The sequence below is a fragment of the Sphingopyxis sp. LC363 genome, from assembly GCF_000756385.1.
Taxonomy (GTDB): domain Bacteria; phylum Pseudomonadota; class Alphaproteobacteria; order Sphingomonadales; family Sphingomonadaceae; genus Sphingopyxis.
The window spans coordinates 1-57,671 of sequence record NZ_JNFC01000034.1 but is presented as its reverse complement, the minus strand read 5'-3'; the positions used below and the strand labels follow the sequence as shown (position 1 = coordinate 57,671).

The following is a 57,671-nucleotide window of genomic DNA, read 5'->3' as shown; positions in this document are numbered from 1 at the left end:
GCGTGATAGCCGATCATCGTCCAGGTTTCGCGGCCGTGGAACTGCCAGACGGGGAGGATGCCGTGCGGGCTGGCCTTGCGGCTCGCGACAAGCGATTTGACGATGTCGCTGTTGGTTTGATCAGGCGCGACCAGCGTCAGCAGCGGATGCTGCGCGCGGAAGGTGTCCCAGAGCGAAAAGGTCGAGCGGAAGGTGAAATCCTTCGCGGTGTGGATCTGGTCGTCGGGGCCGCGATAGCGCCCGTCGACGTCGCTCCACACGCTCGGCGCCAGCAGGCTGTGGTAGAGCGCGGTGTAGAGATTGGTACGCATCGGCGCAGGCGCTTCGATCTGAAGCGCGCCCAAAGCCTTGCGCCATTCGCCTTCGGTGCGCGCACGGACGGTATCGAAGTCGGCACCCCCAGCTTCTTTTTCGGCGGCATCGAGGTTGGCGACCGCGCCCGCTTCGTCGACGCCCGAGAGCGCGACGCGGACTTCGAGCGGGCCGGTTAGCGCGCCGAAATCGAGGCGGGCTTCGAGCGCCTTGCCGAGCTTTTCGGCGAGCGCGTCGCTGCCGCGGCCGGGGGGATGGAAACCCTTGTACGGAATTTTCTCGTCGCGATCGAGGAAGGCGTGGTCCTTGAGCGGCGCGGAGAAGCGCATCGCGAAGAAGAGCTTGCGCCCCGGCGCCCAGCCGCGCGTCTCGCGAAAGCCGGTGAGCGTGCCGTCGGAGCGAAGGTGGAGGCCCGACCAGAGGATCTTGCCGGGATAGTCATAGAGCGACGAGCGGAGATCGAGGAGCAGATGTGCCTGCTTGCCCGTGGGGAAGCTGTAGCGATGGACGCCGACGCGCGTCCCCGCGGTGAGTTCGGCGCGGATGCCGGAATCAGCAAGGGTCACGGCATAATAGCCGGGGCTCGCCCTTTCGGTGTCGTGGCTGAAGCGCTGGCGATAGCCCGAGCCGGGTTGTTTGGGATCGCCGGGATCCAGCTTCACCTCTCCAACCTGCGGCATGACGAGGATGTCGCCGAGGTCCGAATGGCCCGCGCCCGAAAAATGCGTGTGGCTGAAACCCTGGATCGTCGGGTCGTGGTAGCTGTAGCCCGCGGCATGATCGTAGCAGTCGCGGATCTGGCACGTCGCGTCGGTGTCGGGCGACAGCTGGACCATGCCGAAGGGCGCCGTCGCGCCGGGGAAGGTGTGGCCTTCGGGGCCGGTGCCGATCATCGGATCGACGAAGGCGAGCGGATCGGGCGCCGGCTGCTCGGCGAAGGACTGGATCGGCATAAGGGCGAGCAGCGCGGCGGCGGCGGTCAGGCGTTTCATCGCGCCCTTGTGCCGCGAAGGCACCGCCCTGTCCAACGGCGCGGCGCCCGCCCTGCTCACGCCGCAACCCCCACCGCGTCCATCGCGAGCGCGATCGCGCCGAGCGGCCCTGCCATCGTCCCGAGTTCGGGCGCGATGACATAGGCGCCACCGCCGGGGATCTGCATATAGCCCGCGAGGCTCGCCTCGAGCCGCGCGTTGATCCGCGGGAGCAGTTGCGGCTGGCCGGCGAGCACGCCGCCGCCCATCGCGACGCGCATCGGTCCGGTCGTGCAGGCGAGCGAATGGACCATCGATGCCAGCGTGTGCACGATCGGTTCCCAGACGGGATCGTCCGCCGCGACGTCGGCCAGCGACCGGCCGCCCAGCCGGGCCTTCAATGCGGTGCCGGAAGCGAGGCCTTCGACGCAATCGTCATGAAAGCGGCAGACGCTCGGCACCTCGTCGCCCGCGAGGCGCGGGACGAGAATATGGCCGATCTCGCTGTGGCTGAAACCGCGCGTCGGCTTGCCGTGGACGACCAGCCCGACGCCGACCCCGGTGCCGACGGTGACATAGGCGAAATCGTCGAGGCCGCGCCCGCTGCCCCAGCGAATTTCGGCGAGCGCGGCGCCATTGACGTCGGTGTCGAAACCGATCGGAACGGGAAAGGCCGACTTCAACGGACCGAGCAGGTCGGCGCCTTCCCAATCGGGCTTGTTCGTGGCGCCGACGCGGCCATAGTCGGCCTTTACGGGATCGACCCGGATCGGACCAAAGGACGCGACACCGATACTGCAAAAACCGGGCGCCCGCGCCCAGCCGTCGAGCACCGCCAGAATCGCGGGCAGCGTTTCCGACGGCACGGTCGTCGCGATCGTGCGCTGGTCGCGGATCTCGCCCGGTCCCGCGGCGAGCGTGCAGATACATTTGGTGCCGCCCAGCTCGATGCCGGCGAACAGGCGCACTTCGCCGCGGTCTGCTACTGGACCATCCATCAGCGCCACCCCTTCGCCCGATCGCTCAGGCTTGTGGCGGGCGCCGCGCTGCAGCGCAAGGCCGAACGTGGCGGGATCTGGAGAGATTTCACGAGACATTCCGTTCTTATCATTTTCTTTTCGCTATCAATTGTCTTTGTCGGAATCACGCCGGAGTGGAGCCGAAGGACGGCGGGCGGTCGGCTTTCGCGGTCCCGAACGCCGAGGGTTTGGCGCCCATTTCGAAGACGAGTTCGCCGCCGCCGATCAGGTCGGAATGCGCGATCCAGTTCTTGCTCCACGGCTGGCCGTTCCAGGTGACCGACTGCACATAGGGGCGGTCGGGGCCATTGCCCTCGGCGCGGACGGTCAGCGTCTTGCCCGCGCCCACGGTGACCTCGGCGACGTCGAACAAGGGCGAGCCGAAGACATAGACCGCGCTCACCGGATCGACCGGGTAGAGGCCGAGCGCCGAGAGAATGAACCAGGCGCTCATCTGGCCGCAATCGTCGTTGCCGATCACGCCGTCGGGGTCGTTCTTGTACATTTCGGTCAAGAGCCGCCGGACCATCGCCTGCGCCTTCGCGGGCGCGCCGCAATAGGCGTACATATAGGCGACGTGGTGATTGGGTTCGTTGCCGTGCGCATATTGGCCGACGCGCCCCGAGATGTCGGGCGGCGCATTGTCGGGCAGGGTCGAGGGCGCGTTGAACAGCGCGTCGAGCTGTTTCTCGAACGCCGCGTCGCCGCCGAAATGCTCGATCAGGCCGTAGATGTCGTGCTGGTTGAGGAAGGTCGCCTGCCAGCCGTTCGCCTCGGTATAATCGCGCCATTTCTTGACGTTATGGCCGATCTGGACGGGATCATAATCCTGCCACCAGCTTCCGTCCTTGAAGCGCGGGCGCGCGAAACGCGTTTCGGGGTCGATGACGCCGCGGTAGTTCTGCGCGCGCTTGCGCAGCGCTACGGCGTCTTCCTTAGCGCCGACTGCATCGGCGAGATGCGCCATCGCCCAGTCGTCGTAAGCATATTCCTGCGTCCGGCTGACCGACTCCCACACCTCGTCGCAGGGAATGTAGCCGAGATCGTAGTAGAAGCCGCGGCCCAGCGTGCTGTCGATATCCTTGTAATCGCGGTCGAAGGCGCGGCGGCGGATATTCGGCCAGGCGGCGGCATAGTCCGCCTTGATTCCTTTCGCCTGCGCCTCGGCGAGCACCGACACGCCATGCCAGCCGATCATGCACGCGGTCTCGACCCCTTGGAGCGGCCAGACGAGCGGGCCCGCGGGGCTTTGCGCCGTCTGACGGCAGATGTCGCGGGTCAGGAGCGCGGCGCGATCGGGATCGATCAGCGTCAAGAGCGGATGGAGCGCGCGATAGGTGTCCCACAGCGAATAGGTGCTGAACGCCTCTTCGCCCTTCGCGGCCTGATGCACCTGCCGGTCGAGCCCGACATAGCGGCCGTCGCGATCGGTGAAGAGCGTCGGCGCGAGCTGCGCGTGATAAAGCGCGCTCGCCATGATGACGCGCTGTGCCTCGGTGCCGCCCGACACGCGGACGCCGCCGAGCGCCTTCGTCCAGGTGCCGCGCGCGGCCTTCACCGCGCCATCGAAATCCCAGGCGGGCGCCTCCTGTTCCAACGCATCGCGCGCGCCCTTTACGTCGACCGCCGAAAGGCCGGTCTTGATCATGATCGGTGGACCACCGGCATCGTCGAAGAAGAAGGCGACCTTGAGCTTGTTGCCCTTGATCGACTTCGCCCCGTCGGGGGCGGGCTTGCCGTCGTCGCCGAAGAATTGGACGCGGTCGGGCCTCCGCGACATCCGCATCGCGAAATGGATGTGGCGGCCCTTGGCCCAGCGATTGACCTGCCGGCTGCCGGTGAGCATGCCATCCTCGCCCAGATCGAGCGAGGCGTTTTCGACGACGATGCCCTTGTCCCAATCATCCTCGATCGCATGCGCGAAATCGATCAGGATATGGCCCGCCCCCTGCCCGAAATGATAGCGGTGGAGCCCGCAACGTTCGGTGACGGTCAGCTCGGCGAGCACGCCGGTTTCGAGCTTGACGCGGTAATAGCCGGGCTCGGCATGTTCGTCCGAATAACGCTGGCGAAAGCCCTCGCCGGGTTTCTCGATCGTGCCCGGCTCGAGCTTCAATTCGCGCCGCGTCGGCACGACGAGGACGTCGAGCATGTCGCCGATGCCGGTGCCCGAGAGGTGCGTGTGGCTGAACCCCATGATCGAGCCGTCTTTCTGGTGATAGCCCGAACAGGCATCCCAGCCATGGGTGTTCGTATCGGGGCTGAGTTGCGCCATCCCGAACGGCAGCGATGCGCCGGGAAAGGTGTGGCCGTGGCCGCCGGTCCCGATGAAGAGGTTGGGTTTGCCCACGGCGAGCGCCTCGCCCCCGCCCGCGACGCGCGAGCAGCCGGCTGGGATTGCTCCGCCGAGCGCGAGCAGGCCCGTCGTGGCGAGAAGCTGGCGGCGGCTGGTCGTGATCATCAATTGGCCTTTAAGCTTTTGAGGTTGGTATCGCCCTCACCCTTCCGGCGCTTCGCGCCTCCCTCCCTCTCCCACCGGGCGAGGGAAAGAGCGCCGCAGGCGCGAAAGGGTGAGGGTGGCGTAATCTTCACAGCGGCCGCGCAAGCAGCGCGGGGCGCTTGTCGGCGACTTCGACGATCAGCTGACCGAACAGCGCGTTCGCCCACGCGAACCAGCTGCGCGTGAAATTCTTGGGATCATCCTTGTGGAAGCTTTCGTGCATGAAGCCGGTGCCGCCGTGCGTCGTCTTGAGCCAGCGCAGGCATTGCAGGATCGTCGCATCGTCGTCGGCGTTCATCGCGCGGGTGATGATCGACATCGGCCAGATCATGTCGAGCCCGATGTGCGGCCCGCCGATCCCCTCGGCCGCCGTGCCCTTGAAGAAATAGGGGTTGCGTTCGGACCAGGCGAGTTCGGCGGTGCGACGGAAAAGCGGATCGTTGCGGTCGACGACGTCGATCAGCGGCAGGCCCGACAGGCTCGGCACATTGGCGTCGTCCATGAACACCCAGTTGCCGAAGCCGTCGATCTCATAGGCCCAGACCTGACCGCCCTTGCCATCGTCGATCAGCGCATGGGCTTTCAGCGCCGCCTCGACCTCGGCGGCGAGCGTCTCGGCCGCGGTCGCGGCCGCATTGTCGCCGCGCGCTTCGCGGTGGACGGCCGCGACCTTGCGCAGCACCGATACCGCGAACAGGTTCGACGGGATCAGGAAGGGATAGAGGCACGCATCGTCCGACGGGCGGAACATCGAATGGATCAAGCCGATCTTCTTCGTCGGCCGGCCATAGCCGCCGAGCATCAGACTGTCCGACGGCTGGAGCGCGGGGCGCTGGAATTTATATGGTCCGGGCCCGTCCTTGCGCTGCTGTTCGCGGAAGGTCGCGACCGCGAGCTTCATCGCACGCGACCATGTGTCGTCGAACGGTGCCTTGTCCTTCGTGCGCGTCCAATATTCGTGGCTGAGGCGCATCGCGTAGCAGAGCGAGTCGATTTCCCATTTCCGCTCGGCGACGCCGGGCTTCATCTCGGTCTTGTCGGTGTGCGACCATTCGAGCTTCGACGGCGCGTTCGGGTCCTTGTCGAAGGCGTTGGCATAGGGGTCGATCAGGATGCAGCGCGCCTGCCGCTGGATCAGCCCCTGGAACAATCGCTTGAGCTTCGCGTCCTTCGCGACGAGATGGATATAGGGCTGCACCTGCGCCGAACTGTCGCGCAGCCACATCGCCTCGATATCGCCGGTGATGACGAAGGTGTCGGGGCGGCCGTCGAGCGTGCCCGTCTGGACCGTCGTGTCGAGCGTGTTCGGATAGCAATTTTCGAACAGCCAGGCGAGTTCGGGGTCGGCGATCTTCGCCTTCACGCGCGAGATCTCGGCCTCGATCGCGGGGCTGGTGAAGGCGCGTTCGCCGGGCGCGGGGCGCTTGCTCGCGAAGCTGCCGGTCGCGGCGCGCGCGGCGACGGGCATCGCGGCGGCGAGCGCCAATGCGCCGGCGCCGGCCATGATCTCGCGGCGATTGGGGGTCATGTTCATCTCCGAATTCAGTTGGAAGGCGCGCTGATCGAGAAGGGCGCATCGGCAGGGGCGGTGCCCCATTGCTTGTTCGGCTGCGCACCCATCACGAAGTCGACCGTGCCGCCCTGCGACAGCGCGCGGTGGGTGAAATAGGTCTTGGTTTGCGGCTTGCCGCCGAGCGCCACCGACTGAAGATAGATGTTCGCGTCGCTGTTGTTCTTCGCGTTGATCGTCAGCGTCTTGCCATTGGGCATCGTCAGCTCGGCCTTCTGGAACAGCGGGCTGCCGATCGCATATTCGCCCGTCGCCGAGGCAACCGGATAGAAGCCAAGCGCCGAGAAGACATACCAGGCCGAGGTCTGGCCATTATCCTCGTCGCCCGGATAGCCGTCGGGCGCCGACGAATAGAGTTTCGCCATGATGTCGCGCACATGATGCTGCGTCTTCCACGGCGCACCCGCCCAATTATAGAGATAGGGCATGTGCTGGATGGGCTGGTTGCCATGGGCATATTGGCCCATGTCGACGATCTGCATCTCGCGGATCTCGTGGATCACCTGCCCATAATAGCTTTCGTCGAAGATCGGCGGGGTGGTGAAGATCGCGTCGAGCCGCTCGACGAATTTCTGCCGCCCGCCCATCAGGTTCATAAGCCCCTGGACGTCCTGCATCACCGCCCAGCTGTAGTGGAGCGCGTTACCCTCGGTGAAGGCGTCGCCCCACTTGTAAGGATTGAACGGCGTCGACCATGACCCGTCCTGGTTGCGGCCGCGGATCCAGCCGCTCTCCTTGTCATAGAGCTTGCGGTAGTTAAGCGCGCGTTCGGTATATTTCTTCGCATCGGCATCCTTGCCGAGCAGCTTGGCGAGCTGCGCGATCGAGAAATCGGCGGTGGCATATTCGAGCGTGCGCGCGGCATTCTCGTTGATGCCGACGTCATAGGGGACATAGCCCAAGCGGTTGTAATATTCCGCGCCCTCGCGTCCAACCGCGGCGATCACCTTGCCCGCCTTGTCCTTCGGCCGGCCCTCGCTCGTCGTCGCATTCTTGATCATCGCTTCATAGAGCGTCTCGACGTCGAAGCCGCGCACGCCGTTGTAATAGGCGTCGGCGATCAAATTCGCCGAGTTCGACCCGATCATCACGTTGCGATAACCGGGGCTCGCCCATTCGGGCAGCCAGCCGCCTTGTTTGTAAGTGTTGACCAGCCCCTGCATGAACTGGCTGTCGCGTTCGGGATACATCAGCGCGAAGAAGGGGAATACCGCGCGCCAGGTGTCCCAAAAACCGTTGTCGGTGAACATGTAGCCGTCGTGCACCTTGCCGTCATAGGGGCTGTAGTGGACGATCTTCCCGTTCGCGTCCTTTTCATAGAAAATGCGCGGGAATTGCAGCATCCGGTAGAGCGCCGAATAGAAGGTGCGGATCTTTTCGGCGTCGGGATCGGTGACGCGGATGCGCGAAAGCTCCTTCTCCCACGCCGCCTTCGCCTTCGCCTTGGTCGCGTCGAAGCTGTCGTTGCCGATTTCCGTGCGCAGGTTGCGGAGCGCCTGTTCGGGGCTGATGAAGGAGGAGGCGACGCGGACGTGGACCTTGTCGCCCTTCTTCGTCTTGAAGCTGAGCACCGCGCCGACATGGTCGGCTTCGCGGGCGAGTTCGTTCGTCGGGGCATTTTCGCCCGCCCAGGTGCGTGCAAGCGCGAAGTCGCGGTCGAATTCGGCGACGAAATAATTGTGGAAATTGTCGGGCACGCCGCCGTGATTGTTGCGGACATAGCCGGTGATGCGGCGGTTCTTGACGTCGACCTTGACCATCGAGCCGCCTGCGAGCCCGTCGAGCAGGATATGCGCATCGTCGCTTTCGGGGAAGGTGAAGCGGAATTGCGCCGCACGTTCGGTCGGGGCGACCTCTGCGGTCACGTCATAGTCGGCGAGGTAGACCTTGTACGAATAGGGGCGCGCGACCTCGGCCTTGTGGCTGAACCAGCTGCCGCGTTCCTGCTGCTTGACCTTCACCGGGCCGGTTTCCGCCATCAGCGCGAAGGCGGCATAGTCGTTCATCCACGGGCTCGGCTGGTGCGTCTGCTTGATGCCGCTGATCTTTTCGCCGTCATAGGTATAGCCCCAGCCGCTGCCGGGCTCGCCGGTCACGGGGGTCCAGCTGTTCATACCGAAGGGCACCGCGACCGCGGGATAGGTGTTGCCGTAGGACAGGCGATAGCTCGAATCGGTGCCCATCAGCGGGTTGACGTAATCGACGAGCGCGGTCTGGTTCGCGGCCGATTGCGCGAGTGCTGCTGGCGTTCCGACGCTGGTGAGGAGCAGCGCGCTCGCAGCGGCACCCAGCATCATCTTGCGGATCGTCTTCACTTCGTCTCTCCCCTGTTCGCCGTTCGGGCCGGCAGCGGGCGCGCTGCGACGCCCTCGTTCGTCATTTTTACCGTCGCGATCGTGCCGTCGGCGTTGAAGATCATGCGGTCGATCGCGAGCTGGCGCCGCTCGCCCGAATCCTCATCGAGCGGGCGGCGGTGATAGGCGATGTACCAGTCGTCGGTGCCGGGCACATTGACCACCGAATGATGGCCCGCGCCGCGCGCGATCTTGAAATCCTGCTGAAGAATCTTGCCCATCGGCTTGAACGGCCCGGTCGGCGACGGACCCATCGCATAGGCGACCGAATAGTCGGGACCGGTCCAGCCGCCTTCCGACCACATCAGATAATAGACGCCCTTCCGCTTCACCATGAACGAGCCCTCGACATAGCCGGGGGGCGTGATTTCCTTGAAGGTCGTGCCGTCGGAGAAGGGGACGATCGAGGTCAGGTCGTCGCCCAGCCGGACGACGTTGCAATGCTTCCAGCCGCCATAATAGAGATAATGCTGCCCGTCGTCGTCGCGGAAGACGAACTGGTCGATCGGCTGCGCGCCATTGTGGAAGGCATCGATCAGCGGCTTGCCGATCGCGTCCTTGAACGGTCCTTCGGGCCGGTCGCTGACCGCGACGCCGATGCCGCCGAGCTGATCGTCCGACTGGATGTCGTTGGCGCCGAAGAAGAGATAATATTTGCCGTCCTTCTCGATCGCCGAGGGCGCCCACACGGCATAGGCGGCCCACGCCACATTCTCGACGTCGAGCGCATGGTCATGCTTCGTCCAGTGAACGAGATCGGGCGATGAAAAGACGTTGAAGAAGGTCTGGAAATGATAGGAGGGCCGGACCGTCTTCTGTTCGCGCAGCTTTTTCTGCTGCTCGTTGAAATGCTCGGACAGATCGGGTGTCTCGCCATGGTCCGAATAGGTGGGATAGATCCAGTAGCGGTCGCCGAAGATGCGGATTTCGGGGTCGGCATACCAGCCCGGAACGATCGGATTCTCCGCCGCGGCTGGACCGCCCGTCAGCAGTGCCATGCCCAGAAGCAGCGATTTCAACCCGACACGCACTTGGCGGCCCTCCCCTATTTTCCCGTTACGAACCACCGAAGCATTTTCCAGCTCGCCCCGAAAGAGGCGGGTGGCTCCTTGCGGAGCCACCCGAGGGGGAGAGCTGGGCTATGCGCCCCATCAGAACTTGTACGAAACGCCGACATAAGCGCGGCGGCCGAAATAGTTGCTGCGGACGAAGCGCGCCTTGGTGTCGTTGCCGAGGTGCTGACGCTCTTCCGACTTGGTCAGGTTGATGACCGAGGCGGTGAGCATCAGGCCGTCCATCAGCTCGTACGACGCGTTGATGTCGACCTGTTCATAGGGGTCGGTGTAGACGTTGAGGCCCGAGGCGAGCCCGCCGACGACTTCGCCGCGGCGGTTGTACGAGGCGCGAACCAGGAATTTGTCGGTTTCATAGAAGACCGAAGCGTTGACCTGCGTCTTCGCGCTGCCGACGAGCGCCGACTTGCCGACCGTCTCGCCATCGAGCGTGATATCGGCGACCGACGTGTCGTTATAGGTGAAGTTCACCTGCGCGCCGAGACCGAAGTCGAGCGTATGCTGGGCATAGACTTCGACACCCTGCGACCGGGCGTTCGAGCCGTTGGCGACGGTCGAATAGGGCTGGATCAGCACCTGTTCGCCATTCACTTCGCGCGTCACGTCGAGCACGAGCGGGACGACGAAGTCGGACACGTCCTTGCGGAACAGGCCGACGCCGAGCACCGAGCCGCGGTCGAAATACCATTCGACGCCAAGGTCGTACTGCCATGCCGAGAAGGGCTGGAGATCGGCGTTGCCGCCGCTGCCCGACCAGCCTTCGAATTCGCCGAACTGGCCGCGGTCGAAAGCGTAGGCTGCCGAACGATAGGTCAGCGAACGCTGCGACCCCAGATCGTTGAACGACGGACGCGAGATCACCTTGGCGACCGCGCCGCGGACGACGACGTCGGGCACGACTTCATAGACGACGTTCAAGCTGGGGAGCCAGTCGGTGTAGCTCTTCGACTGATCGATCCGCGTGTTGACGATCTCCTCGCGCTCGTCGAGCGGCCGCACCTGGCAATTGCCGTCGGGGCCGAGCGGCACATCGGGATCGAACGGGCCGCCGGGGCCGTCGACGCAATAGTCATTGAGATATTGCAGGCGGTCCGAGGTCACGCCCGACTGTTTGGTGTGCGCGACGCGCAGGCCGATATTGCCGCGCAGCGGGCCGCTTTCGAAATCGGCCTGCACATAGCCGGCGAACACCTTTTCCTTCAGGTCGTAGGTGTTGTTCGGCTCGGGCACGCGCACCGACGGCCCATAGGTGTCGTTGATATAGTCGAGATAATTTTCGAAATTGATGCCCGGGAACAGGTTCGCGTCGAACCCGCCGGCGATGTTGCCGATCGGATTGTCATAGAAATATTCGGGCCGCGCGACCGCGCCTTCGGGCGTGTCCTGATAGCGCCGCTTGGTCGCCGGATCGGCATACCATTCGTTGCGGCCGGTTTCGCGGTGAATGCTCATCTCGCGCCATTTGCCGCCGACGCGGAAGGCGCTCAAAAAGCTGTCGAAACGGCGGACGAGGTCGAGCTGGGCATAACGCTGCGAAATCGCGCTGTTGGTGAAGCCCGATCCGGTCGAGCCGACGTCGATCTGGGCGATGCCGTTTTTGATATTCTCCTGCAGCTCGGGCGAGAATTCCATGTTGAGGTTGCCGCCGGTGAAATCCCAAAAGCTCAGAAAGTTGCCGTTCTGCTCCTCGCCCGTCACCGTCAGGCGCGGTTTGGCGGCGACGCCGAAGCGCATCGACGGGCCGCCGATCGCGCGCGTCTTGCCGAACTTCGCGACCGCGTCGAAATTATCGGTGTTCCACGCGACCTCGGTCTCGAACGTGTTCGAAACCTGCTTTTCGCGACTGTAAGTCCCCGCGATCTGCGGCGTTTCCATCGTGCAGGGCGGCGTATTGACAAGACAGCCGGTTCCCGCCGCGGGCACCTGGAAATTGGCCGACTGGAAGATCGTGCCGCTCTCGTCGAAAGTCGGGCCGGTGAAGAAGTTGCCGTAACCCCATTCGGGGATCTTCAGCACATTGCTCTGGAAATTGCTGCTGTAGTCGAAGCGGAAATAATTGGCGGTGACGGTCAGATTGTCGAACGGCCGCATCTGCGCGGTCGCCTGGATGCCGAGGCGCTTGCGATGCTGCGAGAAGACTTCGGCGTTGACGGACTGCGGCGCCCAATGACCCGAATAATGCGTGCCGTCCTGCGCGGTCACGCCCTCGCCCGGCCAATAGGAGATCGCGTCGTCATTTTCGAACGGATTGCCGTTGACGTCGGTCGCCGGGGTCAGGATGTTGCCGTCGTCATCGCGATCGCTCCACCAGCGCCAGGTTTCGGTCGAGCCGCGCAGTTCGCGGTTCGAGCGTTCCTGATAGGTCGCGCCGACGAGGAAGCCGAGCCGTTCTTCGGGGTCCTTCCACGAAATCTGGCCGGCGATCTGCGGGTCGAATTTCTTGGTCGTGTCCGAATAGGTGCCTTCGGCCGAGACGAAGCCCGACCAGGCCGGGAGGTCGAACGGACGGCGGGTGTTGAGGATCACCGTACCGCCGACGCCGCCTTCCTCGAGCCGCGCTTCGGCCGATTTATAGACTTCGGTGCTGGCGATGAAGTTCGACGGCAGCAGGACATAGTTGAACGAGCGCGACGGATCGCCGCTGTCGGCGCCGGCGATGAAATTGCCGTTGAGCAGCGTGAGCGTCAGGTCCGACTGGAGACCGCGGATGCTGACGCGGCTGCCCTCCCCGCCGTCGCGGGTGATGATCACGCCGGGGACGCGCTGCAGCGCATCGGCGACATTCTTGTCAGGGAATTTGCCGATATCCTCGGCGGTGATGACTTCGATCAGCGAATTGGCTTCGCGCTTCTGCTCGAGGCTCTGTTCGATCGACTGGCGATAGCCGGTAACGACGATCGCGTCGCCCGGGGCCTCCGCGGCCGCGTCGTCCGCGGGCGGCGCTTCGGGGGCTACCTGTGCATGCGCCTGCCCCGCACCACATAATGCGGCCATCGCGCCCGCACTCAGCATCAGCTCGCGCATCAGCGCCGCGCGCCGATTCGTCTTCGCTGAATGGATTTGTCCTGCCTTCATCACATCGACCTCCCTGTTCGAGGGGCTGTTCGCCCCCGCTTGTTATCCGGCGCCCTCAAGGTCACCGAGCCGCGGATCGTTCGACCCGTTGAGCCTCTATCAGAATATAAAAAACAATTTGTCAAAATAAATTTTTCAAGCCGGTGGCGGGACACGATGAATCGTTGCCGACCCAGCCAAAATCCGCAGTTTTTCGTGGTTTCTTGCGGTCAGATAGGTTGCCGCACGACTCGACATCCGCCATCCCCGGCCCGGGATGGCGAATGCGTCTCGCGTTTCGTTCCCCGCCCGTCAGTCGGGCGCCGGAGTCGTCCACAGCGGCGCGGCGATCTTTGCCAGCGCCTCCGCCGGCGCCTTGGGCACCGCGCGGTCATAGGTCAAAAGGCCGTTGATCTCGTCCTCGACGTCGGTGGTCTGGGTGTAGACCGAGGCGCTCAGCCCATTCTCCTTCGCCTGCCGGATCACGCCTTCCATCTTGCGGCGGAAGCGGACGAGATATTCCTTCTCGTCTTTCGCGACCTGATAGCTCCAATTGTCCTTGCCCGGTTTCCAGATATGCCCCGGCACCGGGAAACCCACCCCGCCATATTCGCCAAGCACGATCGCGCGGTTCGTCTGGAGCGGCGGCGTCCTCGGCACATCCTCATAAGTGTGGATGTCGAGCATTTCCGATACGCCCGGCGCGACGTCGACCCAGCCCGAATTGGCGTTGACCAGCCGCGAGGGATCGAGCCCCTTCACGAAGCGCGCGAGCGTTTCCGAATCATATTGGCCCCACCCCTCGTTATTGACGACCCAGGTCACGATCGACGGAAAGGCGCTGAGTTCGCCGACCATCTCGGACAATTGCTTCTGTTGCTCGGCGAGCGTCTCCGACGGGAAGATCGCCTGATACTGGCTGGTGCCGGCAAGATACTGGTCCTCGCCGCCGCCCGAGGGCATATCCTGCCAGATCAGCATGCCGAGCCGGTCGGCGTCGTGATAATAGCGCGCGGGTTCGACCTTGATATGCTTCCTCAGCATATTGAACCCCGCCTTCTTCAAGAAGACGATGTCGCTCTTCATCGCCTCCTCCGACGGCGGCGTATAAAGTCCGTCGGGCCACCAGCCCTGATCGAGCGTGCCGTGCTGGAACAGCGGCTTGTTGTTGAGCAGGATCGCGGGCTGCCCCGCGACACGACCGGGCCCGATCGACACTTTGCGCATCGCGAAATAGGCGGCGACGCTGTCGCGCGGCGCGCCCTGAACCTGCGCCTTTGCATAGACGCGGCTTTCATGGTCGGTGAAGCGCGAGTCATAGGCCTTGCGATCGCGCTCCTTTTCGCCGGCATAGGGATCGGCGATCGTCACCAACTCGGCCTTGAGGTCATAGAGATGGGGATCGTCGGGCGACCAGAGATGCGCGTTCGGGATCGCCAGCGTCGCCTGCCGGTTGGCGCGGATGATCGTCGAGGCGATCGTCTTGCCTCCCGCGCTCGCGGTCAGCCGCACCGCGTCGGTATCGTTCGCCCAGCCGCTCAATGCCACTGCGACGTCGACGGTGCCGCGGTCGATGTCGGGCATCGCGCGCACGTCGGCGATATGGAGCTTCGGCACCGGTTCGAGCCACACCGTCTGCCAGATTCCGCTGACCGCGGTATACCAGATGCCCGCGGGGTCGAGAATCTGCTTGCCGCGCGGCTGGATGCCCGCGCTCGTCGGGTCGAGAACCTCGACGACGAGCTCGTTCGCGCCGTCCTTCAGATAGGGGGTGATGTCGAAGCCGAAGGCGTCGAAGCCGCCTTTGTGCGAGCCGACGACCGCGCCGTTGACACGCACCGTCGTCTCATAATCGACCGCGCCGAAGTTGAGCATGACATTCTGGCCGCGCCAGCCGGCGGGGACGGTGAAGCTGCGGCGATACCAGACGCGGTCGTCGGGGGTGACCCGGCGCGCGACGCGCGACAGCTTCGATTCGACCGGAAAGGGCACGAGGATCTTGCCGTCCATCGCCGCCGGCCGGTCGGCCGCCTTGGGGGCGATCGCATAATCCCACAGGCCGTTGAGGTTGACCCAGCGCTCGCGCACCATCTGCGGGCGCGGGTAGAGGCGCCATGCGTTTTCGGGCGTCACCTCCTTGCCCCAGCGCGTCATCAGCTCGCCGGTGTAGACCGCATCGTCCGCGGGTGCGGCGGGGGGTACAGCGGTTTGGGCCTGTGCCGCGAGCGGCGCGAGGGCGAGAAGGGATGCGGTGATCAGAAGGCTGCGCATGGTATCTCCTGTTGAAGAGGGGAGCCCGGGACCCAAGGGGGAAGGCGGATCCCGGGCTCGCGCCCCCGCGGAGGACACGGGGGCGAGGGGCTCGTTAAATCAACGTTTTCGAGACATCGAAGGAGGGGCGGCGCCGGGCGCGGCGCCCCACGTCTTGTTGGGTTTGGGCCCCATGGTGAAGACGAAGGTCGCGCCGTCCTTGACGTCGTCGTGGCGAAACCACGGCTTGTTCCACGGCTTGCCGTCGAGCGTCGCCGACTGGATGTAGACGTTCGTGTCCGAATTATTCTTCGCGACGATCCGCAGCGTCTTGCCATTGCCCATGTCGAGGCTGGCGTCGTCGAACAGCGGGCTGCCGATGATATAATCCTGGCTCGACGGATCGACCGGATAGAAGCCGAGCGCCGATAGCGCATACCAGGACGAGGTCGCGCCCTGATCGTCCATCCCCGGATAACCGTAACCCGCGGCGTCGCTGGCGTAGGTTTTTTCGAGGATTTTGCGGACGAGCGCCTGGGTCTTCCACGGCTGCCCGCTCCAATTGTAATAATAGGGGGCCTGCTGGTCGGGCTGATTGCCGTGGACATATTGACCGATGACGCCCGTGCAGTCGCGACAGATGCCCGTCGGATTATAGGGTTTGGTGAAAAATTCGTCGAGCTTGGCGTTGAACGCGTCGCGGCCGCCGAGCAGGCCGACCAATCCCTGCACATCGTGCGGGACGAGCCACAAAGTCGACCAGCCCGATGCCTCCTTCATCATGAAGTTATAATAGGGCTCCTGCGGATCGAAGGGTGCGATCCATTTGCCGTCGGCGGTGCGCCCGCGCATGAACCCGATCGATTTGTCGAAGACATTGGCGTAATTGCTCGCGCGCTTCAGGAACATCCGGTAGTCGGCATCCTTGCCGAGCTTCTTCGCGTAGAGCGCGAGCGCATAATCGTCCCAAGCATATTCGAGCGTCTTGTCGGCGCCCGCCTTGCCGCCGGCATAGGGCGGGCTGGGATTATGGTCGGGCACGATGTCCGAAATCCAGCCCTGCTTCATATATTCGGCAAGATAGCCGCGCGGCCCCTTCGGGTCGGTCGCATTCTTGCGCAGATATTCATAGGCGGCTTCATAATCGAATTCGATGCCGCGCTCCCACGCGCCGAGGAAGAGGAACACCGCATTGTCGCCGTGGAACGAGGTGTTCATATAGCCCTTCTCGCGCGCCATCGCGAGTTCGGAGGCCATGATATTCTTGACAGCCTCGGGCTCCATCAGTTCGAGCAGCACGATCTGGTTGCGCCCCGTATCCCAGAAGGGAACCGGGCCGTAACGGTCGTGCGACGCGGTCTGGACCTTGCCGTTGGTGTCGGCGAATTTCTCGCCCTTCTGCGCGATCAGGCGCGGCGAGGCGAAGGATTGGAAGAGCGTCGAGTAAAAGAGCTTGCGCTGCTTGTCGGTGCCGCCCGTCACGCGGACGCGGTTCAAGAGCTGCGCCCAGGTGTCCCGCGCCGCCTTGTGAACGCCGTCGAAATCCCAGCCCGGCACTTCGGCGGCGAGCCGCTCGGCCGCCTGTTCATAGCTGGTGCCGTGCGCGATCTTCATCAGCACCTGCTCGCCGGCCTTCGTTTTGAAGGTCACATAGCCGCCCGCGTAACTGCCAGCGATGTCGCGCGCGCCGGGCTGCACGTCGCTGGTGCCGATGCCCCAGCCGATATTGTCGCCGGGCGATTTGCGGAAGGTGCCGAGCGCGGCGAAAGGCTTCGAGAATTCGGCGACGAAATAGGCACCGTCGGCGCTGTGCCCGTCTTTCGATATCCCGCGTACGATGCGGTCGCCGACGACCTCGACCGCCCCGCCGTGGCGCGGCAGGTTGACGATGACGTTCGATCGGTCGCTCTGCGGGAAAGTGAAGCGCATCACGCTCGCCCAGCGCGTCGCGGTGAGCTCCACCTGGGTGCGGAAGGTGTCGAGATAGACCGAATAATAGCCCGGCGACGCCTTTTCGCGCGACTTGTCATACCAGGACTGGCTGTAGGCGGGCGGCGGCGACCAGTCGCCCACGACCGGCATGATGATCGGCTCGGCGCCGCCGCCGTATGTCGAGCCGCCGCCGCCGGTGAAGCCGATCATCGTCGGGTTGGCGTAATAATAGGGAACGGGGACGCCGTTCGGATAGAGCAGCTCGATATTATTGTTGACCGGCGCTGCCTCGACGGAGCCGTGCGGCAGGCGCGCGCCCGGCGAGGTCTGCCCCGAATAGACGGGCTCGCCCGGCGGCGGGGCATTGCCGATCACCGCCGGATCGTCGAGCGGCGCGGTGCCGACGAGCGGGTTGGCGAGATCGACCGGCGACTGCGCCGTCGCGGACGAAAAGGCCAGCATCGCGGCCGAGGACGCCAGCGCGATCGCCGCCCTTCGCAGCCGGGGTTGCAGCCGGTTCGAACCCTTTTCCTTTTTCATTGCGCCCCTCTTCCATGAAAAATTATCGTTGATTGCGTGCCGCTGAGGCGCGCTTTGCAGCCCGCTGGGGCAGTCATGGCAGGCGCCCCTCTCCTGGATAGGCCAGCAGCAGGTCGGCACCCGCATCGGCCGCGATCTGCGTGGTGCCGGTGAGCGCAAGGCACGCGCCCGCTTCGAAAGCGAGGCCGTCGGCGAGCCCGTTTCCGGCCACCGGGATCAACCATGCGGTGACGCCATCGGGGAGCGCGATCGTCCGCGCCCCGCCGGCGAACCGTTCGAGCACGAACTTCGGACCATCGACGAGGATAGTGCGGTCGTCCGCGATGCGGCCCGGCGACGGATAGGCTGCATAGGGTCGCGGGTCGGCGACCGCGACGCCGTCGTCGAGGTGCAGTTCGCGCGGACGACCGTAATCGTAGAGCCGATAGGTCGTCTCGCTGTTCTGCTGCACTTCGATCAGCGTCAGCCCCGCGCCGATCGCATGGACCGTGCCCGAGGGGACATAGAAGAAATCGCCCGCCTTGACCGGCTTCCAGTCGAGCAACTGCTCTATGCTGCCGTCGAGCGCGGCCGAGCGCAGTTCGGCCCGGTCGACGGGCGCCTTGGTCCCGAGCGCGATGGTCGCGCCGGGCTCGGCGCCGAGGATCAGCCAGCATTCGTCCTTGCCGCGCGGCAATCCGCGGGCATGCGCCTGCGCGTCGTCGGGGTGGACCTGCACCGACAGTTTTTCGCTGGTGAACAGATATTTGATCAGCAGGTCGGGCGCCGCGTCGCCGGGCGCCTGGAACCATATCTCGCCCACGGGTTCGCCGCCCGCCGGCGACGCCCCGAACGGAGCCTGCAATTCGCGGCGCCCCCAGGGCTTTTCCACCCGGTGAGTCGCAAGCAAGGTCGCTGGCACCAATCCCCTCCTTCATTGCCCCGCCCGCCTTTCCGGGTCGGGAGCGCCGCCACCCGAAGGCATTCCGGCGGCCGATTTTTCACAGCCTGCCCCGCCCACGCCCTCGGCGTCAAGATAATAATGAAAATTAATTTATTTGATCGAGAGGATGTTTGTGGCATGTCCAAGCGAAAGAGGACGGCGCTGACGTCGATCCTGCGGGAGAGAAAAATGACGGATACGCCCGAGAGCGCAGCCTTTTCCGGCGCTGACGCGCAGCCCCGCGCGCGCCGAGGCGCCCTGGCCGCTGCGATCGGGACGGCGGCGCTCGCCGGGCTCCTCTTCGGATTCGATACGGCGGTCATCGCGGGCGTGACCGGCGCCCTCACCCGCCTCTTCGCCCTCACCCCCGAAACGCTCGGCGTCACCGTGTCCGCCGCGCTCTGGGGAACATTGGTCGGCGCCCTGTTTGCAGGCAAGCCCGGCGACGCCTTCGGCAGCCGCGACAGCCTGCGCGTGCTCGCTATCCTCTATTTCGTCGCAGGGCTCGGCTGCGCGCTCGCGCCCAGCTGGACGGCGTTTCTCGTCTTCCGTTTCATATGCGGGCTCGCGATCGGCGGCTCGTCGGTGCTGGCGCCCGTCTATATCGCCGAGATCGCGCCGCCGCGGCACCGCGGCTTTCTCGTCGGCCTGTTCCAATTGATGATCGTCACCGGCATCCTCGTCGCCTATCTCAGCAATGCGACGATCGCGGGGCTGATCGACGGCGACGCGGCGTGGCGCTGGAAACTGGGCGTGACCGCCGCCCCCGCCCTGCTCTTCTTCATCCTGCTCTTCGCGATTCCCAACAGCCCGCGCTGGCTGATCGCCAAGGGACGCCGTGAAGATGCGAACATGGCCATGGCCCGCATCGGCGGGCCGACCACCGAACTCGACCGGATCGAAGAGGCGCTCGAACGCGATCCGCCGGGCGAGAAATTGTCGTGGCACCGGCACCGGCGGCCGATGATGCTCGCCATCCTGATCGCGATGTTCAACCAGCTCGCGGGCATCAACGCGGACCTCTATTATCTGAACGATATTTTCGCGCGCGCGGGGTCGCTATCGCCCGACCGGCAGGCCGTGATGATCGGCATCGCCAATCTGGTCTTCACGCTCGCCGGCATGGCGCTGATCGACCGCCTCGGGCGCAAGACGCTGCTGCTCGCGGGCGCGGCGGGAATGACGCTGTGTCTCGCCGCCGCAGCCGGGGTGCTGTTCGGCGCTTTGGACAATGCACTGATGCTGCCCGCGCTGGTCGGGTTCATCGCCTTTTTCGCAACCAGCCAGGGTGCGGTCATCTGGGTCTATATTTCGGAGATTTTCCCGACGCCGGTGCGCGCGCGCGGCAGCGCGCTCGGTGCGAGCACGCACTGGTTGATGAACGCACTGATCGCCGGGATATTTCCGGTGCTCGTCGCCTGGTCGCCCGGCGCACCCTTCGTCATCTTCGCCGCCGCGATGGTCGTTCAGTTCGTCGTCGTCGCGGCGGTCTTTCCCGAAACCAAAGGCGTCGACCTCGACGACATGGCGCAACGGCTCGATTAGCGTCAGCGCCCCGCCTGCATCAGGATCGATTCCGACGGCAGGATATGGTCGAGGAAGGGGATGATCGCGGCGCCGATCGCCGAGGCGTCGTCGGCCGCGCCCGCGCGCCGCACCGGCGCCACCGCCGGAAGCTGGAGCCCCGTCATCCGCGCATTGAGCCGCTCGACGAGGCCGTCGACCAATTTGCCCGGGAGCCGCCCGCCGATCAGGATGGCGGCGGGATTGATCAGGCAATTGACCGCGATCAGCGGCTGGATGAGCGCGTCGGCGGCATCGTCGAGCCATTTCAGGATCACCGCCTCGGCATCGGACGAACTGTCGAGCAGCGCATCGGGCGCCTCGATGCCATGTCCGGCGGCTTCGAGCCGCGCGTAAAGCGCCGACAGCGAAACCGTGTCCTGCACATTCGCGCCGTCGCCGCGTTCGGGATCGGGCATCGCCCAAATCTCTCCCGACCGCGAGTCGGCGCCGCGGACATAGCTGCGGTCGATGACGAGCCCCCCGCCGAGGCCGGCGCTGATCAGCAGGTAGAAGAAGCTCGGCAGCGCGATGCCATTGCCGAGATGCACTTCGCCGAGTGCTGCCGAAGCGGCGTCATTGTCGGCATGGAGCGGCCAGGGAAGCACCTCGCCGAGGAGCGCGCCGAGGTCGATCCCGTCCCACGCGTCATATTCCTTTGGTCGGTGCGGTAGCGCGATGCGGCCAAGGTCGTCGGGAAGCGCCACCCCGACGCCGAGGATGCGCGCCCGGTCGACCCCGCCCTCATCGAGCAGACCGGGCAATATTTCGCGCACATGGTCGACGACCGTTTCAGGCAGCGCGAACGCGATCTCGCGCGTGTGGCGGCTGCGGATCTTGCCGGCAAGATCGAGCGTCACCAGCGTGATATGGTCGCGGTCGATGTTGAGCCCGATCGCAAAGGCGCCGTCGGGATCGATGACGATCCGCATCGCGGGCTGACCACGCTTGCCCTGCAGGCGGCCCGCCGGTTTGACGAGGCCGAGATCGATCAGTCGCTTTGTGATGTTCACGATCGTCGGCGGCGTGAGGCCGGTCACCCGCGCGAGGTCGCTGCGCGTCGTCTCTTCGGTCAGGCGGATCGCCTGGAGCACGATCCGCTGATTATAGTCGCCCGCGCGCTCGAGGTTGGTGCCCGACAGGCTGAGCGTCAGCCGCGCGTCGCGCGCCTCTGGGCCGCTCGTGGCCGATTGGCGGCGGTCGCGACCCGGAAGATTGAGGCTCATTGCAGGACTGTCCTCCAAGCTGGTTCGAATGCCCGGCGCCCCCCGCCAAACAGATTCATGCTATAAAGCGTAGCCGCTTTAATAATTCGATTTTCGATAAAGCCGAGCGGCGGCGTCCTGTCAATCGAACGCCACCGGGTCTCAGCGCTTCGACGCGATATAAGCGGCGACCTGTTCTTCGAGGATGCTCAGCGGCAGCGCGCCTTCGCCGAGCACCGCTTCGTGAAATTCGCGAATGTCGAAGCGCGCACCGAGTTCGCGTTCGGCGCGCTCGCGCAGTTCGGCGATCTTCAGCTGTCCGACCATGTAGCTGGTCGCCTGCCCCGGCCAGTTGAAATAGCGGTCGACTTCGCGCGCGATATCGGTGTCGGAAACCGAGCTGTTCGCGCGGAAATAGGCGATCGCCTGTTCACGCGTCCACCGCTTCGAATGGATGCCGGTGTCGAGCACCAGCCGGATCGCGCGCCAGACCTGCAGCGACAACATGCCGAACCGGTCGTAGGGGGTCTTGTAGACGCCCATTTCGTTCGCGAGCCGCTCGGAATAGAGCCCCCACCCCTCGATATAGGCGCCATAGCCGCCGAACTTGCGGAACTTGGGGATGCCGGCCAGTTCCTGCTGCCGCGCGATCTGGAAATGATGGCCCGGCGCGCCCTCGTGCGCGGCGATCGCCGCGACCTGAACCTTTTGCGTCTGGTTCATGTCGACGAGGTTGACGTAATAGATGCCGGGCCGCGACCCGTCTGCCGAGGGCGGATTATAAAAGGCGGTCGACGCGGTCGCCTCGCGCCACTTCTCGACCGCGCGCACTTCGAGCGCGGCCTTCGGCAGCACGCTGAAATAGCGCGGTGCCGCCGCCATCGCCGCGGCGATCACCGCGCGCGCATCGGTCAAATAGGTTTCGCGGCCGTCCTTGGTGTTCGGATATTTGAGCTTCGGATCGGTGCGGATATGGTCGAAAAATTGTTCGAGCGTGCCCTTAAAACCGACCTCGCGCTTGATGGCTTCCATCTCTTCGCGGATCGCCGCGACCTGCTTCAACCCCAGTTCGTGAATCTGCTCGGCGGTCAGGTCGGTGGTCGTCGAATTCTTGAGCCGGTCGGCATAATAGGCCTCGCCGTCGGGGAGGCTCCACACGCCGAAGTTGCCCTTCGATTTGGGCTCGATCTCGTCGATCGCGGCGATCAGCACCTCATAGCCGTGTTTGAACGGCCCGGTCAGCGCCGCGGTCGCATCGGCGATCAGCTTCGCCTTGACCGCATCGGGGGCATCGAGCGCGCCGACTTTTTTGCGGAAATCGCCGAGCAAGGTCGAATCCGCTCCGTCGCCAAACGGAGCGCCGACGAGGATTTTCTTCGCATCGGCGCGCGCGGGCGCGAAATTGACCTTGTTGGGCACCGCCCCGGCGGCTGCCTGCTCGCGCATCGTCGCCGCGACCTCGCCCATCACGCGGTCGGTATCGCGCAGACGCGCGATATAGGCCTCGGCGTCGGCGACCGTATCGATCTTGTGATTGTTGATCAGCAGCACCGGGATATCGCCCGCCGGGCTGCCGTTGGTCGTTACCGGAAAACGAAGCTTGCGGAACCGGAAGGACGCACGGCGGCGCTCGACGTCATATTCGAACAGTCGGTAGCTGACGCGCGCGCTCGGTCCCAATTGTTCGGGCCGAAAGCGCGCGCGCATTTCCTTCAGCTGTCGTTCGAGCAGTTCCTGTTCGCGCACCGCGGCGGCGTCGGTATAATCGTCGAGACGGTCGTAATCGCTCTTGAGCCCGAGCTGCGTCTGGCTTTCGGGCTGAAGCGCGATCCGCGCGTCGAAAGCGTCGTCGAGAAAGCGGAGCAGCGCTTCGTCCTGCGTCGCCGCTGGCGTCGTCTCGGCCATCGCGGGGGCGGGAAGAACGGCTAGCGGCAATAGCGGCATCAGCATCAGGGCAATTGCGAAACGCATGAAAATTCTCCTGTCGAATGCGCCACTTGTACCCACCGCTTGCGTCGGCGCAATCGCTACCCGACGGCACCGGGTCGATGGCGGGGAGACCTCGCTTCGGCGATTGCAGACGCGAAACCGCCCGGCTAGCGCCTTGCGCATGACAATGCCCCGCTCCCGCCGCCTCACCCTGCTCACCGCGCTTGCCTCGCTCGGCCTCGCGCTATCCCCGGCGGCGGCCGCCGACGCGCCGCAAGCCACGCTCTATACGGGCGCGACGGTCATCGACGGCACCGGCGACGCGGCGCACGCCGATCAGGACATATTGGTCGAGGGCGAGCGCATCGTGGCGATCGGCGCGCATGATGTGCTGGCGTCGCGGGCCGGGGCGGCCCGGCGGGTCGACCTGTCCGGGCGCTTCGTCATTCCGGGGTTGATCGACAGCCACGTCCATCTCGCGACGCCGCCCAACCGGAAACGCGCCGAGGCGATCCTGCGCCGCCAGCTTTACGGCGGCGTCACCGCGGTGCGCGACATGGCCGACGATCTGCGCGCGGTGGGCGATCTGGCGCGCGCTTCGCTCGTGGGCGAGATCGCCGCGCCCGACATCTATTATGCCGCGCTGATGGCGGGCCCGCCCTTTTTCGCCGACCCGCGCGTCCTGTCGGTCAGCCGCGGCTTTGCGCCGGGAACCGCGCCGTGGATGCAGGCGATCGATGCGGACACCGATCTGCGCACCGCGGTGACGCTGGCCCGCGGCACGTCGGCGACGGCGATCAAAATCTATGCCGACCTTCCCGCCGAGCGCGTCGCGGCGATCACCGCCGAGGCGCACCGCCAGAAGATGATGATCTGGGCGCACAGCGCGGTCTTCCCCGCCCGTCCCGCCGAGGTCATCGCGGCTGGGGCCGACGTCGTCAGCCATGTCTGCTATCTGGGCTATGAGGCGCAGCCGCGGATGCTCGCGGCCTATGAGGATCGCACGCCGGTCGACGAGACGCGCCTCGCGCCGACGGGCGACGACCCCGTCGTCGGGCGCCTTTACAGGGCGATGGCGAAGCAGGGCACGATCCTCGATGCGACGGGCAGCCTCTTCGTGAAGTTCGAGGCGGCGCGCAAGGCCGACCCAAAAGCGAAGCCGCTGCGGTGCAGCGGCGCGCGAACGATCCGCCTGACGCAGCAGGCGTGGCGCGCCGGCATTCCGATCGCGACCGGCACCGACTTCGTCAACCCCGCGAGCAACTCTTGGCCCGAGGTGCATGCCGAGCTGCGCTATCTGACGGACGATGTCGGCATGCCGCCGCTCGCCGCCATCCATTCGGCGACGCTGGTCGGCGCGCGGGCGGCCGGGCAGGACGAGGATATGGGATCGATCGAGCCCGGCAAGCTCGCAAACTTCGTCGTGCTGACCGCCGACCCGGTGGCCGACATCGACAATATCGAACGGATCGAGATGACCGTGAAGCGCGGCCGCGAATATCGGCGCACCGATTATGTTGCACCGACGCCGAGCGAGCTGGGCGACGAGGATTGACCCATCAAGCGGGGTCGGACCGACCGGGGGTTAAAATGCGACTGTAAGGCTCGATGCACCGTCCTCCGGGCGCGATGCAGCGCGGGGAGGGATAGCGTCGAAAACTTCGGCAGCTTTGTACCCGGGCGGGGGCAAACGCCGCCACCGCTCCGAAATCTCGACGGTTTCCCAAAGACCGGGTCCGACAAACAGCAACGCGCCGCCCGCGCTCGCGCAGAGAAAGAGGATCGCCGAGAGCAACATGACCAGCGGGGTCGCGTCGCGCGGCGAAATCGTATGGGACATTTGGTGGAGTCTGACCGCCACCAGCCAGGCCACGGCGAGCAGCGCGAGACCTGCGGCGCGCAGGCCGAAATTGGCGGCGGCGCTTTCATGCCATTTCGTCATTCGATCCTCCATCGGGAGGCCGCTCAATTACGCACGGCCGCATAGGAAATCGAGATCGGGAAAAGCGGATAGGCGTTGAGATCGCATAGGATTGGCGATCCGGTCAGAATCTAGCGCGCGGCGTCCAGCAGGAATGCGACCGCCGCCACGGCCGCACACATATAGACCGTCAGCAAGAGCGCACCCTGCGCGCCCAGCCAGTCGACCACCCGGTCACGGAATCGCCGTTCACTCGCGCCCGGCTGCGCCTCGATCTCGTCCTGCATCATCGGACGAAGATAGGTGGGCGCGACATTTGATTTCGAGAGCGATCGGCAGCGTCTCTCATAGTGTTTGCATATGTTTCAGCGCGGCGGTTCGCCACCCTCCGCCAACGCGTCGTTGCCGAGCCGCAGCCGATACCCGATACCAAGCTCGTTGCTGATGATCCGCGGTTGCTGCGGATCGGTTTCGAGCTTCTGGCGCAGCGTTCGCACGAGCACCCTCAGATATTCGACATGATGTTCATGCTCGTGCGGCCAGACCTCCGCCATGATCTGTTTGTGCGTGATCACCCGCCCCGGGAATTTCGCGAGCTGGGCGAGCACGCCATATTCCTTCGGAGTCAGATGAACCTCCCTCCCCGCCTTCGTCACGGTGCGCGCCACGAGGTCGATCGTCACATCCTCGACGGCAAGCGCCAGCATGCCCCCGTCGCGGGTCAGGCGATTGCGCAGCGCAACGCGGACCCGCGCAAGCAGCTCGTCGGTATCGAAGGGTTTGGTGAGATAATCGTCGGCGCCCAGATCGAGCGCGGCGACCTTTTGATCGGTCGCATCGCGCGCCGACACGACGATCAGCGTCGTGTCGGATTGCTGCTTGAACAGCGGCACCAGTTCGAGCCCGTCGCGATCGGGAAGCCCGAGATCGAGCAAGGTGATGTCGGGACGCTCGGCGCGAAGCTGCTCCAGTGCCCCGCGCGCGGTCTCGGCCTCGACGATCGCATAGTCGTTCCTAGCCAGCGCCGCGTGGATGAGGCGCCGGATGTGGAGCTCATCGTCGACGACCAGGACCTTGTGACGCACTTTCATGGAATTTCCTTGTCGCTCATCGGCGCGATGATCAGCGCCTCGGGTATCTGGATCGTGAAGCGGGCGCCGTGCGGCTGCGCGTTATTGCCCGCCTCGACGGCGAGCCCCATCGCTTCGGCAAAGCCCTTGACGATCGCGAGCCCGAGGCCCGTGCCGTGCTTCGCCCGGTCGCTGCCCTCGAGCCGGGTGAAGGTCTCGAACACCCGCTTTTCGTTCCCCGGTGCGATGCCCGGGCCTTCGTCGATGACCGAAAGAAGGATCGCATCGGACGTCCGCTGGCCCCGGATGAGGATCGGCGTGCCGGGATCGGCATAGCGCCCGGCATTGTCGAGCAGATTGATAAGGCAATGGTGCAGAAGCACGGGATCGACGCGGACAAGCGGGACATTGGATGGAATGTCGACCTTCACCTCGTGCCCGGCAAGCGAGGCGCGCGCGTCGTGCGCGGCGCTCGCGGCGGCATCGAACAGGTCGGTCGCCTCGACCTTCATCGGCAGCGCGCCCGCCTCGACGCGCACCATGTCGAGGAGGTTCGAGACGAAGCGGTTGAGCCGCCGCGCCTCAGCCTCGATCGTTTCGGCGAGGCCCGGCGAGGGCTGGCGCTGCATCTCCTGCGCCGCCGACAGGATCGTCGTCAGCGGCGTTCGAAGGTCGTGGCTGACCGACGAGAGCAGCGCCGATCGTAGCCGGTCGCGCTCGTCGATCTGCCGCGCTCGCAGCGACGCTTCCTCGAGTTCCATGCGGTCGAGCGCGATCGACGCCTGGTCGAGCAAGCTCATCAGGAGCGGCACCTGATCCGAGCGGACGGGTTCGCGGGCATCGTCGCGGGTCAGGCCGAGCACGCCGAGCACACCGCGCGTCGTGCGAAGCGGATGGAACAGCCAGTCCGATGCGGTTAGCGTCGACGACCCGCGCCCGGCCGGCTGGTCGTTGTCGATCGCCCATTGCGCCGCGGCGCGCTCGATCTGCTCGAGCCGGTCCTCGGGCGGCACCGCGGCGCGCAGCATCGGCCCGTCGGGCGAAGGCAGGAGAAGCACAGCACGGACGTCGAGCAGCCGGCCGACCTCGGCGCAGATCGCGTGCATCAGCGCGTCCTGATCGGGCGCGATAGTGAGCTGGCGCGAAAAGCTGGCAAGCGCCGCATTCTGGCGCGCGCTCGACTGCGCCAGATCGGCCTGGGCGCGCACGCGTGCGGCGAACTGGCTGGTGACCACGGCAACGCCGAGCAACACCAATATGCTGACGACATTTTCGGGATTATTGACGGTGAGCGTGCCGGTCGGCGGCAGGAAGAAGAAATTATAGGCAAGGCTCGATGCGAGCCCCGCGAACAGCCCGGCGCGCAGACCGAAGCTCGCCGCGGCGAACATCACCGGGATCAGATAGAGCAGCGCGATATTGCCGAGATCGAGCGCGGCGCGGAGCAGGCGGCCGAGCGCGGTTATCGCCGCGACCATCGCCAACGACCACAGATAATCCGCCGGCTCGCCCCACCGCCCCGCCGCGCCGATTCCGCTACGTCGCGCCGTGCGCGCGTCGGGCTCGCCCGGCAGGACGTGCACCGCCACATCGTCGATCGTCCGCACGAGCTGGTCGACGACCGAGCCGTGACGCATCTCGAACCACCAGGAACGTGCCGATTTGCCGATGACGATCTGGGTCGCGCGTGCATCGCGCGCGAAGGCATGCAGGCCTTCGACCACGCTGGCCGCGGGAACGGTCGCGGTGGAGGCACCGAGCCGCGAGGCGAGCGCAAGCGTGTCGGCGAGCTGTCGGCGGTCCTCGTCGGACATGCTGTGGCTGCGCCGCGTCTCGATATGGACTGCGCTCCATGGCGCTTTCAGCGCATCGGCGAGCCTTTTCCCCGCGCGGACAAGTTCGGTCGCGACCGGAAGCTCGCTCACCGCGACGACGATCCGCTCGCCGACCGCGAAGCTGCCCGCCAGCGCATGGCTGCGCACATGGTCGAGCATCTGCGCATCGACCGCTTGTGCGGCGCGGCGAAGCGCGAGTTCGCGCAGTGCCGTCAGATTCGATTTGGAAAAGAAGTGCGTAAGAGCGCGCGTGGCTTCCTGCGGAATATAGACTTTCCCCTCGCGCAGCCGTTCGATCAGCTCGTCGGGCGGGATGTCGACAACCTCGATCTCGGCATTTTCGAGGATCGAGTCGGGCACCGTCTCGCGCACGCGGACGCGCGTGAACGAAGCGACGACGTCGTTGAGGCTCTCGACATGCTGGATGTTGAGCGTCGAATAGACGTCGATCCCGGCGTCGAGCAATTCCTCGACATCCTGATAGCGTTTCGGGTGCCGGCTGCCCGGAGCATTCGTGTGCGCAAGCTCGTCGACCAGGACCAGTTGCGGCCGCCGTTCGAGGATCGCGTCGATATCCATCTCGCGAAGGCTGTGCCCTTGGTGATCGACCTCGCGACGCGGAATGATTTCCTGCCCTTCGACAAGCGCTCCGGTTTCCCGGCGACCATGCGTTTCGACCACACCGATCACGACGTCGACCCCGGCCTCGCGCTTCTGCCTGCCGCCGGTCAGCATCTCCCACGTCTTGCCCACGCCAGGTGCGGCGCCGAGGAAGACCTTGAGACGGCCGCGGCCTTCCTGCGCCGCCTGACGCAGAAAGGCCTCGGGTGATGGTCGGTCGGTTTCGATCACGGGGAGGATTTAGCCTTAAAGGCATCGAGTCGTCGATTGAGCTTGAACACATTGATGCGCGGTTCACCGAGAAAGCCGAGCAGCGGTTGTTCCACGCTCTGGTCGACAAGCCTTCGAACGGCCGCCCGATCAAGGCCGCGGACATCGGCCACCCGGTCGACCTGGAAAAAAGCCGCTTCGGGGCTGATATGGGGGTCGAGCCCCGAAGCGGAGGTCGTCACCAGGTCGGCAGGAACGGGTTGGCCCGGCGAGGTTCCGGAAAGCCTTGCGACATCGCCCGCCACGCGATCGGCGAGCAATTCTGACGTCGGCCCGAGGTTCGAACCCGACGAGGCAAGCCCGTCATAGCCGTCGCCCGCCGCCGACGGGCGGGTGCTGAAATAGCGTTCGGAGGCAAAGGCCTGTCCGGCGAGTTCGGACCCGATGACCTTGCCATTCTCACGCACCAGGCTGCCGTTGGCCTGGCTCGGGAAGAGCGCCTGCCCGATGCCGGTGATGGCCAGCGGATAGGCGATGCCGAGTAGCGCCGCGAAGAGCGGCGTCATCACAAGCGCCGGACGCAGCGCGCTGATAAAATCCTTGTTCATTTCGGTCTCCTCAGACCAGACCCAGGCCGCCGACGGCGAGGTCGATGAGCTTGATGCCGACGAAGGGCGCGGCGAGGCCGCCGAGCCCGTAGATGGCAAGGTTGCGCGCGAGCAGCGGCCCCGCACCCATCGGACGATAGGTCACGCCCCTGAGCGCCAGCGGCACGAGCAGCGGGATGATCAGCGCGTTGAAGATGATCGCCGACAGAATCGCGCTTTCGGGCGTCGCGAGCCCCATGATGTTGAGCACGCCGAGCCCCGGATAGAGCGCGACGAACATCGCCGGGATGATCGCGAAATATTTGGCGACATCGTTGGCGACCGAGAAGGTCGTGAGCGCGCCGCGCGTCATCAACAGCTGCTTGCCGAGCCCGACCACTTCGATCAACTTGGTCGGATCGCTGTCGAGGTCGACCATATTGCCCGCCTCGCGCGCCGCCTGCGTGCCGGTGTTCATCGCAACGCCGACGTCGGCCTGCGCGAGCGCGGGCGCGTCGTTGGTGCCGTCGCCGCACATCGCGACGAGCCGCCCGCCCTCCTGCTCCTTTCGGATCAGTTCGAGCTTGTCCTCGGGCGTCGCCTGCGCGAGGAAATCGTCGACCCCCGCCTCGGCGGCGATCGCCGAAGCGGTGAGCGGATTGTCGCCGGTGATCATCACCGTGCGGATGCCCATCGCGCGCAATTCGCCGAAACGCTCGCGGATGCCTGCCTTGACGATGTCCTTGAGGAAGATCGCGCCGAGCAGTTCGCCGTCCTTCGCGACCGCGAGCGGCGTGCCGCCGGCGCGCGCGATCTCGTCGGTGACGCGGCGAAGCTCGGTCGCCGCGGTGGTCGTGCCCGCGCCCGGGTTGGCGCGCAGGATCGAGTCGACCGCGCCCTTCTGGATCACGCTGTCGCCGATCCGGATGCCCGAGATGCGGGTCTGCGCGGTGAAGGCGATGATCTCGGCGCCCGCCGGCAGGTCCGCCGTCCGGTCAAATTTCTCGCGCGCCAGCACGACGATCGAGCGCCCCTCGGGCGTTTCATCGGCGAGGCTCGCAAGCAGCGCCGCCTCGGCGAGCTCAGCCGCCGAGTGACCGCCGACGGCCCGGAATTCGGTCGCCTGCCGGTCGCCGACGGTGATCGTGCCGGTCTTGTCGAGCAGCAGCACATCGACGTCGCCCGCCGCCTCGACCGCGCGGCCCGACTTGGCGAGGACGTTGAAGCGGACGAGACGGTCCATGCCCGCGATGCCGATCGCCGAGAGCAGCGCCGCGATCGTCGTCGGGATCAGCGTGATGAGCAGCGCCGCGAGGATCGCGACGGGGATGCTGCCGCCTGCATAGCTCGCAAAGCCCGGGATGGTACCGACCGCGATCAGGAAGATGATCGTGAGTCCGACGAGCAGCAGCGTCAGCGCGATTTCGTTCGGCGTCTTCTGCCGCTCGGCGCCTTCGACGAGCGCGATCATGCGGTCGAGAAAGCCCTGCCCCGGTCCCACGGTCACGCGCACGCGAATTTCGTCCGAGATGACGCGCGTGCCCGCCGTCACGGCGCTGCGGTCACCGCCCGCCTCGCGGATCACCGGCGCGCTTTCGCCGGTGATTGCCGCTTCGTTGACCGACGCGACGCCGGCGATCACCTCACCGTCGGACGGAATGAGGTCGCCGGTTTCGACGAGCACGATTTCGCCGACCCGCAGTGCGCTTGCCGGCACGCTTTCATACGCCTTGCCTTCGCCCTTCAGGCGCTTGGCGGTCAGTTCGGCCTTGGTGGCGCGCAGCGATGCCGCCTGCGCCTTGCCGCGGCCCTCGGCGAGCGCCTCGGCAAAGGTGCCGAACAGCACCGTCAGCCACAGCCAGATGACGAGCTGGAGCTTGAAGCCGGTCGCAAGACCGTCCTGCCCGACCATAAGCAGGACGGTCAGCAGCGCGGCGATCACCGCTGTCGTGAACATCACCGGGTTGCGGATCAGTTCCCGGGGATGGAGTTTGCGAAAGGCATCGCCGATCGCCGGGACGATCAGATCCGCCGTGAACAGCGACCTGGTTTCAGACCGAGCCATATGCGTTAATCCTTAGAAAAGCTGGCCGCGGATCATCGCGAGATGATCGGCGATCGGACCGAGCGCGAGGCCGGGAAGGAAAGTCAGGCCGCCGACGATCAGCACGATGCCGACGAGCAGACCCGTCCACAGCGGGCCGGTGGTCGGGAAGCTGCCCGCCGTTGCCGGCGTATATTTCTTCGCCGCCAGACTGCCCGCGATCGCCAGCATGGGAATGATGATGAAGAAGCGGCCGAGCCACATCGCGGCGCCGAGCATCCCGTTGTAGAAGGGCGCGCCCGCGGTCAGGCCCGCAAAGGCCGACCCGTTGTTCGCGACCGCGCTCGTGAAACCATAGAGGATTTCCGAAAAGCCGTGTGGCCCTTTGTTGAGCGGCCCCGCCAGGCCCGCCTCGGTGACCGACGCGATCGCCGTGCCGCCGAGAATGATCAGCGGCAGCACCGCGATCGCAAGCACCGCGAGCTTGACCTCGCGCGCCTCGATTTTCTTGCCGACATATTCGGGGGTGCGCCCGACCATCAGCCCCGCGACGAACACCGCGAGGATCGCGAAGAGCAGGAAGCCATAGATGCCCGCGCCGACGCCGCCGATGACGACTTCGCCAAGCTGCATGTTGAACAGCGGGATCATGCCGCCCAATGCGGTGAAGCTGTCGTGCATCGCGTTGACCGCGCCGCACGAGGCCGCGGTGGTGACGGCGGCGAACAGCGACGAAGCGGCGATGCCGAAGCGGACTTCCTTGCCCTCCATATTGCCGCCGGCGACGCCGAGCTGGTGGAGCACGGGGTTGCCCGCCGCTTCCTGCCAATAGACGACGCTGACGCCCGCGAGGAAGATGACGAGCATCGCGGCGAGGATCGCCCAGCCCTGACGCTGGTTGCCGACCGCCCTGCCAAAGGTCCAGGTCAGGCCGAAACCGATCGCGAAGATCGAAAGCATCTGGACGAGGTTCGTGACCGCGTTCGGATTTTCGAACGGATGCGCCGAGTTGGCGTTGAAGAAGCCGCCGCCGTTCGTGCCGAGCATCTTGATCGCTTCCTGCGACGCAACGGGGCCGAGCGCGAGCGTCTGCTTGACGCCCTCGAGCGTCGACACCTCGACCGAACCCGCGAGCGTTTGCGGTACGCCGTTCGCGACCAGGAAGATCGCATAGACGATACAGATCGGCAGCAGCAGGTAGAGCGTCACGCGCGTGACATCGGCCCAGAAATTGCCGAGCGTCGCGGCGCTGCGCCGCGCGAACCCGCGAAAGAAGGCAAAGGCGAGCGCGATGCCCGTCGCCGCCGACAGGAAATTCTGGATCGTCAGCCCGAGCATCTGACTGAGGTTCGACAGCGTCGCCTCGCCCGCATACCATTGCCAGTTGGTGTTGGTCGTAAAGCTGATCGCGGTGTTGAACGCGCCATCGGCGCCGACTGCCTCATAACCGAGCGGATTGAGCGGCAGCACGCCCTGCAAGCGCAGCACCGCATAGGTGAAGAGCAGCAATGCGAAATTGAAGATCAGCATATGGACCGCGTAGCGGCGCCACCCCTGCTCCTCGTTCGGGTCGATGCCCGCCAGGCGGTAGAAGCCCGCCTCGACCGGCCCCAGCAGGCGGTGGAGCGGGGTTCGCTGGCCGTCATAGAGCGCGAAGAGCCAGCGGCCCATCGGCTTGGTGATCGCGAGCAAAAGGCCCACGAAGACGATGATGAGAAGCCATCCCTGAAAGGTCATGGCACGCCCCCTCTAAAAGCGTTCGGGCCGTGCGAGCACGGCGACGAGATAGACGAGAAGGCCGATCGCGGTGGCGCCCGCGAGCCATAGGTCGAGAGTCATGGCGTCACCTCACGCGTCGTCGCAAAGGCGCGCATAGCCGAGGCTTGCCGCCAGAAGCGCGAGGATGATGCCGATCCAGAGAATATCCTGCATGATTTGCTCCAGCAAAGCGCCCGCCACAAAGGTGACGGGCCGTCTGCGGAGCATCAATTAGTTCAGGCGCGCGTTTGAATTCGAGAGAGTGAAATCAGCCCTCGCATAGTGTTTGCATATGATTTTGCGAAAACAGGCGTCAGCTCCGGGCCAGTTCGCGCGCATAGCCCTTGAAGCCCCATGTCAAGATGATTGCGGCGAGCGGCAAGGCGACCGCCGTGACGATGGCGATCGAATAGCGCAGTGCGGATTCGTCCCGGAAAATATTGTCGGTGAGCAGTGCCATCAGCATCGGACCGAAGCCGAGGCCGACCAGATTGACGACGAAGAAATAGAGCGCAGTCATCCGCGCGCGATATTCGTTCGGCGTGATCAGCTGCAGGGCGACGCCGCCCACGCCGTGCATCGTCAGACACGGGAAGGCCAACGCCAGCATCGCGAACGCGAGCGCCGGATCGGGCATCAACGCCATCGCTGCCAGGGGCGGGCCGCCGAGCAGGATCGACAGGCGCATCACGCGCAAATGCGCATCACCCACCCCCTTGGCGAACAACCGGTCGGCGAGCGCGCCGCCCGCAATCAACCCGGGGGCGCCGCCGACCGCCATGATGACGCCGAACCACAGGCCCGCTTGCGCCACCTCCATGCCGTAACTGCGCGCGAAGAAGGTCGGTATCCACGCGATCGCGCCATACATGACGAGGCCGATCAGCGACATGCCGCCGAACAGCGCGCCGAGCGCCGCCCGCTGTCCGCCGATGTGCGCGACAAGACCGGGCGCGCCGGCGGCCGACGCATCCGGCATCATTGCAGCCGCCGCTCGCCCGCGACGAAGAGGTTCGCGCACGGTCAGCATGAGCAGCGCGACCAATATTCCCGGCGCCGCCACCCAGACGAAGATCAACCGCCACGCATCCATCGGACCGTAGAAGGGGACATCGACCGTCGGCGCGGCCAGCACCGCCTGAACCACGAAGGAGCCGAGGATCATCGCCACGCCCGAACCCAGCGGCACGCCGATCGAGTAGACCGCCATCGCGCGCGCCAGCCGGTCGCGCGGAAAATAGTCGCTGAGCATCGAATAAGCGGCGGGCGATAGCGTCGCTTCGCCCACGCCGACGCCCATGCGCGCGGCGAAGAGCGACGCATAGCTTCCCGCAAAGCCGCAGCCGGCGGTCATCACGCTCCACACCGCGATGCCCGCAACGATGAGGTTCCGGCGGTTATAGCGGTCGGCGATCCATGCGAGCGGCAAGCCGAGCAGCGTATAGAAAAGCGCGAAGGCCAGTCCGATCAGCAGGCTGACCTGCGTGTCCGAGATATCGAGCGCCGCGCGGATCGGTGCGACCAGGAGGCTGAGGATCATCCGGTCGACAAACGACAGCGTATAGGCCAGCAGCAATATCGCGACGACATACCAGCTATAGGCCGGCCGCGGCCAGGGCGGCGGTTCCCGTTCCCCTGCACTCGCCTGCCCGGCCGCATCGCCGCTCGCGCGCTCGCTCGCCATATCCTCTCCCGGCTTTCGCTCCGTTCGCAGCCACCCTCTTGCACCGCGGGGCATGCTGCGATATGAAGTAGATACTTAGCTAACTAAGTATTTTGCGCAGACAGTCAAGCAGGAACGCACAAACACGACAACGAAAAAACAAACCTGAACAAATGGGAGAGCGATTCATGGCCAGAAAAATACTGAACCCGTCGTCACGGCTGTTGGCAGGGATTGCCCTGCTGACGATGCCCGCCATCGCCGCGGCACAGGATAGCGAAGAGAGCGCCGACGGCGATATCATCGTCACCGCCCAGCGGCAGGAGCAGAAGCTGCAGGACGTCCCGGTATCGGTCACCGCCTTCGGTTCGGAACAGCTTCGCGCGAACAATATCGAGACCGTGGCCGACATCGCGCTCCGTACGCCCGGATTGGCCGCGAGCGCGGTCGATCCCATCAACACGAATTTCGCGATGCGCGGCATCGGCAGCGCGCCGGGCATCAGCCAGAACGCCGGCGGCGACCCGTCGGTCGTCGTCTTCGTCGACGGCGTCTATGCGGGTCGCGGCAGCACGCCCGACCTCGACGCCCTCGACCTCGAACGCGTCGAGGTGCTCCGCGGTCCGCAAGGCACATTGTTCGGCAAAAACGCCATCGGCGGGCTGATCCAGTTCGTCAGCCGCAAGCCATCGGCCGACAACAGCTTCCATTTCGAGGGTACGTACGGCAATTACGACCGTGTCGGCGTCGTCGCGCGCGGCAATATGGCGCTCACCGATAAAATCTATCTGTCGGCGGGACTGTCGCATAAACAGCGCGACGGTTTCGAATTTAACGAGACGACGGGGAACGACGTCAATGACCTCAATCTGACGACGGGACGCCTCGCCTTGCGGCTGGTGCCGACCGACACGCTCGATATCATACTTCGCGCCGACGTCTCGCGGCAGGATCAGAAGGGCAATCCGCGTCACAATAATTGCGACGCCAGTTTCAACGGCGGCGTCCACTGCGTCGGCATCAACCCCGATCCGCGCGTGGTGAACGCCTATATCGACGGCATGATCAAGCGGACGATCCAGTCCTATTCGGCCGAGATCAACCTCGACCTGCCCTTCGGCACGCTCACCTCGCTGACCGCGCTCCGCAAGGTCGATTTTCAGTTCGAAACGCCCTTTTTCAGCAATCCGGTCAACCCGCCGAACCAGATCGAATCGACCGATTTCGGCGACGAAGACAACAAGCAGTTCAGCCAGGAATTGCGGCTGGCGTTCGATGCGTTCGACGGCCGGCTGAACGGTCAGACGGGCCTATATTACCTGAAGGAGGACACCGACCGCATTCAGGGACAGATCCAGGATTTCGCAACGCCCGCGATCAGCGGCATCGGCATATTTCCGCAGTCGGTCAACGCGCGCAGCTTCGCGATCTTCGGCCAGCTCGACTACGAGATCGTCCCGTCGCTGACCGCCACTTTGGGCGCGCGAATGACCTGGGAGAAAAAGAGCGGCCGGTTCGCGGGCTACAAGGGCGACGACGGTCCCGGCGTGCCGCCGCCGCTCGGCACGCCGGCCGGCTATGACGTCACCGCGAGCCAGAAATGGAAAGCCTTCACCCCGCGGTTCGCGCTGAACTGGAAAGCGACCGACGACGTGCTGCTCTATGCGTCGGCGGCGCGCGGTTACAAGAGCGGGGGGTTCCAGGGCCTTTCGGGCACCGCGGAGGGCGCATCGACCCCCTATGACCCCGAATTCGCCTGGGGTTACGAGGTCGGTGCCAAGACCGAATGGTTCGACCGGCGACTGCGGTTCAATGTCGCTTTGTTCCAGACCGATTATTCGGATCTTCAGGTGTCGCAGCTCGTCCCGCTCTGCTGCGTCGTCGTCAGCAACGCGGCGAAGGCGAAAATCAAGGGCGCCGAGGTCGAAGTGCTCGCGCGCCCGTTCGAAGGCTTCCAACTCGACGGCAGCTACGCCTGGCTCGACGCGAAGTTCACCGAATATTCGATCCCCGGCCAAGCCTATACGGGCAATCGCCTGCCCCGATCGCCGAAGAACAAGTTCAATATCGGCGGGCAATATGAGGCGCCGATCGGCGATTTGTCGGCAAAGCTCCGGGTCGACTACAGCTGGGTCGACGACGCCTTTTTCGAAGCGTCGAACATCCCGCAACAATTGTGGCCGAGCCACGAGAACCTCGACGCGCGCCTGTCGATCGCGGGCCCCGACGAACGGTGGGAGCTTTCACTGTGGGGCAAGAACCTCACCGACGAGCTGGTTCCGACCTATGTCACCTATTTCGGCCCATACCGCCAGATACTGACGCCCTATGCGCCGCCGCGAACCTATGGCGTCACCATGGCATTCAAGATCTGATCCGCGGCGCGGCGGGGAGACCTCCCCCGCCGCCCCCTCCCCGTTCAACGAAAGGATTGATGATGGACCAGCCCGAATTCCGCTACCTCTGCTCCTATCGCGCCGCTTTCACCGAACCGCAGCAGCAGATCGGGACCGCGCATTTCGGCCGCCGCATGATCGCCGCGCTGACCGGCGGCGAAGTCGAGGGGGAACGGCTGCGCGGCCGCGTCATGCCGAGCGGCGGCGACTGGGCGACGATCGACGACAAGGACACGCTGCGCCTCGACGCGCGGATCACCTTCGAAACGCACGACGGGGCGCTGATCTATGTCTCCTATCGCGGCGTGCTGCGGCCGCTGTCGGTGGCGCATCGGCATGCCCGAGGCGGCGGCCCGCAAACGGCGGCCGAGCGCAAGGAAATTTATTTCCGCACGACCCCGATGTTCGAAACCGGCGATGAGCGCTATTCCTGGCTCAACGACATCGTCGCGGTCGGGCTGGGTGCAAGCGTCGGCGGAGCCGTCCGCTACGATGTGTTCGAGCTGCTTTAGCAGGGCTTGGGACCGGGCTTTGGCGAGCTCCCGGTTCAGATCGGCGAATGCTGATGCAATGCCAGTTTCCAGCCATCGGGACGCCGCACATAGGCTGAACTGATAAGCGCGGCATAGGGCTCACCATCGGCACGCGTCACATCCGCGCGGTAGCTGATGATCGCAAAATCGTCGCCACTGTTCAGAAACAGGCGATTTCCCATCCTCAGGTCACGCCAACGGTTGGCGTTGGTGGCGGTTGCCGCCACCTCCTCGCGCGAATGCATGCCGTGCATCTCTCCCGCTTGCGGAAAGGCGAGCAGACACCGGGCATCGACATGGTTCAGGAAATGCTCTTTCCCGTCGAGCCAGAATCCTTGCTCGATGTCGTAAAGCTCCTCTTCGAGTGCCATCGCATTCCCCTTCCAAACGGAAGCTGATCAACCACCTTCCTTCTGCGCGCGCGCCGCCTTGACCCCCGCCAGAAACTGATCTTCATTGACCTTCACCGCCAATCCCTTCTTCGACATGAAAAAGGCGGCGCGCGGCATGGTGATATTGCCTTCGCTGGTCGCCAGCACCGCGCCCTGCGGCGCCATCGCCGTGACCTTGCCGAGCACCGCGGCCCCATCGGCGCTCCGCACTTCGGCGCCCGGCTTCAACACGCCGTCGACCGCCGCCGCATCGGCCTCGGCCTGCTTCAGCACCGCGACGATCTTCGCTTTGGGTGCTTTGAGCGCCGGGCCCTTGGCGCCCTTCACAAAGGCTTTCTTCGGGACCACCAGTCCATTGCCGTCGATCGAAACCGCAACCCTGTCTCCCGACACTTTGGCGATCTGGCCGACTTCTTCGCCATTCTGGTCATAGACTTTGGCGCCGGCGACGAGCGACGCGGCGGGCGCCGCCTCTTGCGCCTGCGCGGCGGGAGCGGCGATCGGGATCGCGCTCGCAAGGCACAGCGCGGCGATAGGGCCGAAGAATTTGGGCATGAAACACTCCTGTCGAACAAGAATGGCCCGTGCCGCATCGCGCCGCGGCACACCAAATGCGATATTGCCCGGCCGTGCAACGGACACGGCGAGCCGACGTTTGCTAGCGGTAGTCGATCGCCAATTTCTCCGCCGCGGCAACGGCAGCGGCGCGCGCGTCGCCGGCCGTGCCGCCGGCCACTTTGGCAAGCGCCACGCCCATCCGGCGCCAGGGTCGCGTGACCGGCTTGCCGAAGATGCGGACATCGACCGAGGTTGCAGCATTCGGTGGCGTCAATGCGTCGGCGAGCCCCGTGATCGCGAAATCGGACGCGTCGCGGTCGGCGAGGAGCACGGCGCTGGCGCTCGCGTCGGGAACCGCGATCGCGCGGATCGGCAGGCCGAGAATCGCGCGCGCGTGGAGGTCGAATTCGGAGAGCGATTGCGAGATCAGCGTCACCATGCCCGTGTCGTGCGGGCGCGGGCTGAGCTCGGAGAAGATCACCGCGTCGCCCTTCACGAAAAATTCGACCCCGAAGATGCCGTGGCCGCCGAGCGCATCGACCACCTTGGTCGCCATATCCTGCGCGCTCGCCAGCGCCGCGTCCGACATCGCCGCGGGCTGCCAGCTTTCGCGATAATCGCCGCGTTCCTGCCGGTGGCCGATCGGCGGGCAGAAGGCGACGCCGTCCTTGTGCCGCACGGTGAGCAGCGTGATTTCGTAATCGAAATCGATGAACGCCTCGGCGATCACGCGCAGCCGGTCGCCGCGCATCCCGGCGGCGGCATAGTCCCACGCCGCATCGACCCCGGCGGCATCCTTCACCATGCTCTGCCCCTTGCCCGACGAGGACATTACGGGTTTGACGACGAGCGGGAAGCCGATGCGCTCGGCCGCAGCCTGCAATTCCTCACGCGTTTCGGCATATTCGAAGGTCGAGGTGGTGAGCTTGAGCTCGCTCGCCGCAAGATCGCGGATCGCGTCGCGGTTCATCGTGAGCTGCGCCGCACGCGCCGAGGGAACGACGTGGAAGCCTTCGGCCTCGACTTCGGCGAGAATCTCGGTGCGGATCGCCTCGACCTCGGGGACGATATGATCGGGCTTGTGCTTTTCGATCGCGGCGCGGAGCGCATCGCCGTCGAGCATCGAAAAAACCTCATACTCGTCGGCGACCTGCATCGCGGGAGCTGCGGCGTAGCTGTCGCACGCGACGACATGGCAACCGAGGCGCTTCGCCGAAATCGCGAATTCGCGGCCGAGTTCGCCCGAGCCGAGGAGAAGGATCTTTGCGGTGGGGGTCATGGGGGCAGCTCCGAATCTGAAGCGCCTCCACAGCCGATATTGCGCCGCCGCGCAATGCACGTTTGTTCAACGAGTCGGGCCGGCCCGGGATTAGAATGGATCGCGACGGACATAGGAGAAAGACGATGAACGCGATTGCCGAGCTGGAACGCACGCTGCCGACCGAGGCACTGTTCGACCGATATCATGTCGGCTGGGAAACGAAGGACGCCGACCTGATCGCGTCGCTGCACTCCGCCGACACCATTTTCCGGCTCCACGACGGATCGCCCCCGGTCGAGGGACGCGAGGCGCTGCGCGAACATTGCGGGCATCTGTTCGCGACCTATGATTTCTCGATGCTGATGGGCAAAAGAATCTTCGGCCGCGATTACTGGACCTTCGACTGGACGATGGTCCTGACGCTCGCGATGCCGGGCGGCACCGCCTTTGTCGCCCACGTCGGCATGCTCGACGTGATCATGGTCAACGCCGAGGGCGAGGTCGCGAGCAAGCATGTCTACCCCGATATCGCGCAGATGGAGTCGGCCTTCGAGCGGGCGGGAATCGTGCGCTAGATGGCGTCAGCGCCATGCTTGCGCGCCGACCCCGGCGGGTGAATAATCGCCGCCATGCCTGACCCGGTGGCGCCTTTCCTCACCAGCTGTTTTCCGGTGGGGACGCGCGCGCTCGCGCCGCATGCCACTCTGGTGACGGCGGTGCTCGCCGGCCGGTCGGGGCCGCTCCGGCTCGAACGCGGCGGCCTTTGGGTCGAGGGCGATTTGCTGCTCGTCCGGCCGGGCATCGTCCACGGCGTCGCGCTCGCGGAGCGCGGCGCCGACGTCCTTTACCTCAATGGGCTGGCCTTTCCCTTTGACGCACCGCTCGCTGTACCGCTCGAAGGCGCATTGGCACGCGTCGCGCGTGAGGCGCTGGACGGCGATGCCTCGGCGGTCGCCGAGTTGCGCGACCGCCTCGCACCGCCCCGCGAGCGGGCATTGCCCCCCGACATGGCGGCGGTGGTTCGCGCGATCCACGGCGACCCGATGTGGCGGATGTCGCAGGACGAGTTGGCGCAGCGGCTCGGCATGGAACGGACGCAGGCGCTGCGCACCTTCCGCCGGTCGACAGGACAGGGTTTTCGCGAGTTCAAGCTGTGGTCGGCGCTGCAACATGCGACGCAGCAGATGGCGGGCGGCGCGCTCGTCCGTACCGCCGCGATGGATGCCGGTTTTGCCGACACCGCGCATCTGTCGCGCGTGTTTCGCCATGTCTTCGGCCTCACGCCAAGCGAGGGGATCGCGGGGCTCGCCGTCGCGCCCATCATCGCGCGCGATCAGGCGCTTCGCACCGCGACGCTTATGTGATAGCCTTCGTCCAACGCTGCGTAACAACCATGAGGTTGATTATGACGGACGATTGGCGAGTGGATGACCTGGCGCTGTGCATCAGCCGGCATGAGCGTTACCCGCCCGAGGTTCGCCCGGGCGCCGTCTTTACGGTGCGCACGGTGTGGACCGACATGCCCGACCTTGTCGGCGGGACGTCCGGCACCGCGCTGAAGTTTCGTGACGTGCCCGACCTCGGCCCGCGCGCCGCCTATTGCGCGCGCCGTTTTCGCAAGATCACGCCGGGCGTGCCCGACGATTTCGATGCCGAAGTGATCGATTTACTCGCCGGCGCGAAGGATATCTGCCGCTGATCGCGGTTTTGCGCGAACGATGCGCTTTGATCGATTTCACCGATAAGTGTGCCCGGAAAATTGGGGTTGAGTGCGCGCGCCGGTCCTTATAGCTGGCGCCCTGCAAATCATTTTGCAGTGCAGCAAACAAAGGAAACACTCTCCCATGGGTATCATCGGAAGCTCGATCAAGCCGTTCAACGCCACCTCGTACCATCAGGGCAAGTTCGTCCCCGTGTCGGACGCCGATGTCGCGGGCAAGTGGGCGGTTTTCTTCTTCTATCCGGCCGACTTCACCTTCGTCTGCCCGACCGAGCTCGAAGACCTTGCCGACCAGTATGAAACGCTGAAAGGCCTTGGCGTCGAAGTCTATGCCGTGTCGACCGACACGCATTTCAGCCACAAGGCCTGGCACGACAGCTCGCCGGCGATCGGCAAGATCAACTATCACATGCTGGGCGACCAGAACCACGTCCTCGCCAACAATTTCGGCGTGCTGCGTGAAGATTCGGGCCTCGCCGACCGCGCAACCTTCGTCGTCGACCCCGACGGAGTGATCCAGGTGATGGAAATCACCAGCGAAGGCGTCGGCCGCAACGCCGAGGAACTCGTTCGCAAGATCAAGGCCGCGGTCTATGTCCGCGCCAACCCCGGCCAGGTCTGCCCGGCGAAGTGGGAAGAGGGCGCCGAAACGCTCGCGCCCTCGATCGAACTCGTCGGCAAGATCTAAGCCGATTTGCGAGGACCGGGCGGGCGGCGCTCGCCCGGTCTTTGCTCAAAAAGAACAAGATTTTTGACGCCGTCCCCCGCGGCGAACCCTTGCTCCTGTCCGAAAGGCTCTCCCCATGCCGATGCTCGACGCCAATACGACCGCCCAGCTCAAAACCTATCTCGGCAACCTCCGCCGCCCGATCGAGCTGGTCGCAAGCCTCGACGCCTCGCCCAAGTCGGCCGAGATGCGCGCGCTGGTCGAGGAAGTCGCGGCGCAGTCGGACCTCGTCACGGCGCGTTTCGATGGCGACGATGCGCGGCGCCCGTCCTTCGCGATCCGCGGCGACGAAGGCCGCGCCGAAGCAGTGTTCGCGGGGCTGCCGATGGGGCATGAATTCACCTCGCTGATCCTCGCGCTACTCCACGTCGGCGGGCACCCGCCGAAAGAAGATGCCGAGCTGCTCGACGCGGTGCGCGCACTTGAGGGCGATTTCGTCTTCGAAACCTTCTTCTCGCTTTCGTGCCAGAATTGCCCCGACGTCGTGCAAGCGCTGAACATCATGGCGGCGCTGGGTCCGAATATCCGCCACACCGCGATCGACGGCGCGCTGTTCCAGGACGAGGTCGAGCGGCGTCAGGTGATGGCGGTGCCCGCCGTCTTCTTGAACGGCGAACCCTTCGGGCAGGGCAGAATGGACCTCGCGCAGATCGTCGCGAAGCTCGACACCGGCGCGGTGGCGCGCGCGGCCGAAAAGATCGCCGCGAAGGAGCCGTTCGACGTGCTCGTCGTCGGCGGCGGCCCCGGCGGCGCCGCGGCGGCGATTTATGCGGCGCGCAAGGGCATCCGCACCGGCATCGTCGCCGAACGCTTCGGCGGGCAGGTGCTCGACACGCTGGGGATCGAGAATTTCGTCTCGGTCCAGCACACCGAGGGCCCGAAGCTCGCGGCGCAACTGGAAGCGCATGTGAAAGATTATGAGGTCGATGTCATGAACGTGCAGGAGGCGGCCGAGCTGATCCCTGGCGGCGCGAACGGCCTGCACGAAGTGAAGCTCAAGAGCGGCGCGAGCGTCAAGGGCAAGACGGTAATCCTGTCGACCGGCGCGCGCTGGCGCCAGATGGGCGTCCCCGGCGAGGCCGAATATCGTAACAAAGGCGTCGCCTATTGTCCGCACTGCGACGGGCCGCTGTTCAAGGGCAAGCGCGTCGCGGTGATCGGCGGCGGCAATTCGGGCGTCGAGGCGGCGATCGACCTTGCGGGGCTCGTCGCGCATGTGACGCTGATCGAGTTCGACAGCCAGCTTCGCGCCGATGCGGTGCTGCAGACCAAGCTGCGCAGCCTGCCCAATGTCACGGTCATCACCTCGGCGCTCACCACCGAAGTGCTCGGCAACGGCGAGAAGGTCGTCGGCCTGCGCTATCGCGACCGCAACAGGGACGAGGAGCATCTCGTCGAGCTTGAAGGCATTTTCGTCCAGATCGGCCTGATCCCGAACACCGAATGGCTCGGCGATGCGGTGGCATTGAGCGACCGCGGCGAGATCGAGGTCGACGCGCGCGGCGCGACGAGCCAGCCCGGCATCTTCGCCGCGGGCGATGTGACGACCGTGCCCTACAAGCAGATCGTCATCGCAATGGGCGAAGGCTCGAAGGCATCGCTCTCGGCCTTCGACCACCTGATCCGCGCGGGCGCCTAGCGTCGTAGAGGGCGAAGCACCTACCTCACTATCTCGTCATCCCGGCGAAGGCCGGGATCTCGACCTCGCCATGCCAAGCGACGGTGAGATCCCGGCCTTCGCCGGGATGACGGATCAGTGTTGGAACCGGCTTTACCTGTCCGGCCAGGCCTCGGTGTCATGGTCGGGGTGCTGGTGGTTGCTCGCCTTGATCGCGCCGACGAGGTCGCTCATTGTCTCTTCGGTCGTCCCCTCCCCCTTGATCGGCAGGCTTTCGAACAGCGATAGCTGGCCTTCGAGGCCGAACTGCACGCGCGGCGGGAATTGCGACGGATCATCGAACGATCCGGTCGTCAGGTTGATGTGCTTGCTGTCGAAATAATCATAGGCAAGCGGCGTCCCGCATGTCCGGCAGAATCCGCGCGCGGCCTTGTCGGAGCTTTTGAACCATGTCGGCGCGCCGCGCGTCCATGTGATCGCATCGCGCGGCACACCGATCAGCGCGATGAAGAAATTGCCCGCCGCCTTCTGGCACATGCGGCAATGGCAGATATGCGACGTGTCGAGCACGGCGGTGACATGATAGCGCACCGTGCCGCACTGGCAGCCGCCCGAGGCCTGGGTTTCGATCCTGTCCATGACCGCAGGCTACCAAAGCCGACGCGCGCTCACAATGGCGCGCGCGGGGAAACGGTGCGCGGCGGCGATGCGCCGCACACCCGCCCGATCAGGCACCGTAACGCTCGATGACCTCGGCGAGCGGCACATGGCCGAGACAGACGCCGCTGCCGACCGCGCTTTCGCCGGTTTCGAGCGCGGTCGCATAGAGGACCGCCGGATCGGCCTCCAATCGCGCGCGCAGCGCCGCCAGCTTCGGCCAACGCACGGGCTCTGCCACCTCGTGGAACTCGAGCCAGCGCGCGATCCCGACGAACAGCGCGTCGGCGAGCGTCGGCCGGTCACCGACCAGATAAGGGCCCTCGCCGACCATTGCTTCGAGCTTGTCGTGGCGTTCGATCACGGCCTCCTTGCCAAATTCGCGCAATGATGCCTGCAGCGCCGGGCGCGGGGGGTCCATTTCGAGCGCGACCCACAGCGGGGTGAAGGCGCCGGTGAAGCCGGTGTTGATGAACGCCATGGTCTGCCGCATCCGGTCGCCCTCGGGCGACAGCGGGTCGGGGCTGATCCGCCGTTCGTCGTCGCGCGCGGCGAGCCAATGCGCGATCGCCATCGTTTCGGTCAGCACCCGGCCCTGATCGGTGATCAGCGCGGGCGTTTCGTGCCGCGCGTTGATGCGGGCATAGGCGGGCTCGCGCATTTCGCCGAGCATGTCGACGCGGCACAGGCGATAAGGTTTGCCCAGCCATTCGAGGGCCGCGACAAGCCCCATGGAACTTCCCAGCGGGAAGCCATAGATAAGGATCGGTTCCAATATATTGCTCCATCGTCTTCTTGAAGGGGGAGCTGCGCAGCGGTTCGAGATATAGTGCGCCGGGAGCCCGCGTAAATTACGCACCTTTTTGTAACCATGGGGACGATGATGAAGGATCTGGTTTCGCGTTGTCCGATCGAGGAAGTGATGCAGTTATTGAGCGGCCGCTGGCCGACGCTGCTGATCTACTATCTCAGCGACGGGACGAAACGGTTCAGCGACTTGCGCCGCGACAATCCCACGATTTCGCACAAGATGCTGACCCTCGAGCTTCGCAAGCTCGAGGATGCGGGGATCGTCCGGCGCACCGAATTCGAAGGCTATCCGCGGCGCGTCGAATATGATCTGACGGTGGACGGCGAGCGGCTCGTCCCGCTGATCGACGCGCTCGGCGACTGGTGGGATTCGGTCGCGCCTGCACCGGCCGTCGCGGAGGCCATCGCCCAATGATCGTCCGCCGGCTGGGAGCGGGCGACATCGCCGCGGTGCGCGCGCTCAACACCGTCTATGCCGCCGCCTTCGAGGATCCCGTGACCTACCGCGCCGACCGGCCCGACGACGCCTGGCTCGCACGCCAGCTCGGCCGCGATGGCGTCATCGTGCTGGTGGCCGAGCACGACGGCATCATCGTCGGTGGCCTTACAGCCTATGATCTTCCCAAGCTCGAGGCGGCGCGCAGCGAAATCTATCTTTACGATCTCGCGGTCGACGAAGCGCACCGCCGCCGCGGCATAGCCACCGCGCTGATCGCCGAACTCCAGCATATCGCCGCCGAGACCGGCGCGTGGGCGGTCTTCGTCCAGGCCGATTATGTCGATCCGCCCGCGATCGCGCTCTACACCAAGCTCGGCACCCGCGAAGAGGTCCTGCATTTCGACCTGCCGCCGCGCCCGCGCGATTGAGAAGAAGAAAGCGGGAACATCGCGCTAGGCCGTCCGCGCCGCCGCTGCTACACCCCGCGCCATGTCCGAGAAGAATCATCTCTATCTGGTCGATGGCTCCAGCTACATCTTCCGCGCCTATCACCGCCTGCCGCCGCTTACGAACCCCAAGGGCGTGCCCGTCGGCGCGGTCTATGGCTATACGACGATGCTGTGGAAGCTCGCGAAGGATCTGCACGACGCCGACGGGCCGACGCACCTCGCGGTCATCCTCGACCATAGCAGCCAGTCGTTCCGCAACGAGATTTACGACCAGTATAAGGCGAACCGTCCCGAGCCGCCCGAGGATCTGCGCCCGCAATTCCCGCTGATCCGCGACGCGACGCGCGCCTTTTCGCTGCCGTGCATCGAGATGGAGGGCTTCGAGGCCGACGACCTGATCGCCTCCTATGCCGAGGCGGCGGTGCGCGAAGGGTGGGACGTCACCATCGTCAGCAGCGACAAGGATCTGATGCAGCTGATCCGCGAGCCCGAGGGCGGCCCGCATGTCGACATGCTCGACACGATGAAGAACGTCCGCATGGGCATGGAAGCGGTGAACGAGAAGTTCGGCGTCACTCCCGATCTTGTCGGCGACGTGCTCGCGCTGATGGGCGACAGCGTCGACAATGTCCCCGGCGTGCGCGGCGTCGGCCCGAAGACCGCGACCAAGCTGATTCAGGAATATGGCAATTTGACCGCCGCGCTCGACGGTGCCGTGGGCATGAAGGCGTCGAAGCTGCGCGACAATCTGATCGAGCATCGCGCCATGGCCGAATTGTCGCGCATCCTCGTCGACCTGAAGCGCGATTGCCCGCTGCCCGACCCGCTCGACGCACTGAAGCTCGGCGCGATCCCGCCGCTGCCGCTCAAAAGCTTCCTCGACGAGCATGGCTTCCGCTCGCTTTCGGCCAAGCTCGACCTCGGTGGCACGCCGGGCGGTCCGCCGACCCTGCCGCGCGCGAGCGCCGCGACGGCGGCGCCCGCCGCGGCCCCCTCGACCCCTACCCTTCCCGCCATGCCGCCGATCGACCGCGCGCTGTACGAAACGGTAACGACGATCGAGGCGCTAGACCGCTGGATCGAGGCAGCGCGCGCCGCGCATGTCGTTGCGATCGATACCGAAACCGCGACGCTCGACAGCGTGACGGGCGATCTCGTCGGGGTCAGCCTGTCGACCGGTCCCGGGCGCGCCTGCTACATCCCGCTCGGCCATGGCGGAACCGACATGTTCGCCGAACGCCCCGAGCAGGTACCGCTCGCCGATGCGATCGGCCGGCTGCATGCGCTTTTTTCCGATGAAGCGGTGCTGAAGGTCGGCCATAACCTGAAATATGACATCGGCGTGCTCGCCCAGCACGGCATCACCGTCGCGCCCTATGACGACACGCTGGTGATGAGCTTCGCGCTCGACGCGGGCAAGCATCAGCACGGGCTCGACGAATTGTCGAAGCTGCATCTCGATCACGTCTGCCTGTCGTTCAAGGACGTGTGCGGGACCGGTAAGTCGCAGATCAGCTTCGCCGAAGTGCCGCTCGACCGCGCAACGCAATATGCGGCTGAGGATGCCGAGGTCGCGTGGCGGCTGTGGAAGCTGCTCAAGCTCCGCCTGCCGGTCGAGGGCGGCACGCGCGTCTATGAAATGGTCGATCGGCCATTGGCCGCCGTCGTCGAGGGCATGGAACGCGCCGGCATCATGGTCGACCGCGACTATCTCGCGCGCCTGTCGGGCGAGTTCGCGAACGACATGCTGCGCATGGAGGGCGAGATTCACGGACTCGCCGGACAGCCCTTTGCGATCGGCAGCCCCAAGCAGCTCGGCGAAATATTGTTCGACAAGATGGGCCTGAAAGGCGGACGCAAGGGCAAGTCGGGCGACTGGTCGACCGACCAGAGCGAGCTCGAACGGCTCGAACGCGACGGCGTGCCGATCGCGCGCAAGATATTGGAGTGGCGCCAGCTTGCGAAGCTCAAGTCGACCTACACCGACGCGCTGCAGCAGCAGATCAACGCGACGACCGGCCGCGTCCACACCAGCTACAGCCTCGTCGGCGCGCAGACCGGGCGCCTGTCGTCGACCGACCCCAACCTCCAGAACATCCCGATCCGCACCGAAACCGGCCGCCAGATCCGCGACGCCTTCATCGCGGCGCCGGGTCATGTGCTGATCGCCGCCGACTATAGCCAGATCGAACTGCGTCTCGCCGCGCATATGGCCGACGTGCCCGAGCTCAAGACCGCCTTTGCGCAGGGGCAGGACATCCACGCCGCGACCGCGATCGAATTGTTCGGAGAGGTGAATCGCGACACGCGCGGCAAGGCGAAGACGGTCAATTTCTCGATCCTCTACGGCATTTCGCGCTGGGGCCTTGCGGGCCGGCTCGAAGTGACGCCCGACGAGGCGCAGGCGCTGATCGCGCGCTATTTCGAGCGTTTCCCAGGCATTTCGGACTATATCACCGACACGCTCGAGAATGCGCGCGCCAAGGGCTATACCGAGACTTTATTCGGGCGCAAAACCTGGTTCCCGCGCATCAAGGCGGCGAACCAGAACGAGCGCGCGGGCAGCGAACGCGCCGCGATCAACGCGCCGATCCAGGGCACGAGCGCCGACCTGATCAAGCGCGCGATGGCGCGGATGCCGAAAGCATTGGCGGACGCCGGGCTTTCCGACGTCAAGATGCTCCTCCAGGTTCACGACGAACTCGTGTTCGAAGCGCCCGAAGACAAGGCCGCGGCGGCGAGCGAGGTCATCCGTGCGGTGATGTCGGGCGCCGCCGAACCGGCGATCAAGCTGTCGGTCCCGCTGGAGGTCGAGGTCGGCACGGGCAAGAGCTGGGGCGAAGCGCATTGATCGCCGCGCTGCTGTTCGTCGCGGCGCTCGCTGCCGAGCCCGCGGCCGTGCCGCCGGAGACCGCCGTCTCAGCGCCGTCACCCATCGCCGACACCGACCTGCGCGAATTCGCCGCAATCGCGGGACGCAAGGTCGCCGGGCGGCCGGTCGAGGGGCCCTATGCGAACGCCGACAAGGTGCTGCTGATCCGCCGCGACGACAAGGGCTATCCGGTCGTGGCGGGGGGCATGGGGTTTCCGGTGCGCCAGTCGCCCCCCGCGCCGCCCGCCGGCACGCTTGCCGTCGTCCGCTTGCATCAGCGGTCCGAAACGGTCGTTCCCGGCCCGACCACCGACGACCTCGCCTTCGTGAAGGCAAACCGGCTGCCGCTGTTCGTGATCGGCGAATGGGCGCGACCCGCGCCGATGTGGGAGGTGGCGTGGGTCGATGATGCGGTCCGTTACCGCACGATCGGCGAGGTCGGCGAAATCGGCCCCTGGCGCGACTGACCGGCGCGAAGGCACGTCGCACCGACCGCGCCACCCTTTCGCCCGCACAACTTTGTCTCTATGACGGATCGATGACATACGACCGGCACTTTTGTGACGGCCGGAACAAAGGGTCCCCATGAGCAAGTTCGAACCCGTCGCCAAGGCGCCGGTCCGCATCCAGCAGAATATCCTCGCGCGCAGTGAGCGCCGCCTTCTCAATTGGCTGTGCGCGCGCCTGCCCGCTTGGGTCACGCCCGACCAGCTGACCACGCTTGGGTTCGCCGGCGCGGTGCTCGTCGCGGCGGGCTATCTGCTCAGCTGGTTCGACAGCGAATGGCTCGGCCTGTCGCTCGCCGGCTATATCGTCAACTGGTTCGGCGATTCGCTCGACGGCAGCCTTGCTCGCTGGCGCGGCATCGAACGCCCCAATTACGGCTATTTCGTCGATCACAGCGTCGACGCGATCGCAACGCTGCTGATGATCAGCGCGATCGGCATGAGCCCCTATATGCGGCTCGACGTCGCCTTGATGGGGGTAATCGGCTATTTCCTGCTCTCGATCCACACCTTCATTTCGGCGAAGATCCTCGGGGAATTCCGCCTGTCCTACATGGCGGGCGGGCCGACCGAGCTGCGGCTGATGCTGATGGCGATGACCATTTCGATGCCGATCATCGGCGGGGCCGACATAAAAGGCACCAATTTCTCCGCCTTCGACCTGTTCGCGATCGTCGTCTCGAGCATCCTCGTCACGCTGTTCATCGTCCAGACCTCGGCAACGGCGCGAATGCTCCGCCGCCGGGGCAACTGAGCTGACGTCGAAGAAGCGGCACCGGCCCGCTCTCCCTCCCGCCCTCCCCAGGTTACTATCGTCGGGGAGGCCGGGAGGGAGAGCGGGCCGGTGCCGCCCACATCATGGACGCGTCCGCGCCTGCGCATAGGTGCCGAGCAGGCGTAGCGACTTGGTCTGGAAATCGAGCTCCTCGAGCGCGCGGTCGATCCGCTCGTCGCCGGGAGCGCCGACGATGTCGGCATAGAATTTGGTCGCCGCGAAACTGTCGCCGGTTTGATAGCTTTCGAGCTTGGTCATGTTGACGCCGTTGGTCGCAAAGCCGCCGAGCGCCTTGTAGAGCGCCGCGGGGATATTCTTCACCTCGAACATGAAGGTCGTCATCAGCGGCCCGGCAATCGCCGCGAAATCGGCGAGCGGTTCGCGCGCGAGCACGACGAAGCGCGTCGTGTTGTGGTCGGCATCCTCCATGCCCGTTCCATGCAGCGTCAGACCATAAAGTTCGGCCGCGTGCGGCGGCGCCAGCGCCGCGAGGCCGACCTCGTCGCTGTCGGCGACCCACGCCGCCGCCCCCGCGGTGTCGCTGTGCGCGACGGGCGCGATATTGTTGGCGCGCAGCCAGTGGCGGCATTGCCCGAGCGCCTGTTCGTGGCTCATCGCGCGCGTCACCGGCCCCAGGTCGCGGCTCATCAGGCCATAACGGATCGGCAGGAAATGCTCGCCGACGATCGACAGGCCCGATTCGGGGAGCAGGAAATGGATGTCGGCGACGCGGCCGTGCAGGCTGTTCTCGATCGGAATGATCGCGCGGTCGACGCGGCCTTCGCGCACGGCGTCGATCGCGTCCTCGAACGCATAGCAGGGCATCGGCAGCGAATTCGGGTCATATTCGCGCGCGGCGAGGTCGCTGTTCGCGCCGGGCGCGCCCTGGAAAGCCAGTCCGCGTCCGGGCTCGGCGAGCGCCACCGCCCGCATTTCGTCGACCAGATGCTGCGCCGAAGCCGAATAGCTGCCCATCGATTGCCTTCCCAGGGTGGAGCCGCGGCGCATAGCCGTCCCGCCCGCCGCGCGCAACCGGACCTTCGGCCTTCGGCTCGTCGGGCGATTTCATCCCCTTGCGCCGCCGTCGCCGCCCCTTTAAGGGAGCCTCAAAATCAAAGATGCGCCCGGCTAGCGGGCGCCAGCTAACGGGGCTGCTAGAGCATGGACGATCGCAACAATACTATTGCCGGCTGGGTGCTGTTCGCCGGCATTTGCGCACTGGGCCTGACGATCGGGTCGCAGATGCTGTTCGCCAACCACGCCCCCGAAAAGCCCGGTTATCCGATCGAAGACGCCGAAGCCGGCGCCGGTGGCGGCGAATCGGCCGTGCCGCTTCCTAACCTGCTCGCCGCTGCCGACCCGGCCAAGGGCGAGGCCGTCTTCGCAAAGTGCGCCGCGTGCCACACGATCAACCAGGGCGGCGCCAATGGCATCGGCCCCAACCTGTGGGGCGCGCTCGGCAAGCCGCACGGCCATGTTCCGGGCTTCGACTATTCGGCGGCGCTGAAGGGCGTGCCGGGTAACTGGGACTTCGCCGGCATGGACGAATGGCTCAAGAGCCCCCGCAAATATGCGCCGGGCACCAAGATGTCGTTCGCGGGGCTCAGCAGCCCCGAAGATCGCGCGAACCTGATCGTCTATTTGAACAGCCAGGGTTCGAACCTGCCGCTGCCCGCCGCCGAAGCCGCACCCGCGGCGGAAGAAGCGGGCGCCGCTCCGGCGGAAGGCGAAGCGACCGCTGCCGCGGCCCCCACGGCCGAGGAAGGCGCCGCTGCTCCGGCTGCGGACGCCGCAGCCCCCGCCCCGTCCGAAGCCAAGAAATAATGCGGCTCGCGCCCGTGCTGCTGGCGGGCGCACTCGCGCTCGCCGGCTGCGGCAAGAGCGAACCCCCTGCCGACGACGCAGCCGCGAGCGGCGAAGCGGCGGTCGAGGTCCCTGCCGTCGCGCCGACCGCAGCGATGGGTGAACAGGTCTTCCGGCGCTGCGTCGCGTGCCACACAGTCGAAAAGGGCGGGGCCAACGGCATCGGCCCCAATCTGCACGGCATCGTCGGCGCCCCCGTCGCGGCGAAGCCCGATTTTTCCTATTCGGGCGCGATGAAGGCGAAGGGCGGCGTCTGGGACGAAGCCGCGCTTGACGCCTATCTGAAGGCGCCGATGAAGGACGTCCCGGGCACGCGCATGGCCTTCGCCGGGGTGATCGACCCCGCAGATCGCAAGGCGCTGATCCTGTTTCTGGAAGAACAGAAATAACCCATCTCCTCCCTGTCGCGCAGCGATGGGGAGGTGGCAGCGCGAAGCGCTGACGGAGGGGTTTTGGCGCGACGTTGCGGCCCCTCCACCATCCGCTTCGCGGGGCGGTCCCCCTCCCCATCGCTTCGCGACAGTGAGGATTTTCCGATCAACGCTCCTCGATGTTCGCGTAGAAATCCGTGATGATCTTCCACGCCTCGTCCGCCGTCTCGACGAACTGGAAGAGGTCGAGGTCGCGCGCGCTGACCACGCCCTCTTCGACCAGCGCGTCGAAATTGACGACGCGCTGCCAGAACTCCTTGCCGAACAGCACGATCGGGATCGGCTTGATCTTGCCCGTCTGGATCAGCGTCAACAATTCGAACATCTCGTCGAACGTGCCAAAGCCGCCGGGAAAGACGCAGACCGCGCGCGCGCGAAGCAGGAAGTGCATCTTCCTGAGCGCGAAATAGTGGAACTGAAAACTGAGCGATGGCGTCACGAAGCGGTTCGGCGCCTGTTCGTGCGGCAGCACGATATTGAGCCCGATCGAATCGCGACCCTCATCGTCGGCGCCGCGGTTCGCGGCTTCCATGATCGACGGCCCGCCGCCCGAGCAGACGACGAAATGGCGGCAGCCCTTGTCGTCGCACGGATATTGGCTGGCCAGCCGCGCGAGCGCGCGCGCCTCGTCATAATATTTGGCTTTCGCCTTCAACCGGCGCGCGATGTTGCGCTGCGCGTCATCGGTCGCCGCAGCTTCGAGCCCGTCGGCCTGCGACGGTTCGGGGATGCGCGCCGAACCATAGACGACGAGCGTCGATTCGATCCCGGCCTCGTCGAGCAGCAATTCGGGCTTGAGCAGTTCGAGTTGAAAGCGGACGGGGCGCAAATCTTCGCGCAGCAGGAAATCCGTGTCCTGAAACGCCAGTTTATAGGCGGGGTGCGCCGTCTGCGGGGTGGTGGTCGCCTGTTCGGCGAACTGCGCGTCGTCCTTGGCTTTGTGAAAACGCGAACGATGGGGTTGTTTATCTTCTGCCATTGGCGGACGGCTAGCCGGTCCGCGTGACTTTGCCAAGACAGACGGGCTTCAGCGGCAGTAGCCGTTGCCGCTCATATCGAAGTGGAAATGATTATAGTGCGCCGCATTGTAATCGGGACCGAGCACGGTGCCGAAACGGCGGCAGCCCGATTTATGGAGCGCGCGGAGGAAGTCTTGCGACGGCTTGTCGCCGTCCCAGCCGCCGTCGAGCATGATGCGGCGTCCGTCGGCGAGGATGAAACCCGACACGTCGATCGCGTTCGAATAGGCGTGCTGCGACAGCCGGCCCGAACGCCCGCCATAGATGTTGCGGCAACTATAGGTGCCAAAGGTCTCGATCTTCACAACCTCGGTGCCGAAAAATTTCCGCGCCGCGGGCTTCACCGCATATTGCGCCCAGGCGGCGAAATTCTTTGCGAGCGGACAGGTCATCGCGCCGAGCCCCGACACCGGTACGCCGACGTCGAGCAGTTTCACCGAATCGATCGAGGTACATCCCCCGCCGTGATCCTGGTTGGGGAGCGGCGTGAAGCGCACGCCGGCCTGCTTGAGGTCGAAGGCGCATTGCTGCGCTTCGGCGCTGGTGAAAGAGGGTGTGCCGACGGGCTGCGGTCGGCTCGGCTTGCTCGCCGACGTCCGTTTCCCGCCGCTGTTCTTCATCGCCTCGGGCGTTCCGAAACAGGCGGAAAGCGCGAGTGCCGCGGTAGCGGCGATCAGGATCCGGGGCTTCAGGAACGTCGGGATCGGCATGGCCGTCAAAATACCGACGAAATGGTTAACAAGCTGTATACCTTTTTCTCCACTCGTCGAAAATTTCGCGCGGTCCGTGCAATTTGTTTGACAGTTGCGTCCCCGACCCTAAACGCGGCGCCGGGCCACGCGGTCCCAACGCCGCGCGAGCTCTCTGCAAGGAGAGACTATGATGAGTGAAGTGACGACGCCACAGGTGCGCCCGACGCGCCCCTATTTTTCTTCCGGACCCTGCGCCAAGCCGCCGGTCTGGTCCCCCGAAAAACTAGCTACCGAATCGCTCGGCCGCTCGCATCGTGCGAAGATCGGCAAGACGCGTCTCCAATATTGCATCGACCTGATGCGCGAGATGCTCCAGCTTCCCGACACGCACCGCATCGGCATCGTTCCAGGCTCCGACACCGGCGCCTTCGAAATGGCGATGTGGACGATGCTCGGCGCCAAACCCGTCACGACGCTCGCATGGGAGAGCTTCGGCGAAGGCTGGGTCACCGATGCTGCGAAGCAGCTCAAGCTCGACCCGACGATCATTCGCGCCGATTACGGCGAGCTTCCCGATCTGACGCAGGTCGACTGGTCGAACGACGTTCTCTTCACCTGGAACGGCACGACCTCGGGCGTCCGCGTCCCGAACGGCGACTGGATCGCTGATGATCGGCAGGGCCTGAGCTTCGCCGACGCGACCAGCGCCGTGTTCGCCTACGACCTGCCGTGGGACAAGATCGACGTCGCGACCTTCAGCTGGCAGAAAGTGCTCGGCGGCGAAGGCGGCCATGGCGTGCTGATCCTCGGTCCCCGCGCGGTCGAACGGCTCGAAACCCACACCCCCGCCTGGCCGCTGCCGAAGGTGTTCCGCCTCATGTCGAAGGGCGCGCTCGCCGAGGGCGTGTTCAAGGGCGAAACGATCAACACCCCGTCGATGCTCGCGGTCGAGGACGCGATCTTCGCGCTCGAATGGGCGAAGTCCTTGGGTGGTCTCGACGGACTGAAAGCGCGCAGCGACGCCAACGCCGCCGCGCTCGACAAGATCGTCGAGGAACGCGAGTGGCTGAGCCACCTCGCCGCCGATCCCGCCAGCCGGTCGAAGACCTCGGTCTGCCTGTCGGTCACCGGTGCCGATGCGGATTTCATCAAGAAATTCGCTGGCCTGCTCGAAAAGGAAGGCGCGGCCTATGACATCGCGGGTTATCGCGATGCACCTCCGGGCCTTCGCATCTGGTGCGGCGCGACCGTTGACACCGCCGATGTGGAAGCCCTCGGCCCGTGGCTCGACTGGGCCTACGCCGAACTTCGCAAATAATTTCCATCGTCATTCCCGCGAAAGCGGGAACCCAGTGCTGTCACCACCTACGCTGGAACTGGGTCCCCGCTTTCGCGGGGATGACGAAGTTGAAGGATCATCAAAATGACCACTCCCAAAGTTCTGATTTCCGACAAAATGGACCCCAAAGCCGAAGCGATCTTCAAGGAACGCGGCATCGATGTCGACGTCATCACCGGCAAGACCAAGGACGAGCTGATCGCGATGATCGGCGATTATGACGGCCTCGCGATCCGCTCGGCCACCAAGGTCACCGCCGACGTCCTCGCCGCCGCGACGAACCTGAAGGTGGTCGGCCGCGCCGGGATCGGCGTCGACAATGTCGACATTCCGGAGGCGTCGAAGAAGGGCGTCATCGTGATGAACACCCCCTTCGGCAACAGCATCACCACCGCCGAACATGCGATCGCGATGATGTTCGCCCTCGCGCGCCAGATTCCCGAAGCCAACACGGGAACGCAGGCGGGCAAATGGCCGAAGAACGACTTCATGGGCGTCGAGCTCACTTCGAAGACGCTCGGCCTGATCGGGTGCGGCAATATCGGCAGCATCGTCGCCGAGCGCGCGCTGGGGCTGCGCATGAAGGTCGTCGCCTTCGACCCCTTCCTGACCCCCGAGCGCGCGATCGAGCTCGGCGTCGAAAAGGCCGATCTCGATACCCTGCTCGCCAAGGCAGATTTCATCACGCTGCACACGCCGCTGACCGACCAGACGCGCAACATCCTGTCGGCCGAGAATATCGCCAAGGCGAAGAAGGGCGTGCGCATCATCAACTGCGCGCGCGGCGGGCTGATCGACGAAGCGGCGCTGAAGGAAGCGCTCGAATCGGGCCATGTCGCGGGCGCCGCGCTCGACGTGTTCCAGACCGAGCCGCCCGCGGCCGACCATCCGCTGTTCGGTACGCCGAACTTCATCTGCACCCCGCACCTTGGCGCCTCGACCGACGAAGCGCAGGTCAATGTCGCGATCCAGGTTGCCGAGCAGATCAGCGATTATCTGCTCACCGGCGGCATCACCAACGCGCTCAACGTCCCCAGCCTCTCGGCCGAGGAAGCGCCGAAGCTGCGCCCCTATATGAGCCTCGCCGAAAAGCTCGGCAGCCTGGTCGGCCAGCTCGCGCACGACAATCTCACCACAATCTCGATCGAGGTTGAGGGCGCCGCCGCCGAACTGAACCTCAAGCCGATCACCGCCGCGGTGCTCACCGGCCTGATGCGCCGTTATTCGGACAGCGTGAACATGGTCAACGCCCCGCACCTCGCCCGCGAACGCGGTCTCGATGTGCGCGAGGTCCGCCACGACCGCGACGGCGACTATCACACGCTCGTCCGCGTCACCGTCGCGACCGAGGCCGGCGACCGCTCGGTCGCGGGCACCTTGTTCAGCAACGGCGACCCGCGCCTCGTCGAAATGTTCGGCATCAAGGTCGAGGCCGACCTCGACGGCCATATGCTCTATATCGTCAACGAGGATGCCCCGGGCTTCATCGGCCGCATCGGCACCGCGCTCGGCGAAGCGGGACTCAACATCGGCACCTTCCATCTCGGCCGCCGCGCCGCGGGCGGTGAAGCCGTGCTGCTGCTCAGCCTCGACTCGCCGATGCCCGAGCCTTTGCTGTGGCAGCTGTGCCAGTTGCCCGGTGTGAAGACGGTGAAGGGTTTGAAGTTTTAAGCCGCCAAGTCCCCCTCCAGCTTGCGGGAGGGGTTAGGGG

The 57,671-nt window shown here is 65.4% G+C and carries 48 protein-coding genes (1 of these 48 running past the window's edge); 18 read left to right on the top strand and 30 right to left on the bottom strand.

Features of this window, described 5'->3' with window-relative positions; all coding sequences use genetic code 11:
• From FG95_RS13125 to FG95_RS13080, 10 genes are all read right to left on the bottom strand, one after another.
• A protein-coding gene (locus FG95_RS13125) for a GH92 family glycosyl hydrolase (RefSeq protein WP_037556623.1) crosses the window boundary here: on the bottom strand, window positions 1-1,304 show its 5' portion. The gene continues 1,042 nt to the left of window position 1, outside the view; 1,304 of the gene's 2,346 nt are visible here — the first part of the coding sequence; its start codon is at window positions 1,302-1,304; its stop codon lies off the left edge, out of view.
• A 56-nt stretch (window positions 1,305-1,360) separates the two neighbouring features.
• Window positions 1,361-2,281, bottom strand: coding sequence for an ROK family protein (locus tag FG95_RS13120; RefSeq protein ID WP_052182356.1), 921 nt, complete (start codon window positions 2,279-2,281; stop codon window positions 1,361-1,363).
• 145 nt (window positions 2,282-2,426) lie between these two features.
• Window positions 2,427-4,763 carry a GH92 family glycosyl hydrolase gene (locus FG95_RS13115; protein ID WP_037556444.1) on the bottom strand — a complete coding sequence of 779 codons (2,337 nt, stop codon included), beginning with the start codon at window positions 4,761-4,763 and terminating at the stop codon, window positions 2,427-2,429.
• Window positions 4,764-4,890: 127 nt separating this feature from the next.
• Window positions 4,891-6,330: a glycoside hydrolase family 125 protein gene (locus tag FG95_RS13110; RefSeq protein ID WP_037556621.1), complete on the bottom strand. Its 1,440-nt coding sequence runs from the start codon at window positions 6,328-6,330 to the stop codon at window positions 4,891-4,893.
• A 14-nt stretch (window positions 6,331-6,344) separates the two neighbouring features.
• The gene (locus FG95_RS13105) at window positions 6,345-8,669 is read right to left on the bottom strand and encodes a GH92 family glycosyl hydrolase (RefSeq protein WP_037556620.1); all 2,325 of its coding nucleotides are present in this window, start codon (window positions 8,667-8,669) and stop codon (window positions 6,345-6,347) included.
• Between the two features lie 14 nt (window positions 8,670-8,683).
• Complete coding sequence (locus FG95_RS13100) at window positions 8,684-9,724, bottom strand: glycoside hydrolase family 43 protein (protein WP_052182376.1); 1,041 nt, start codon at window positions 9,722-9,724, stop codon at window positions 8,684-8,686.
• Window positions 9,725-9,877: 153 nt separating this feature from the next.
• Window positions 9,878-12,874 carry a TonB-dependent receptor gene (locus tag FG95_RS13095; RefSeq protein ID WP_037556440.1) on the bottom strand — a complete coding sequence of 999 codons (2,997 nt, stop codon included), beginning with the start codon at window positions 12,872-12,874 and terminating at the stop codon, window positions 9,878-9,880.
• Between the two features lie 291 nt (window positions 12,875-13,165).
• Complete coding sequence (locus FG95_RS13090; protein WP_200880198.1) at window positions 13,166-15,124, bottom strand: glycoside hydrolase family 2 protein; 1,959 nt, start codon at window positions 15,122-15,124, stop codon at window positions 13,166-13,168.
• A gap of 99 nt (window positions 15,125-15,223) precedes the next feature.
• A complete protein-coding gene (locus FG95_RS13085) occupies window positions 15,224-17,575 on the bottom strand; it encodes a GH92 family glycosyl hydrolase (protein WP_052182355.1) in 2,352 nt (783 codons plus the stop codon).
• A gap of 73 nt (window positions 17,576-17,648) precedes the next feature.
• A complete protein-coding gene (locus FG95_RS13080) occupies window positions 17,649-18,476 on the bottom strand; it encodes a class I mannose-6-phosphate isomerase (protein WP_037556617.1) in 828 nt (275 codons plus the stop codon).
• Between the two features lie 210 nt (window positions 18,477-18,686).
• Between FG95_RS13080 and FG95_RS13075 the strand changes: the two genes are divergently transcribed.
• Window positions 18,687-20,042 carry a sugar porter family MFS transporter gene (locus tag FG95_RS13075; RefSeq protein ID WP_052182354.1) on the top strand — a complete coding sequence of 452 codons (1,356 nt, stop codon included), beginning with the start codon at window positions 18,687-18,689 and terminating at the stop codon, window positions 20,040-20,042.
• 2 nt (window positions 20,043-20,044) lie between these two features.
• Here FG95_RS13075 and FG95_RS13070 read toward each other — a convergent pair whose 3' ends face one another.
• Window positions 20,045-21,286 carry an ROK family transcriptional regulator gene (locus FG95_RS13070; RefSeq protein WP_037556439.1) on the bottom strand — a complete coding sequence of 414 codons (1,242 nt, stop codon included), beginning with the start codon at window positions 21,284-21,286 and terminating at the stop codon, window positions 20,045-20,047.
• A gap of 141 nt (window positions 21,287-21,427) precedes the next feature.
• Entirely contained in the window at window positions 21,428-23,236 is a 1,809-nt protein-coding gene (locus tag FG95_RS13065) for a DUF885 domain-containing protein (protein WP_152567647.1), read from the bottom strand.
• 145 nt (window positions 23,237-23,381) lie between these two features.
• Here FG95_RS13065 and FG95_RS13060 point away from each other — a divergent pair, with 145 nt between their 5' ends.
• Window positions 23,382-24,749 carry an amidohydrolase family protein gene (locus FG95_RS13060; protein ID WP_037556438.1) on the top strand — a complete coding sequence of 456 codons (1,368 nt, stop codon included), beginning with the start codon at window positions 23,382-23,384 and terminating at the stop codon, window positions 24,747-24,749.
• Window positions 24,750-24,779: 30 nt separating this feature from the next.
• Here the strand turns inward: FG95_RS13060 and FG95_RS13055 are convergent, their stop codons facing one another.
• The 10 genes from FG95_RS13055 to FG95_RS13020 form a co-directional block, all read right to left on the bottom strand.
• Window positions 24,780-25,163, bottom strand: coding sequence for a hypothetical protein (locus FG95_RS13055; protein WP_152567646.1), 384 nt, complete (start codon window positions 25,161-25,163; stop codon window positions 24,780-24,782).
• A gap of 83 nt (window positions 25,164-25,246) precedes the next feature.
• Window positions 25,247-25,405 carry a hypothetical protein gene (locus FG95_RS20795; protein ID WP_161786557.1) on the bottom strand — a complete coding sequence of 53 codons (159 nt, stop codon included), beginning with the start codon at window positions 25,403-25,405 and terminating at the stop codon, window positions 25,247-25,249.
• Window positions 25,406-25,480: 75 nt separating this feature from the next.
• Entirely contained in the window at window positions 25,481-26,206 is a 726-nt protein-coding gene (locus FG95_RS13050; RefSeq protein WP_037556437.1) for a response regulator, read from the bottom strand.
• Entirely contained in the window at window positions 26,203-28,872 is a 2,670-nt protein-coding gene (locus tag FG95_RS13045; RefSeq protein WP_037556436.1) for a sensor histidine kinase, read from the bottom strand. Before FG95_RS13045 ends, FG95_RS13050 begins: the two co-directional genes overlap by 4 nt.
• Window positions 28,869-29,459 (bottom strand): potassium-transporting ATPase subunit KdpC, encoded by a 591-nt coding sequence (kdpC, locus tag FG95_RS13040; RefSeq protein WP_037556435.1) that lies wholly within the window; start codon window positions 29,457-29,459, stop codon window positions 28,869-28,871. The genes FG95_RS13045 and kdpC overlap by 4 nt, the downstream gene beginning before the upstream one ends.
• 10 nt (window positions 29,460-29,469) lie before the next feature.
• Window positions 29,470-31,503: a potassium-transporting ATPase subunit KdpB gene (gene kdpB / locus FG95_RS13035; protein ID WP_037556434.1), complete on the bottom strand. Its 2,034-nt coding sequence runs from the start codon at window positions 31,501-31,503 to the stop codon at window positions 29,470-29,472.
• A gap of 12 nt (window positions 31,504-31,515) precedes the next feature.
• Entirely contained in the window at window positions 31,516-33,219 is a 1,704-nt protein-coding gene (kdpA, locus tag FG95_RS13030) for a potassium-transporting ATPase subunit KdpA (protein ID WP_037556433.1), read from the bottom strand.
• A 12-nt stretch (window positions 33,220-33,231) separates the two neighbouring features.
• Window positions 33,232-33,321: a K(+)-transporting ATPase subunit F gene (gene kdpF / locus FG95_RS13025; RefSeq protein ID WP_037556432.1), complete on the bottom strand. Its 90-nt coding sequence runs from the start codon at window positions 33,319-33,321 to the stop codon at window positions 33,232-33,234.
• A gap of 9 nt (window positions 33,322-33,330) precedes the next feature.
• Window positions 33,331-33,468: a hypothetical protein gene (locus FG95_RS20790; RefSeq protein WP_161786556.1), complete on the bottom strand. Its 138-nt coding sequence runs from the start codon at window positions 33,466-33,468 to the stop codon at window positions 33,331-33,333.
• Between the two features lie 85 nt (window positions 33,469-33,553).
• Window positions 33,554-34,924: a spinster family MFS transporter gene (locus FG95_RS13020; protein ID WP_052182352.1), complete on the bottom strand. Its 1,371-nt coding sequence runs from the start codon at window positions 34,922-34,924 to the stop codon at window positions 33,554-33,556.
• 167 nt (window positions 34,925-35,091) lie between these two features.
• Between FG95_RS13020 and FG95_RS13015 the strand changes: the two genes are divergently transcribed.
• Complete coding sequence (locus FG95_RS13015) at window positions 35,092-37,278, top strand: TonB-dependent receptor (protein WP_161786555.1); 2,187 nt, start codon at window positions 35,092-35,094, stop codon at window positions 37,276-37,278.
• Between the two features lie 59 nt (window positions 37,279-37,337).
• Complete coding sequence (locus tag FG95_RS13010; protein ID WP_081933144.1) at window positions 37,338-37,811, top strand: DUF3237 domain-containing protein; 474 nt, start codon at window positions 37,338-37,340, stop codon at window positions 37,809-37,811.
• A gap of 35 nt (window positions 37,812-37,846) precedes the next feature.
• On the opposite strand, the gene FG95_RS13005 is transcribed toward FG95_RS13010, so the two are convergent.
• From FG95_RS13005 to purT, 3 genes are all read right to left on the bottom strand, one after another.
• A complete protein-coding gene (locus tag FG95_RS13005; protein WP_037556427.1) occupies window positions 37,847-38,203 on the bottom strand; it encodes a hypothetical protein in 357 nt (118 codons plus the stop codon).
• Window positions 38,204-38,230: 27 nt separating this feature from the next.
• The gene (locus tag FG95_RS13000; RefSeq protein WP_052182351.1) at window positions 38,231-38,779 is read right to left on the bottom strand and encodes a hypothetical protein; all 549 of its coding nucleotides are present in this window, start codon (window positions 38,777-38,779) and stop codon (window positions 38,231-38,233) included.
• 103 nt (window positions 38,780-38,882) lie between these two features.
• Window positions 38,883-40,061 (bottom strand): formate-dependent phosphoribosylglycinamide formyltransferase, encoded by a 1,179-nt coding sequence (purT, locus tag FG95_RS12995; RefSeq protein WP_037556426.1) that lies wholly within the window; start codon window positions 40,059-40,061, stop codon window positions 38,883-38,885.
• A gap of 125 nt (window positions 40,062-40,186) precedes the next feature.
• On the opposite strand from purT, the gene FG95_RS12990 reads away from it, so the two are divergent.
• The 5 genes from FG95_RS12990 to ahpF all read left to right on the top strand — a co-directional run bounded on the left by FG95_RS12990 (window position 40,187) and on the right by ahpF (window position 44,129).
• Window positions 40,187-40,618: a nuclear transport factor 2 family protein gene (locus tag FG95_RS12990; RefSeq protein ID WP_037556425.1), complete on the top strand. Its 432-nt coding sequence runs from the start codon at window positions 40,187-40,189 to the stop codon at window positions 40,616-40,618.
• Window positions 40,619-40,672: 54 nt separating this feature from the next.
• Window positions 40,673-41,407 (top strand): AraC family transcriptional regulator, encoded by a 735-nt coding sequence (locus tag FG95_RS19935; protein WP_052182350.1) that lies wholly within the window; start codon window positions 40,673-40,675, stop codon window positions 41,405-41,407.
• A 59-nt stretch (window positions 41,408-41,466) separates the two neighbouring features.
• The gene (locus FG95_RS12980) at window positions 41,467-41,742 is read left to right on the top strand and encodes a hypothetical protein (protein WP_037556423.1); all 276 of its coding nucleotides are present in this window, start codon (window positions 41,467-41,469) and stop codon (window positions 41,740-41,742) included.
• Window positions 41,743-41,887: 145 nt separating this feature from the next.
• Window positions 41,888-42,451: an alkyl hydroperoxide reductase subunit C gene (ahpC, locus tag FG95_RS12975; protein WP_037556422.1), complete on the top strand. Its 564-nt coding sequence runs from the start codon at window positions 41,888-41,890 to the stop codon at window positions 42,449-42,451.
• 121 nt (window positions 42,452-42,572) lie between these two features.
• Window positions 42,573-44,129, top strand: coding sequence for an alkyl hydroperoxide reductase subunit F (gene ahpF / locus FG95_RS12970; protein WP_037556605.1), 1,557 nt, complete (start codon window positions 42,573-42,575; stop codon window positions 44,127-44,129).
• A 132-nt stretch (window positions 44,130-44,261) separates the two neighbouring features.
• On the opposite strand, the gene FG95_RS12965 is transcribed toward ahpF, so the two are convergent.
• Window positions 44,262-44,747: a GFA family protein gene (locus tag FG95_RS12965; RefSeq protein ID WP_037556421.1), complete on the bottom strand. Its 486-nt coding sequence runs from the start codon at window positions 44,745-44,747 to the stop codon at window positions 44,262-44,264.
• Between the two features lie 88 nt (window positions 44,748-44,835).
• Window positions 44,836-45,540 carry a glutathione S-transferase family protein gene (locus tag FG95_RS12960; protein WP_037556420.1) on the bottom strand — a complete coding sequence of 235 codons (705 nt, stop codon included), beginning with the start codon at window positions 45,538-45,540 and terminating at the stop codon, window positions 44,836-44,838.
• A 105-nt stretch (window positions 45,541-45,645) separates the two neighbouring features.
• Between FG95_RS12960 and FG95_RS12955 the strand changes: the two genes are divergently transcribed.
• The 5 genes from FG95_RS12955 to FG95_RS12935 all read left to right on the top strand — a co-directional run bounded on the left by FG95_RS12955 (window position 45,646) and on the right by FG95_RS12935 (window position 50,595).
• Window positions 45,646-45,990, top strand: coding sequence for a winged helix-turn-helix transcriptional regulator (locus tag FG95_RS12955; RefSeq protein ID WP_235211555.1), 345 nt, complete (start codon window positions 45,646-45,648; stop codon window positions 45,988-45,990).
• Window positions 45,987-46,442, top strand: a complete 456-nt coding sequence (locus FG95_RS12950) for an AAC(3)-I family aminoglycoside N-acetyltransferase (RefSeq protein WP_037556419.1) — start codon at window positions 45,987-45,989, stop codon at window positions 46,440-46,442. The genes FG95_RS12955 and FG95_RS12950 overlap by 4 nt, the downstream gene beginning before the upstream one ends.
• Before the next feature lie 61 nt (window positions 46,443-46,503).
• Window positions 46,504-49,314 carry a DNA polymerase I gene (polA, locus tag FG95_RS12945; protein WP_037556418.1) on the top strand — a complete coding sequence of 937 codons (2,811 nt, stop codon included), beginning with the start codon at window positions 46,504-46,506 and terminating at the stop codon, window positions 49,312-49,314.
• Window positions 49,311-49,802, top strand: coding sequence for a hypothetical protein (locus FG95_RS12940; protein ID WP_037556417.1), 492 nt, complete (start codon window positions 49,311-49,313; stop codon window positions 49,800-49,802). The genes polA and FG95_RS12940 overlap by 4 nt, the downstream gene beginning before the upstream one ends.
• Window positions 49,803-49,920: 118 nt before the next feature.
• The gene (locus FG95_RS12935; protein WP_037556416.1) at window positions 49,921-50,595 is read left to right on the top strand and encodes a CDP-alcohol phosphatidyltransferase family protein; all 675 of its coding nucleotides are present in this window, start codon (window positions 49,921-49,923) and stop codon (window positions 50,593-50,595) included.
• A gap of 102 nt (window positions 50,596-50,697) precedes the next feature.
• Here FG95_RS12935 and FG95_RS12930 read toward each other — a convergent pair whose 3' ends face one another.
• The gene (locus tag FG95_RS12930; RefSeq protein ID WP_037556415.1) at window positions 50,698-51,591 is read right to left on the bottom strand and encodes a prephenate dehydratase; all 894 of its coding nucleotides are present in this window, start codon (window positions 51,589-51,591) and stop codon (window positions 50,698-50,700) included.
• A gap of 186 nt (window positions 51,592-51,777) precedes the next feature.
• On the opposite strand from FG95_RS12930, the gene FG95_RS12925 reads away from it, so the two are divergent.
• On the top strand, window positions 51,778-52,440 hold the full coding sequence (locus tag FG95_RS12925; protein ID WP_037556413.1) for a c-type cytochrome: 663 nt from the start codon (window positions 51,778-51,780) through the stop codon (window positions 52,438-52,440).
• Window positions 52,440-52,868 (top strand): c-type cytochrome, encoded by a 429-nt coding sequence (locus FG95_RS12920; RefSeq protein ID WP_037556411.1) that lies wholly within the window; start codon window positions 52,440-52,442, stop codon window positions 52,866-52,868. Before FG95_RS12925 ends, FG95_RS12920 begins: the two co-directional genes overlap by 1 nt.
• A gap of 148 nt (window positions 52,869-53,016) precedes the next feature.
• On the opposite strand, the gene FG95_RS12915 is transcribed toward FG95_RS12920, so the two are convergent.
• Both FG95_RS12915 and FG95_RS12910 read right to left on the bottom strand, forming a co-directional pair.
• The gene (locus tag FG95_RS12915; protein WP_037556410.1) at window positions 53,017-53,889 is read right to left on the bottom strand and encodes an LOG family protein; all 873 of its coding nucleotides are present in this window, start codon (window positions 53,887-53,889) and stop codon (window positions 53,017-53,019) included.
• 48 nt (window positions 53,890-53,937) lie between these two features.
• Window positions 53,938-54,639, bottom strand: a complete 702-nt coding sequence (locus tag FG95_RS12910) for an extensin family protein (protein WP_052182349.1) — start codon at window positions 54,637-54,639, stop codon at window positions 53,938-53,940.
• 172 nt (window positions 54,640-54,811) lie between these two features.
• On the opposite strand from FG95_RS12910, the gene FG95_RS12905 reads away from it, so the two are divergent.
• Together FG95_RS12905 and serA are read left to right on the top strand one after the other, a co-directional pair.
• On the top strand, window positions 54,812-55,939 hold the full coding sequence (locus FG95_RS12905; RefSeq protein WP_037556601.1) for a phosphoserine transaminase: 1,128 nt from the start codon (window positions 54,812-54,814) through the stop codon (window positions 55,937-55,939).
• 105 nt (window positions 55,940-56,044) lie between these two features.
• Window positions 56,045-57,631 carry a phosphoglycerate dehydrogenase gene (serA, locus tag FG95_RS12900; RefSeq protein WP_037556409.1) on the top strand — a complete coding sequence of 529 codons (1,587 nt, stop codon included), beginning with the start codon at window positions 56,045-56,047 and terminating at the stop codon, window positions 57,629-57,631.
• The last annotated feature ends 40 nt before the right edge of the window (window positions 57,632-57,671 follow it).

Bases quoted from the DNA above. Each gene is read 5' to 3' on its own strand.
- FG95_RS13105 (WP_037556620.1), bottom strand. From the start codon at position 8,669: ATGATGCTGGGTGCCGCTGCGAGCGCGCTGCTCCTCACCAGCGTCGGA.
- FG95_RS19935 (WP_052182350.1), top strand. From the start codon at position 40,673: ATGCCTGACCCGGTGGCGCCTTTCCTCACCAGCTGTTTTCCGGTGGGG.
- FG95_RS13015 (WP_161786555.1), top strand. From the start codon at position 35,092: ATGGCCAGAAAAATACTGAACCCGTCGTCACGGCTGTTGGCAGGGATT.
- FG95_RS13110 (WP_037556621.1), bottom strand. From the start codon at position 6,330: ATGACCCCCAATCGCCGCGAGATCATGGCCGGCGCCGGCGCATTGGCG.
- FG95_RS13070 (WP_037556439.1), bottom strand. From the start codon at position 21,286: ATGAGCCTCAATCTTCCGGGTCGCGACCGCCGCCAATCGGCCACGAGC.
- FG95_RS13005 (WP_037556427.1), bottom strand. From the start codon at position 38,203: ATGGCACTCGAAGAGGAGCTTTACGACATCGAGCAAGGATTCTGGCTC.
- FG95_RS12925 (WP_037556413.1), top strand. From the start codon at position 51,778: ATGGACGATCGCAACAATACTATTGCCGGCTGGGTGCTGTTCGCCGGC.
- kdpB (WP_037556434.1), bottom strand. From the start codon at position 31,503: ATGGCTCGGTCTGAAACCAGGTCGCTGTTCACGGCGGATCTGATCGTC.
- FG95_RS13120 (WP_052182356.1), bottom strand. From the start codon at position 2,281: ATGGATGGTCCAGTAGCAGACCGCGGCGAAGTGCGCCTGTTCGCCGGC.
- kdpC (WP_037556435.1), bottom strand. From the start codon at position 29,459: ATGAACAAGGATTTTATCAGCGCGCTGCGTCCGGCGCTTGTGATGACG.
- FG95_RS13065 (WP_152567647.1), bottom strand. From the start codon at position 23,236: ATGCGTTTCGCAATTGCCCTGATGCTGATGCCGCTATTGCCGCTAGCC.
- FG95_RS12955 (WP_235211555.1), top strand. From the start codon at position 45,646: ATGATGAAGGATCTGGTTTCGCGTTGTCCGATCGAGGAAGTGATGCAG.
- FG95_RS13085 (WP_052182355.1), bottom strand. From the start codon at position 17,575: ATGAAAAAGGAAAAGGGTTCGAACCGGCTGCAACCCCGGCTGCGAAGG.
- FG95_RS12915 (WP_037556410.1), bottom strand. From the start codon at position 53,889: ATGGCAGAAGATAAACAACCCCATCGTTCGCGTTTTCACAAAGCCAAG.
- purT (WP_037556426.1), bottom strand. From the start codon at position 40,061: ATGACCCCCACCGCAAAGATCCTTCTCCTCGGCTCGGGCGAACTCGGC.
- FG95_RS12905 (WP_037556601.1), top strand. From the start codon at position 54,812: ATGAGTGAAGTGACGACGCCACAGGTGCGCCCGACGCGCCCCTATTTT.
- ahpC (WP_037556422.1), top strand. From the start codon at position 41,888: ATGGGTATCATCGGAAGCTCGATCAAGCCGTTCAACGCCACCTCGTAC.
- FG95_RS12930 (WP_037556415.1), bottom strand. From the start codon at position 51,591: ATGGGCAGCTATTCGGCTTCGGCGCAGCATCTGGTCGACGAAATGCGG.
- FG95_RS20795 (WP_161786557.1), bottom strand. From the start codon at position 25,405: ATGATGCAGGACGAGATCGAGGCGCAGCCGGGCGCGAGTGAACGGCGA.
- kdpF (WP_037556432.1), bottom strand. From the start codon at position 33,321: ATGACTCTCGACCTATGGCTCGCGGGCGCCACCGCGATCGGCCTTCTC.
- FG95_RS13095 (WP_037556440.1), bottom strand. From the start codon at position 12,874: ATGAAGGCAGGACAAATCCATTCAGCGAAGACGAATCGGCGCGCGGCG.
- FG95_RS13115 (WP_037556444.1), bottom strand. From the start codon at position 4,763: ATGATCACGACCAGCCGCCGCCAGCTTCTCGCCACGACGGGCCTGCTC.
- serA (WP_037556409.1), top strand. From the start codon at position 56,045: ATGACCACTCCCAAAGTTCTGATTTCCGACAAAATGGACCCCAAAGCC.
- FG95_RS12950 (WP_037556419.1), top strand. From the start codon at position 45,987: ATGATCGTCCGCCGGCTGGGAGCGGGCGACATCGCCGCGGTGCGCGCG.
- FG95_RS13090 (WP_200880198.1), bottom strand. From the start codon at position 15,124: ATGCGCAGCCTTCTGATCACCGCATCCCTTCTCGCCCTCGCGCCGCTC.
- FG95_RS12910 (WP_052182349.1), bottom strand. From the start codon at position 54,639: ATGCCGATCCCGACGTTCCTGAAGCCCCGGATCCTGATCGCCGCTACC.
- FG95_RS13050 (WP_037556437.1), bottom strand. From the start codon at position 26,206: ATGAAAGTGCGTCACAAGGTCCTGGTCGTCGACGATGAGCTCCACATC.
- polA (WP_037556418.1), top strand. From the start codon at position 46,504: ATGTCCGAGAAGAATCATCTCTATCTGGTCGATGGCTCCAGCTACATC.
- FG95_RS20790 (WP_161786556.1), bottom strand. From the start codon at position 33,468: ATGCTCCGCAGACGGCCCGTCACCTTTGTGGCGGGCGCTTTGCTGGAG.
- FG95_RS13100 (WP_052182376.1), bottom strand. From the start codon at position 9,724: ATGGCACTGCTGACGGGCGGTCCAGCCGCGGCGGAGAATCCGATCGTT.
- kdpA (WP_037556433.1), bottom strand. From the start codon at position 33,219: ATGACCTTTCAGGGATGGCTTCTCATCATCGTCTTCGTGGGCCTTTTG.
- FG95_RS13000 (WP_052182351.1), bottom strand. From the start codon at position 38,779: ATGCCCAAATTCTTCGGCCCTATCGCCGCGCTGTGCCTTGCGAGCGCG.
- FG95_RS12990 (WP_037556425.1), top strand. From the start codon at position 40,187: ATGAACGCGATTGCCGAGCTGGAACGCACGCTGCCGACCGAGGCACTG.
- FG95_RS12935 (WP_037556416.1), top strand. From the start codon at position 49,921: ATGAGCAAGTTCGAACCCGTCGCCAAGGCGCCGGTCCGCATCCAGCAG.
- ahpF (WP_037556605.1), top strand. From the start codon at position 42,573: ATGCTCGACGCCAATACGACCGCCCAGCTCAAAACCTATCTCGGCAAC.
- FG95_RS13010 (WP_081933144.1), top strand. From the start codon at position 37,338: ATGATGGACCAGCCCGAATTCCGCTACCTCTGCTCCTATCGCGCCGCT.
- FG95_RS13020 (WP_052182352.1), bottom strand. From the start codon at position 34,924: ATGGCGAGCGAGCGCGCGAGCGGCGATGCGGCCGGGCAGGCGAGTGCA.
- FG95_RS12920 (WP_037556411.1), top strand. From the start codon at position 52,440: ATGCGGCTCGCGCCCGTGCTGCTGGCGGGCGCACTCGCGCTCGCCGGC.
- FG95_RS13060 (WP_037556438.1), top strand. From the start codon at position 23,382: ATGCCCCGCTCCCGCCGCCTCACCCTGCTCACCGCGCTTGCCTCGCTC.
- FG95_RS12965 (WP_037556421.1), bottom strand. From the start codon at position 44,747: ATGGACAGGATCGAAACCCAGGCCTCGGGCGGCTGCCAGTGCGGCACG.
- FG95_RS13075 (WP_052182354.1), top strand. From the start codon at position 18,687: ATGACGGATACGCCCGAGAGCGCAGCCTTTTCCGGCGCTGACGCGCAG.